This window comes from Allobosea vaviloviae, assembly GCF_001298265.1.
In the GTDB taxonomy this organism is placed as follows: domain Bacteria; phylum Pseudomonadota; class Alphaproteobacteria; order Rhizobiales; family Beijerinckiaceae; genus Allobosea; species Allobosea vaviloviae_B.
Genome location: NZ_LGSZ01000028.1, coordinates 57,672 through 113,717, shown reverse-complemented (window position 1 = coordinate 113,717; position 56,046 = coordinate 57,672). Strand labels below are relative to the sequence as shown.

The window sequence follows — 56,046 nt, the reverse complement described above, 5'->3', positions numbered from 1 at the left end:
ATGTCGGAAACGAGGAACACGGCGGTCTCGCCGACCTCCTCGATCGTGACCGTGCGGCGCAGCGGCGAATTGTATTCGTTCCAGCGCAGGATGTAGCGGAAATCGCCGATGCCGGAGGCGGCCAGCGTCTTGATCGGCCCGGCCGAGATCGCGTTGACGCGGATCTTCGAAGGGCCGAGATCGGCCGCCAGATACTGCACGCTCGACTCCAGGGCGGCCTTGGCGACGCCCATGACGTTGTAGTGCGGCATCCATTTCTCGGCGCCGTAATAGGTCAGCGTCAGCATCGAGCCGCCATCGGTCATCAGCTTCTCGGCGCGCTGGGTTACGGCGGTGAAGGAGTAGCAGGAAATCAGCAGCGACTTGGTGAAGTTGGCTTCCGTGGTCTCGACATAGCGCCCGGTCAGTTCGTCCTTGTCGGAGAAGGCGATGCAGTGGACGACGAAGTCGAGCTTGCCCCAGAGCTTTTCGATCTCGGCGAAGACTGAGTCGATCGAGGCGGAATCGGTGACGTCGCAATGGCCGACGACATGGCCGCCAAGCTGCTTGGCCAGCGGCTCGACGCGCTTCTTCAGGGCATCGCCCTGATAGGTGAAGGCGAGCTCGGCGCCGGCATCGGCGGCGGCTTTCGCGATACCCCAAGCGATCGAGCGGTTGTTGGCGACGCCCATGACGAGGCCCCGCTTGCCCTTGAGCAGATTGGCGGTCGGCAGGGCGGCGGCGTTGGAATCAGGCATCTGGGACCCGCGAACTGGATAAAGTTGAGGGGGTCTCTTAGAACATGGCGAAGAAAAGTGGAAACCGGTTTTGCCGATGGCATGCGCCGGGTGGCAGCCGCAGCGCCGGCTTGCGCTGCGTGCCCTATTCTGCCCGTGCCTTCATCAGCGCCGTCAGCTCGGCATCGCTCTCTGGCATCTCGATGTCGATGGCGACGAAGAGGTCGCCGGCCGCGCCGCCTTCGGCCTTCAGCCCCTTGCCGCGCAGGCGGAACGAGCGGGTCGTGCCCGTCAGCGGCGGGATCTTCATCTCCACCGTGCCGGTCAGGGTCGGGACATGGATCGGCCCGCCCAGCACTGCCTGCGCAAGCGGAACGGTGACCCGCGTGCGCAAATCGTTGCCCTCGGCGACGAAGCGCGGATCCGGCTTGACCTTGATCGTCATCAGCACGTCGCCGGTCTGGCCCGAATGCGGGTCGGTCTGGCCGAGACCACGCAGACGCATCACCTTGCCGTCGGTGACGCCCTCGGGAATCGTGACCTCGACCTCGCGCCCGCCCGGCAGCCGGACGCGGCGCGTCGCGCCTGAGACCGCCTGGGCCAGCGTCACCTCCAGCGTGAAGCTCTGCTCCGGCGGCTTGTGCGCCTCGGCGCGGGCCTGGCCCTGGCGCCGGGCAGCATCGCCGAAGAGCGAGCCGAAGATGTCGGCGGGATCGAAACCAGCGCCCGCACCCGCGCCCGCTCCCGCGCCAAAGGGATGGCCCCGGCCTCCCTGGCCGAAATTGAATTCGAAGCCGCCGGCGCGGCCGCCGCGGCCTGCGCCCATGCCCTCGAAGCCCTGGAATTTCGGCTTGCCCTCGGCGTCGATCTGGCCGGCGTCGAACTGCTTGCGCTTGGCTTCGTCGCCGACGATCTCATAGGCGCCGTTGAGCTCCGAGAAGCGGTCCTGGGCCTTGGGATCGTCCCGGTTGCGGTCGGGATGCAGATCCTTGGCGCGGCGGCGATAGGCCTTCTTGATCTCCGCTTCTGTCGCCGTGCGGGCGACACCCAAAATCTGATACGGGTCGCGCATTCATGAACCCCATTGGCACTGCTGAGAGGCCGGCCGCGACGAAGGCGAAGGCCGATCCTGATCTCCAAGCCTTATCTGGGAATGGTGTGGCCTGAACGCAACAGCTGGCGACGCAGGATATTGGCCGACGACAGCAGCCGCTATCAGATCGAGCCCTTCCAGGGCTCTATGTCCTTGACCAACCATTCCCCGCCCGACGGCCGGCAGGCAGTTCCCTGGAGCTTGGCAGGTTTTGTCTGCGTCTGCACGCTGGCGATGAAGGCGCGGCAGATCTCGTCGGAGCGCAGGAACGGGCCGCCGACGGGAATGAAGGAGCCCTTCACGCCGCTTTGCGGGTTGTCCCAGGAGACGGCGGCGCCGTTGCCTTGCGGATCGAGCGCGACCGCCATGGCACCGTCGGCGCGCCTCATATCTTCGGGGCCGAGTTCGGAGGCGAGCGAGGCCAGCGCGCCCGGCTTGGAGGAGCCCCGCGCCGGCAGCACGGATGAGGTCGTGACGACCTCGTCCTCGGCCTTGCTCGAGAGGCCCAGAATCGGAAAGGAGACGGAGCACCCGGCGCCGATGAGGCCAAGGCAGGCGGCGCCCACGGCAGCGATTCGGCGCATAGCGGGAGCGCGCCGCGGAAGGCTTTGGAACGCTCCCGTCGCTGCCCTATATAGTCGTGTCGATTTGACCAAGATCACCGCTCGCGCTCGCCCAAACGCAACACCCCAATTCAACGAGGATTAGACACGTGGAACGGTTAACGAGCGGTGACTTCACGGCGGAGCAGGATCCTTTCGCGCTGTTTCAGGTCTGGTTCGACGAAGCGAAGACGTCCGAACCCAACGATCCCCACGCGATGGCGCTCTCGACGGTCGATGCCGACGGCATGCCCAACAGCCGGATGGTGCTTCTGAATGGGCGCGACGGCGAGGATTTCGTCTTCTACACCAACACGCAGAGCCAGAAGGGCGAGGAACTGCTCGGCCAGCCGAAGGCTGCCGCCCTGTTCCACTGGAAGAGCTTGCGCCGCCAGATCCGCATTCGCGGCCACGTCTCAATCGTCAGCGAGGAGATGGCCGACGCCTATTTTCAGTCACGCCCGCGCGACAGCCGCATCGGCGCCTGGGCCTCGCAGCAGTCGCGCCCGCTGGAAAGCCGTTTCGCGCTGGAAAAGGCTGTGGCCGTCCAGGCCGCGAAGTTCGGGCTGGGCACGATCCCGCGGCCGCCGCATTGGACCGGCTTCCGCATCACGCCGGTCTATCTCGAGTTCTGGAAGGATGGCGCCTTCCGGCTGCATGACCGTGTCGTTTTCCGCCGCGCCTCCGCCGGCGAGCCCTGGGCGCGTGCCCGCTTGTACCCTTGAGGATCAAAAGCCAGATGGCGATGCCCGTATTCAACTTCCCCAAGACCGAGGCGGGCAAGCGCCCGGTCATGCTGCTGACGGGAGCGAGTCGCGGCATCGGCCACGCCACCGTGATGCAGTTCGCGATGGCGGGCTGGCGCATCCTGTCCTGCTCGCGCCAGGCCTTCTCCGACAAATGTCCCTGGCCTTCCGGCGCCGACGACCATGTCCAGATCGATCTCGGCGACCCCGAGGACACGATGCGCGGCATCGCCGAGATCAAGAAACGGCTTGCGGCCGAGGGCGGCAAGCTCAATGCGCTGGTCAACAATGCGGGCATCTCGCCGAAGGGGCCGGAGGGCGCAAGGCTGGGTGCGGCGACGACCTCGTTCAACGACTGGCACAAGGTCTTCCAGGTCAATTTCTTCGCGCCGATCATGCTGGCGCGCGGCCTGCTCGACGAGCTGACGACCGCCAAGGGCGCGATCGTCAACGTCACCTCGATCGCGGGCTCGCGCGTGCATCCCTTCGCTGGCGCGGCCTACGCGACCTCGAAGGCGGCCCTTGCCAGCCTGACCCGCGAAATGGCGTCGGATTTCGGGCCGCTGGGCATCCGCGTCAATTCGATCTCGCCAGGCGAGATCGACACGGCCATCCTCTCGCCCGGCACGGAAAAGATCGTCGCGACCCTGCCGCTCGGGCGGCTCGGCAAGACCGAGGAGGTGGCCCGCGCGATCCATTTCCTCTGCACCGACGCGTCGAGCTACGTCACGGGCGCCGAACTGCATATCAATGGTGGGCAGCACGTATGAGTGCGGGGGTCTGACGATGAGCGGCGAGGGCGGTCAGGTCATCCGCTTCCCGGCGACGGGAAAGGCGCCGATGCGGCCGGTGCTGGCGGCCTCCGTCGCCGTGTTCCGGGACGGCAAGGTCCTGCTCGCGACGCGCACGAAGCCGCCCGCCGACCAGCTCTGGTCATTGCCGGGAGGAAAGGTCGAGGTCGGCGAAACGCTTGAAGAGGCGGCCTTGCGCGAACTGCAGGAGGAGGTCGGCGTCAGCGCGCGCATCGTCGGCTTCAACCGCCATGTCGAGATCTTCGGCCGCGATGGCGCAGGCAAGGCCACGCATCATTTCGTCGTCGCGTCTTTCGTGGGTGAATGGCTCTCGGGCGAGCCGCAAACCGGGCCGGAGGCGGGCGCGGTGATGTGGGCCGATCCGTTGAAGCTCGGCGGGCTGGCGACGACGCGCGAACTCGCCGATGTGCTGCGCCGGGCTCGCATGATCCTGCTCGATGCCGGGACCCGCGCATGAAGCGCGCCGCTCTGTGCCTGCTCGCGGTGCTGACAGGCGTGCTGCCGGGCTCCATTCTGGCGCAGCAGCGCCCGCCGGCGACAACCAAGTCGGCGGAGCCCGCGCCCGAGCCGCCACCGCCGCCTTACGAGCCGCAACTGCTCAAATTGTCCGAGATCATGGGCTCGCTTGCCTATCTGCGCACGCTCTGCGCCGGCAAGGAGGCGCAGGACTGGCGCGACCGGATGGCGGCGCTGGTCGAGGCGGAAGGGCGCACGCCGGCGCGGCGCGAACGGTTGACGGCTGCGTATAATCGCGGCTTCAGGGCCTATTCGCTGACGCACCGCGCTTGTACCGAGGGCAGCCAGGAGGCATCGACGCGCCTGGCCGGCGAGGGAGAGCGTCTCGCGCGCGTCCTGGCCAGCCGCTATGGCGGATAGGTGACAGGGCGCGCCGAACCGCGGCCTTGCACCGGATTCGGTTGGCTGCGTTAACCTTTCCTAAAGGGGGCGGTAGCGTCCCGCTCTGGCACGGCCTATGATTCTGGCAATCCCGATCGTAGCGAAGCGGGCCGGAACTGGCGCGATCCGCGCCAGGAAACCAGCTTCGCGCAACAACAAGCCGATCAAAAGCAAGCCGCAGAGTTCTCGCCTTCATGTCCATCATTTCAGACGACCTGCCGCTTGACCTGGCCACGGCCGAGGACAGCCATGACGCGCGCCGCGTCGCCTATGGCTATGTCGAAGACGCCTTCACCGAAGCGCAGCAGGACGGGCTCGACAGCGACGCGCTGGCCCATGCAGCGCTCTTTGCCGCGTTCCGCACCTTGGTCGAGACCTATGGCGAGGAGGCGACGGCCGTCTTCGCCGAGGGGCTGGGGGACAAGGTCCGTACCGGCGCGTTCAGCAGCGGCACCCGCCACTGAGCCGGACCGCACCGCTGCCCTTGACGGTTGCGGCAGTCCCTCTATCGTGACAAGCGATCAAGGTTCTTCGGCCGTTCTCGACCGAAGCTAAGAGGGAATTCGGTGAGGCGCGTCCTGTGCGCTGATGCCGAGGCTGCCCCCGCAACTGTAAGCGGCGAGCCTTCCGTCCATCGTCCACTGGCGCAACCAGCGCTGGGAAGGCCGGGCGGAGCAGGCGTCGACCCGCGAGCCAGGAGACCTGCCCTGATCGACTGAACGGTCTTTCGGGCGGGGTGTCCTGATGGGTCGTGCGCGAAGGGGCGGGGTGTCATCTCCGCCGATCCGTCGCGCACGTCCGTCGCCAGCCTCCGCCGTCATCACGGGGTTAGCGATGATACAGACATTCCTCTCGTTTGATTTCCGAAGCGGCCGGGTAATCCCGTACGCTGACTCCCGCATTGTGGCCCGAGGTGATTGTAATGTTATTACATATCATCTAAGCGGTGACGCCGGCTCGAGATCCTGGGCCGAGCCGTCCCGTCGCCCTATCCAGCCGGAGCCCGCAATGCCCCGACACGCCCGTGTCTTCCAACGCTGCCTGCATGCGCTGATCATCGCCCTCCCGGTCCTCGCGGGCGGCGTCGTTCCGGCCCGCGCGCAGGCGACGCGCTATCCGGTCACGGTCGAGAATTGCGGCCACCAGGTCACCTTCGAGAAGGCGCCGCAGCGCGTCGTCGCGATCGGCCAGACCCAGACGGAGATCCTGTATGCGCTGGGCCTTGGCGACCGGGTCGTCGGCACGGCGGTCTGGTTCAGCCCGGTGGCGAAGCGCTTCGAGGCGGTCAATGCCAAGGTCAAGCGCCTCGCCGACAACGATCCGAGCTTCGAGGCCGTCGTCGCGCAGGAGCCCGATCTCGTCACGGCGATGTTCGAATGGCATGTCGGGCCCAATGGCATCGTCGGCAAGCGCGACCAGTTCGCCAAGGTCAAGGTGCCGGCCTATGTCTCGCCGACCGATTGCGTCGGCAAGGACAATTCAGGGGGCGGCGACGGCATCCGCACCCAGACGTTCACGATGGAGCTGGTCTATCGCAACATCCGCGAATTCGGGCAGATCTTCGATGTCGCCGAGCGGGCCGATGCCTTGATCGCGGAACTCAGGGCGCGCGAGGCAAAAGCCGTCGCGGCCGTTGCGGGCAATGCCGCCAGGGATATTCCGGTGACCGTCTGGTTCTCGAGCAAGGACGTCAAGGGCGATGCGTTCCTCGCCGGGAAGAATGGCGTGCCGGCCTATATCCTGGCCAAGCTCGGCGCACGCAACATCATCATGACCAATGAGGAATGGCCGCTTGTGGGCTGGGAGAGCGTGGCTGCCGCCAATCCGGCCGTCATCGTCGTGGTGAAGATGGATCGGCGCCGCTTTCCCGCCGACGATATCGACCTCAAACTGAGCTTCCTCAAGACCGATGCGGTCGCGAGCAAGCTGGACGCGGTGAAGAACAACCGCATCGTCGTGATGGATGTCGGCGCCACCCGCGCCGGGCTCGATACCGTCGACGGCATCGAGGCGCTCGCCAAGGGCATCGAGAGCTTCGGGCTTTCCAAGTGATCCTGGTCGATGCGAAGCGGAGGACGCCGGGCCTCTCTCCTGGGAGCCGGCTCCTGTGAGTCACGCGCCGATCGAGCCCAACTGGCCGGCGCGCATCGCGATCGCCTTGGCGGCGCTGCTGGCGCTGATCACAGCGCTCGCGCTCGCGGTGACCATCGGCGAGATGAAGATCTCGCTATCGACCGCCTTCCAGGCGCTCGGCAACGGCGTGCTCGATCTCGGCTATCCGGTCAGCGCGATCCAGCAGGGCGTGATCTTCGACTACCGCCTGAGCCGGGCTCTGCTGGCGGCGCTCTGCGGGGGCACGCTGGCGCTGTCGGGCGCGATCCTGCAAGCGCTGCTGCGCAACCCCCTGGCCGAGCCCTATATTCTCGGCATCTCGGCAGGGGCCTCGACGGGGGCGGTCGCCGTGATGATCCTCGGCTTTGGCGGAGCCGTCCTGACGATCTCCGGCGGCGCCTTCATCGGGGCCGTGGTGGCCCTGCTGGTCGTGGCGCTGCTGGCGACGGGGGCGGGCGGCTCGAGCGACCGGGTGATCCTGGCCGGTGTCGCCGGGTCGCAGCTCTTCAACGCGGCGACGGCGACCATCGTCACGACGCTCGCCAATGCCGAACAGGCGCGCGGCGTTATGTTCTGGCTGCTCGGCAATTTCGGTGGCGTCCGATGGCCCGATGTCTGGGTCGCGACGCCGGTCGCATTGATCTGCTTTGCCGTCTGCATGCTGCACGCCAAGGTGCTCGACGCCTTCGCCTTCGGGGCGGATGCGGCGGCCTCGCTCGGCGTCGCGGTGACGCGGGTGCGGATCGTGCTGTTTGCGACGACGGCGGTGATGACGGCGACCATGGTCTCGATCGTCGGCACGGTCGGCTTCGTCGGCTTGGTCATTCCGCATGCGGCGCGGTTTCTCGTCGGGCCGGCGCATGCGCGGCTTTTGCCCGCCTGCCTGGTGATCGGCGCGATCTTCATGATCCTCGCCGACATCCTGTCGCGCATCCTGGTTCCGCAACAGATCCTGCCGATCGGTGTCGTTACCGCGCTGTTCGGCGCACCTGCCTTCGCGCTGATCCTCTATCGTGCCAGGCGTCCGACATGACGCTGGCGGCCCATGACATCCGTTGGAGCGCGGCGCGGCGAATGATCGTCGATGGGGTGACGCTAACGGCGGAACCCGGGCGGATTCTCGGGCTGATCGGACCCAACGGCTCCGGCAAATCGAGCTTGCTGCGGCTGCTCTGCCGCCTGCGCAAGGTCGAGAGCGGCGTCGTCACGCTCGACGACCGCGACCTCGCCACGATGCCGCGGCGCGATCTCGCCAAGCGGCTGGCCTTCGTCGAGCAGCAGGCGTCGACGGAGGTTCAGCTGTCGGTCTGCGATGTGGTCAAGCTCGGGCGGACGCCGCATCGCGGCGCGCTCGCCTCCTGGACGGATGCCGACGAAGAAGCCGTCGAGGCGGCGCTCGCGCGCGTCGATATGAGCGAGCGGCACGACCAGCCCTGGCAAACGCTGTCGGGCGGCGAGCGCCAGCGCGTCCATATCGCCCGCGCGCTCGCCCAGGAGCCGCGCGAACTGATCCTGGACGAGCCGACCAACCATCTCGACATCCAGCACCAGCTCTCGATCCTGGCGCTGCTGCGGCAGCTCGGCGTCACCTGCATCATCGCCCTGCACGACCTCAACCTCGCATCGCTTTTCTGCGACGAGATCGCGGTGCTGCATGGAGGCAAGGTTGTGGCGTCGGGAGCGCCTCCGGAGGTGCTGACCGAAGACCTGATCGCACGCGTCTTCGGCGTCGCCGTCAGCATTCGCGAGGGCGCCTCGGGCCGGCGCCATATCGAATACCTGATCGATCCGCCGCAGATGGGTACGCCGCGATGATGGAGGCGACGACGCAAGCCGAGGTCACGGCCTACTGGAATGCGCGCGCGCCGGCCTTCGATGGCGTCGCGTCCCATGTCGCCCAAGGCGGAGTCTGGCGCGACGTGCTGGCGGCGGCCTTCGGGGCAGGCGGCCCCCGTGATGTGGTCGATCTCGGCAGCGGAACCGGCGCCTGCGCTCTCATCGCCGCCTCGCTCGGCCATCGCGTGCGGGGCTATGACGGTTCGGAAGGCATGCTTGCGGTCGCGCGCGCAGCGGCGGAGGCGGCCGGGCTTTCCGTGTCATTCGATGCGGCGGTGATAGACCAGGCTGCGATTGAGCCGGCGTCCGCCGACATCGTGACGCTGCGCAATGTGCTGTGGACGCTGGAGCAGCCGATGGTGGCGCTGGCACAGGCGCATGCCGCCTTGCGTCCGGGCGGGATGGTCCTGGTCTCGGACGGGCTCTGGTCCGTCGCACCGCAATTCCGTTCGACCTATGACCCTGCTCTCGCGGCCCGCCTGCCGTGGCATGGTGGGCTGACCGAGGCGGATGCCAGGCGGATGCTGGCGGAGACTGGCTTCGGCGATGCCCGCTCCTGGCAGCATCTGTTCGCGTCGCCGCCTTATCCGGGCGATGTCCCGATGTTCGTTCTGAGCGCGCGCAAAGCGTAGCGCACGGTTGGTTCAGGCCGGGATCGTTCCTATCTGATGGCGGGGAGAAACGGTCGCCGATGCGGGCGCGTTCCTCCGGAAGAGGATGGCGATGGATCAGCATCAGGATGCGCCGGTGGTCGAGAATGTCGCCGCCAACCGATTCGAGATGGCGTTTCCCGGCGGGCTCGCCTTCGCCAGCTTTCGCCGCGATGGCGAGCGGCTGATCGTGACGCATGTCGAGGTGCCGACGGCGTTCAATGGCCAGGGACTGGGGTCGCGGCTTGTCCACGGCATCTTTGAGATGGCGCGGGCAAGCGGTCGCAGCGTCGTGCCGGCCTGCTCTTTTGCCGCCGCCTGGACGAGCCGCCATCCGGAATTCTCCGACGTGCTCGCGCGGTGAGCGATGGCCTCTCGAATCGTGCGCAGCCGGGGCGGTCGGTGCCCCGGTCGGCCGGGCAACAGGAGCTTCGCGCCGCGTTTAAGCGGCTGGAGCGCGACCTGCCGAAACGCCTCGCGTCGACCTTGCGCTGGCTTCGCCATCCGGCGTCTCGCTGGGCGCGGCTTCCCGCAGGCCTTGCCCTGATTTTCGGCGGGATCTTCTCGTTTCTGCCGATCCTCGGCGTCTGGATGCTGCCGCTCGGACTGATGCTGATCGCGGCCGACGTCCCGTTCCTGCAGCGGCCGATGGCCCGTTTCACCATGTGGGTGATGGACCGGGTCGACGGTTTCAGGAAGACGCGCGCCTAGCCTCTCGCCAAGGCCCGGTCGGTCGATTGTCTCGCGGTATCCGGGCGACGGATTGCGTCGCCCGCGGCTGATCGCGCCATGCCGGTGCTCCCGCGCGGAACATCTTGGCCGACCCCATGGTTATGGCGGCACGCGCGCTGCTGCGCATGTCTGAAATGGGGGCTGTCATGGACAGTATCATTTATCTCGTCGGTCTCGTCGTGGTCGTTCTGGCCATCCTGTCCTTCCTCGGTCTTCGGTAAGGGGTACGCCCATGTCACTCGGTTCAACCGACGTCGTCGTCGTCTCCCCTCCCGGCTCCGAAGCATCGTCGGGCTCCTATCTCGAATGGAGCCCGATCTTCGGCGGCGCTGTGCTCTCGGCCGCGATCTCGACGATCATGGCTGCATTCGGCTCCGCTATCGGCCTGTCGCTGGTTTCAGCCGAAACCTCGCGCTCGACCAGCATGGTGGCGCTTGCCGTCGCCGCCGCCCTCTGGGCGCTCTGGGTGACCGTCTCTGCCTGCGGCGCCGGCGGCTACCTTGCCGGCCGGATGCGCAAGCCTCTGGCTGAATCCAGCTCGCATGAACGCGGTGTCCGCGACGGCGCGCATGGCCTCGTGGTCTGGGCCGTTGGCGCGCTGCTGGTTGCCTTCATCACCTCCTCCTCGCTGATCGGGGCGGCGAAGACCGCCGCGACGGGCGCTGCTGCGGTCGCAGGCGGCGCCGGGACGCTGATCAGCCAGCAGGCCGACCCTCTCGCCTCGGCGCTTGACGGCATCATGCGCTCGAACGGTACGGCGCCGGTGACTCAGGGCGAGCGCGAGGAGGCATCGCGCATCCTCGTCCGCAGCCTTGCAAATGGCAGCATCGAACCTTCCGACCGGCAATATGTCGCCTCGCGCATCGCGACGCGGATGAACATTCCGCAGGCCGACGCAGAGAAGCGCATCGACGACGCCTATGCCCAGCTCAACCAGGCCAAGGAGACCGCCAAGCAGGCGGCCGAGAAGGCGCGCAAGACCGCTGTCATCGTCGCCTTCCTGACGGCGGCCGTGCTGCTGGTCGGCGCTGCGGCGGCCTATCTCGCCGCCATGCTCGGCGGGCGTCATCGCGATGAAGAGATCGACCTGTTCGGGCGTGGCTGATTAACCGCTTGCCGATCACGACAGCAGAAGGCGCCGCCGGGCGCCTTCTTTTTTGTGTCGGGGCCGGGAGCTGCGCAGCGTCTGTGCAGAGCGGCACGCCAGAGCGCCGTCATGCCCGGCGCCAAGCGGATCAGGGCAAAGCAGGCCGGGCCGCAGCGGCTGCCATGATCGCGGGCAGCCACCCGATCGCGCTTGCGCCGAAGATCACCGCGCGCTCGTCCTCGCGGGCTTGGAAGAAGGGATAGAGCGCCTCGACCCGGGGCGCCGCCTTGGCATAGTCGAGCTGCGACAACATCACCGGCTTGGCGAGACCCGGATAGAGGCGCGGCGGGCTGACGACGGTGTTGCCCCAGAGCCGGCGATAGAACGGATAATGCTCCGGCCGGACCGCAGCCAGCATGATGTCGGCGCCGAAATGCTCCATTGCCAGCCAGGGCAGGCGCAGGGTCAGATAGGCGAGCTCCGGCAATTCGCGCGACCACCGCGCATCGGCCACGAAGCGAGTGGGGTCGACGAGCACACGCCCGGCCTCGATCTGCGGGAGCACGGTTTCCGGAAAGACCTTGGCCGTCGGGATATCCGGCATGCCTGCGCCGGAGATGCTGAGGCGGATGGCGCCGGCCAGCTCCCCATCGGCGTAGACACCGAAGATGAAGCAGTTCGGCTGGTCGTCCACCGCATCGGTGAACCGTTCATCGGCGCTGCGCGCGATCGCGCCTTCGCGCAGATAGGCCTGGTAGCGCAGCGCGAAAATGCGTTCGCGATCCGGTTCGCTGACGGCCAGTCGGTAATCGATCCGCTCCAGCGCGCGCAACACCCTGTCAGTCAGCGACAACATCTGATGAGCGAGGGCATGGGACATGATGCAACCGTGGGCAAAGGTTAATTTCAATTAATCTTTGCTGCTGGGTCGCGGCAGCGTCAAGCAACCGCGTGCATAAGAATTAGGCGCATGTCCGCTATGACGGCCGTGTGTTGCAGATGTGACGTTTCTTTAGCCGGCGCGGGGGGTCTTCAGGGCGCGATGCGGCGCGACGGCGTGCGTTTGACGGCCTGTGTGAGCGAATTCGCCGCAAATGCCCTGATCAGGTCGCGCACGAGCGGCGTCGCCTGGGGGCGCGCGAGCAGATAGCCTTGAACTTCGTCGATTGCTCCCATCCTCGTCAGCCCGTCGAGCTGCTCGGAGGTTTCGACACCCTCGGCCACGACCGTGAGCCCGAGTTCCTTGCAGAGGCGGGCGATACCGACCAGCAGGGTCTGGTCCTTCTGCGTCTCGCGGCCTCCCGAGACGAAGGAGCGGTCGATCTTGATCTTCTGCAGCGGGAAGGACTGAAGGTAGCTCAGGCTGGAATAGCCCGTGCCGAAATCGTCGAGCGCGATCTGCACGCCGAGATCGCGCAGCCGCGTCAGCGTCGACAGGGCCTGCGCGTCGTCATGCATCAGGGCCGATTCCGTCAGCTCGATCACGAGCCTGGACGCGCTCAGTCCCGACCTTGCGAGAGCCTGGGCGACGTCGTTCACGATGACGTCGCCGTGAAAATGGATCGCCGAGATGTTGACTGCGACCGAGACGCTGGCCGGCCACAGCATTGCCTCGCGGCAGGCCTTGCCCAGCACGACGCGACCGATCTGCGTGATCAGCCCGACCTCCTCGGCAATGCCGATGAAGTCGCCCGGTGCAATCATGCCCTTCTCGGGATGGCGCCAGCGCAGCAGCGCTTCGCAACTGGTGATCCTGCCCGAGCCGATCGCGACGATCGGCTGGTAGAACATCTGGAACTGGTCGCTCGCCAGCGCTTCGCGGAGATCGAGTTCGACGATGCGCCGCGTGCGCGCAGCTTCGATCATGCTTCTATCGTAGAAGCGCGCGCAGCCGCGGCCGCTCGACTTGGCCGCATAAAGCGCGAGATCGGCATTGCGGATGACGATGTCGGCGTCGCGCCCGTCATCGGGGCTGATGGCGATGCCGATGCTGGCGCTGCTGACGATGGCATTGCCGTCGATCTCATAGGGCTGAGTCAGGCTGGCACTGACGCGCGTGGTGATCTGTTCGAGCGCCTGGCGATCGACGAGATCTGGAATGACCACCACGAATTCGTCGCCGCCGAGCCGTGCGATCAGGGATGCGGCACCAAGGAGCGCGCTGAGCCGGCGGGCCACCTCGATCAGCAGGGCGTCGCCAGAGGGGTGGCCGAGCGTGTCGTTGACCTTCTTGAAGTGGTCGAGATCGATGAACAGGATGGCCAGACTCTGGTCGCCCTCGGCCATCAGGGTCTGAAGATGTGTCTTCAGCAGGCTGCGGTTGGGCAGGCCGGTCAGCGGGTCGTAATGCGCGAGCTGGCGGATCTTGTCCTCCTGCAGGCGCTGTTCGGTGACGTCCTCGATCACGACGACGGTGCCGGTGACGCCCGATGTCCGGAACGTCAGGTCGAGGACGCGGCCATTTGCAAGGCGCGTGGTGAGCCTGGCCTCGCTATGATCGCGCAAGGCCAGGCGGGCGGCCATGACGAGGCTGCGCAACTGGGCGCGGCCGATCAGCCCGGAGCGCTGGCTGCGGACCAGGAAGCGCCCAATGCCGCGACCCGGTTCAGCGAGTCCGGCAGGCAGGCCGACGATGGCCGGCAGGCGGCGGTTGACGAGCGACAACCGCCCGTCGCGCTCGAACATGCACAGGCCATGCGCCATGTTGTCCAGCGCGGCTTCGAGGCGCGCCGCCAGGAGGCGTTCGCGCTTGGCCGAGACGATGGCCGTCGTGAGTGTCGCGCGAAGCTTGTCGGCGATGCTCTTGAAGCTCAGAAGGAATGGGCCCAGCACGCAGGCAACGACAGCGTAGTGGGCGTTGCCTGCGAGCATGAGACCGGCGAGCAGCGGCACGCCCGCGCAGGTCAGCTGGGTCGCGACCAGAATGCGGCTGCCATAGTTGCGGCCGGCGACGCCGATGAGGTTGGCCAGCGTCATCGAGAAGGCGAGGAGCTGGACCGGCGGACTGGCGGGAATCGCGAAGGTGAGAAAGCACCAGATCCCGAGAACGAAGACATAGACCGAGGCAAAGACGGTGTAGCGTCTCTCCCAGCGGGAGGCGTCGCCGCGATCGCGCATCCCGTGCCCGGCCGACTTGAACTGCGCGACGTCCGCAGCCCGGATCAGCGCCACGCAGAGCAGAATGGCGGCGCAGGCATAGAATGCCGGATGGCTCGTCAACAGAGCGCTCAGAATAGCCGCCAAGACCGTCCCGCTGGACCCTACGATCAGGGTCCGCGCATCGGCATACAGCGAGCGCACAAGCGAAATATAGACCTCGTCGCGCAAACCCTGATCGACCACGCGAGGAGAGGTGTTGGATGGCATCTCGAATCCTTGTGAGACAGCTTGGCGCAACATCCGCCCTTACAGTTAAGATGGTGTTGTATTTGGCAGGCTGCGCGGCCAATGCGCGTCTGCCTCACTGATGATCGCGCAGACTGAATTAAGGCCTCGGTGAGGCCCGCCATGCCAGGGTTGGTTCCGGCGATGCGTTGCGTCACACTGGAGTCCGATCCATGCCTCTTTCAACGGAGTTGTCCGGCATCCCCATCGAATTGCGGGCAGGTGCGTCCTATGGGCCGGGCCTGCCGTGCGCCTCATGCCTGTTCGACATGGGGGAGGCGTCGGGCATGGTGGGCGGCGAGCCGTGTGCGCTCAAGGCGACGCTGCTGCGGAGATCCGCGCGAGGGTCGGGCACGACCGGCGTCGCGTCCGGCTGCACCGGGTTTGCTCCGGGCTATGCCGAGGCCGGCGAGGAACGGGCGTCGGACTTCGCCGATGGCATCACACGCATCCTGTCCTGATCGGCACAACGGCTGCCCGATCACCCTGCGCTCAGGGCGGCGAGCCTTGTCATGAGGGCATGGCCGCCCGCATGCAGATCGCGCGCGCGACCTCGAAGGACTTTTTGAAGGCGGGGATCGGCAGGAACTCGAAACGCGAGTGGAAATTATAGGCGCCGGTGAAGAAATTCGGCGTCGGAATCCCTCTCGCCGACAGGGCCGCGCCGTCGGTGCCGCCACGCATCGGGATCAGCTTGGGCTCGATCTGCAATTCGGCCATCGCCGCCATCAGCAACGCGACCGGGCGGCGGTCGTCCCCCAGGCTGTCGGAGATGTTGCCATATGTGTCGGTGACGCTGCATTCGACGCGGCCGGTCGGATAGCGCCTTGCGATCTCGTGAGCGACGTCGGTGATCCGCCGCTTGCGCCATGCGAAGCGATCGCGGTCGAATTCGCGGATCATCGCCTTGAGGCGAGCCTGCCCGGCATGGCCGGTGATCTCGTTGAACCAGACATACCCCTCGCGGCCTTCGGTGCGCTCCGGCGTCTCGGCGCGATCGAACGTGGCGATGAAGTCATGGGCCATCAGCAGCGGATTGACCATTACGCCCTTGGCGGACATCGGATGGGCGCTGACGCCGGTGAAGACGATCTCGGCGGCCGCGGCGTTGAAGTTCTCGATCACGACTTCGCCGAGTTCGCAGCTGTCGATCGTGTAGGCGAAGTCACAGGGGAAGCGTGCGAGGTCGAGCGCCTTCGCGCCGCGCAGGCCGATCTCCTCGTCGGGCACGAAGGCAATGAGGATGTCGCCATGGGCATCGTCGGGACGAAGCGTCGCCAGCAGCGTCATGACGATGGCGACCGCCGCCTTGTTGTCTGCGCCCAGAACGCTGGTGCCGTCGCCCGCGATGATGTCCGTGCCGCGCCATGGCGCGATCTCGGGATGCTCGGCGACGCGCAGCCAAATGTCCTGCTGCGGGTTCAGGCAGAGGTCTTCGCCTTCGAAGCGCAGGATCTGCGGGTTGATCGCGGGCGACAGGCCGACATCGACCGTGTCGAGATGGGCGATGAAACCGATTTTCGGTGCGTCCGGCCGCGTGCCGCGCTTCCGCGCCGTGACGGTCGCGTGCTCGTCTATGGCGACGTTCTCGAGCCCGAGGCCGCGCAGTTCGTCCGCCAGCATGTCGGCGAGCCGCTGCTGGCCCTGCGTGCTCGGCAGGGTGGTCGCGCTGGCATCGCTCTGGCTCTCGACCGCGACATAGCGGAAGAAGCGCTCGATCAGTTGCTGGCGAACGGACATGGCGTCTCCCTGGCGTCGGCTCGGCGCCGAACCCTCGTCAGGCGTTCTCGCGCTGCTCCCGCATACTGAAGTCCCGGCCGGGAATCGAGGCCAGCAGCGCCCTGGTATAGGCGTGCTGCGGATCGCCGAAGACCTCGCCGATCGGCCCGCTCTCGACGACCTCGCCATTCTTCATCACCGCGACGAGGTCGCAGACCTGGGCCGCGACGCGTAGGTCGTGCGTGATGAAGACGATCGAGAGCCCAAGCCGCTGGCGCAGTTCGGCCAGCAGCTTCAGCACCTGTGCCTGGACGGAGACGTCGAGCGCCGAGACCGGCTCGTCGGCGACGAGCACGCGCGGCTCCAGCGCCAGAGCACGCGCCAGGCCGATGCGCTGGCGCTGGCCGCCGGAAAACTCATGCGGGTAGCGGTCGATCGCCGACGGGTCGAGGCCGACCAGCGCGAACAGCTCGCGGGCACGGGCGAGTGCCTGTGCGCGCGGCGTGCCATGCACGATCAGGCCCTGAGCGACGGCGTCGCCCGCCTTGCGGCGCGGGTTGAGCGAGGCGAAGGGGTCCTGGAAGACCATCTGGATATGGCGCGTGGCCTCGCGCAATTCGGATTTGGAGAGGCTGGCGAGATCGGTGCCCGAGATTCGGATCGCGCCGCAGTCTGGATCGATCAGGCGCACGAGGCAGCGCGCCAGCGTCGATTTCCCCGAACCGGACTCGCCGACGATGCCGAGCGTCGCGCCCTTGGGCAGGACGAGCGAGACATCCTTGACCGCATGGGTGACGCGCTGGCCGCGGCCGAGGAATCCGCCGGTGCGGTAGGTCTTGGAGACGTGTTCGATGGACAGGATCGGCTCGGGGCTGAGCTCGCGGGCGGGTGGCGCCTTGAGCGGCGGCACGGCTGCAATGAGTTGCTTCGTATAGGCGTGCTGCGGGTCGCCGAGCACCTGCGCCGCCGTGCCCTGCTCGACGACGCGGCCTTGGCTCATCACCGCGACGCGGTCGGCGATCTCGGCGACGACGCCGAAATCATGGGTGATGAACAGGACGGCGGTGCCCTTGCGCTTCTGCAGGTCGCGGACGAGTTCGAGGATCTGGGCCTGAGTGGTGACGTCGAGCGCTGTCGTCGGTTCGTCGGCGATCAGCACCTTGGGATCGAGGGCGAGCGCCATCGCGATCATGGCGCGCTGGCGCTGGCCGCCCGATAGTTCGTGCGGATAGGCCTTCGCCGCGGCGACCGGATCGGGGATGGCGACCTCTTCGAGCAGGCCCTGCACTCGGTCCCTGATCTGCGCCTTGCCGAGATCGGTGTGGAGCGTGAACATCTCTCCGATCTGGTCGCCGATGGTGATCAGCGGGTTCAGCGCCGTCATCGGCTCCTGGAAGATCATCGCGATGCCGGCGCCGCGGACCTTGCGCATCTCCGGCTCGCTCAGGCCCGCGAGATCGCGGCCCTCGAACAAAATGCGCCCGGCATCGATGGCGACGCCCGGCGGCAGCAGGCGCATCACGGCATTGGCCGTCATCGACTTGCCCGAGCCGGATTCACCGACGACACAGAGGATCTCGTTGGCGTGGAGCGACAGCGAGACCTCGCTCATCGCATGGGGCCGGTCGGCATTCCGGGGCAGGCTGACGCTGACGCCGTCGAGGGTGAGGATCGCGCTCATCGGCCCTTCAGCCTCGGGTTCAGCGCATCGTTCAGGCCTTGCCCGACGAGCGAGACGGCAAGCACGGTGACCAGGATGGCGACGCCGGGAATGGCCGAGACATACCATTGCACCCGCAGCACGTCGCGGCCGGCGCCGATCAAATTGCCCCAGGAGGCGACGTTGGGGTCCGACAGCTTGAGGAAGGCGAGCGCGCTCTCGAGCAGGATCGCGATCGCCATCACCACGCTGGCATAGACGATGACGGGCGGCAGCGCGTTGGGAAGGATCTCGCCGAAGATCAGCTTGACGTCGCGCAGGCCCAGCGTGCGGCCGGCCTGGACGAATTCGCGGTTGCGCAGCGAGAGGAACTCGGCCCGCGTCAGCCGCGCCGAGGCTGGCCAGGAAACGATGCCGATCGCGACCGTGACCGTGGTGATGGTCGAGCCGAAGACGGCGACGAGGACCAGCAGCAGGATGAAGTTCGGCAGGGTCTGGAAGGCCTCGGTGACGCGCATCAGGATGGTGTCGACCCAGTCGCCGTAATAGCCGGCCAGTGCGCCGATGGTGATGCCGATCAGGACCGAGATGACGGTCGCGACCAGCCCGATCAGCAGCGAGATGCGCGCGCCGTGGAAGATCTGGGCGGCGATGTCGCGGCCGGAATTGTCGGTGCCGAGCAGGAAGCGCGGATTGGCGAACGGCCAGATCAGCGGCCGCCCGGCCAGCGCCAGCGGATCGCGCGGGTAGAACCAGTCGGCGCTCACGGCCATCGCCAGGACGAGGATCAGCAGCAGGAGGCCGATCACGGCTGGCGGGCTGCGGAAATAGAGCCTGAGGAAGGACATCGCGTCAGCCCCCCGTCGTGATGCGCGGGTCGAGCCGGGCATAGAGCAGGTCGACGATGAAGTTGACGACGATGACCAGCAGCGCCGAGACGAAGACGATGCCGAGCAGCGTGTTGAGGTCGCGCTGGATCACCGATTCATAGGCGAGGCGGCCCAGCCCCGGCAGCGAGAAGACGCTCTCGACCACGACCGAGCCGCCGAGCATCGTTCCGGCCTGGAGGCCGATCAGCGTGACCATCGGCAGCAGCGCGTTGCGCAGGACATGGCGGACGACGACGCGGGTCTCGTCCATGCCCTTGGCGCGGGCGGTGCGGACGAAATCGAGCGTCAGCACCTCAAGCATCGAGCCACGCATGATGCGCAGATAGATCGCCATGTAGAACAGGCCAAGCGTCAGTGTGGGCAGCACGAGGTGCCGGGCGATGTCGAGCGTGCGCGCCAAGCCCGTCAGCCCGACCGTGATGTCTTCGAAGCCGCCGGCGGGCAGCCACTGCAGGTAGATCGCGAACACGACGATCGCCATCAGCCCGAACCAGAATGTCGGCATGGCGTAGAAGACGAGGCCGAGCGTCGAGATCAGCGTGTCGGGCCAGCGGTTGACGCCGCGCGCGGCGATGACGCCGAAGATCAGGCCGAAGAAGAAGGCGAGCGAGAGTGACGCCGTCATCAGCAGGATCGTCGCGGGCAGGCGCTCGGCGATCACGGTCGCGACCGGCTTGCCGTAGATCGCCGAGAAGCCGAGATCGAGCCGGACCAGCCGCCAAAGATAGTTGCCGAGCTGGGCCCAGGCGGAGACATCCAGCCCGTAATATTCGCGCAACTGCTTGGCCGTCGCGGCGTCGCCGCCGCCCATCTGCGCCATCATCGCGTCGACCGTGTCTCCCGGTGCGAATTGCAGCAGGACGAAGACCCCGATCAGGATCAGGACAAGCGTCGGGATCGAGGCGGCGAGACGCCGCCCCGCGAGGGTCAGGATGCGCATGGAAACCGGTCTGATATGTTGCGGTCGGGCGAGGTCCAGCGGGAGCCTCCCGGCATAGTGCGCGACGTTCTCTTCTCCTTCCCCCCGCTTGCGGTGGGGAAGGCCGGGATGGTGGGGCGCAAAGCAGGGCGTGCCGTCTCGTCGTTGTGGCGGCGAGCGGCACTGCCCCCCACCCAACCCTCCCCACCGCAAGCGGGGGGCGGGCTCGAGCCCGCCATCGACGTCGAAAAAGCCTGCAAGCGATTGTCTCGGATGAGCGCCCTATCTTTCACTCGGCCAACCACAGATCGTGCCAGGAGCTCGAGCCCCAGCGCGGCGTGTTGGAGTGGTTGCGGGCCTTGGCCGTGATCGCGGTCAGGAAGATCTGCTCGATCGGGGTCCAGATCGGCAGTTCGGTGTTGGCGCGCCGAACGAAATCGCCATAGAGCGCCTTGCGCTTGGCGACGTCGATCTCGGTGGCCGCATCGTCGATGATCTTGTCCATCTGCGGGTTGGTCCAGTCCCACTGGTTCGTCCAGGGCGCGCCCTTGGGCTGGCCCGAACGATACCAGACCGTGGTCGAGACGGCGGGGTCGTTGCGGTACTGGTGCCAGCCGGTGGCCAGGTCGAAGTCCCAATCGTTGTAGACCTGCTTCAGGAAGCCGCCGCCATCGGTACGGACGATCTCGACCTTGATCCCGATTTCGGCCAGGGACTGCTGAATGAAGGTGGCGAAGAGCGTGATGTCCTCGCCCCAGGGGGCGGGGTGCAGACGCAAGCTGAAGCGCGTGCCGCCCGCCCCGGCCTTGAAGCCGGCCTCGTCGAGCAGCTTGGCGGCGAGCTTCTTGTCGAAGGGATATTGCGGGCCGTTGTCGGCCGGATAGAAGTCGGTGGAGACCGACGGGACCGGGCCGGTGCCGCGCTTGGCGTAGTCGCCGAGGAAGTTCTCGATGAAGAAGGGGATGTCGAGCGCATGCGCGATGGCGCGGCGCACCCGGATGTCGGCGAGCTCCTTGCGGCGGAAGTTGAACTCGATCGTGTTGGTGCGGGCGTTGCCCTCATTGCCCTTGGTGGTGACGATGAAGCGCTTGTCCTTGCCGAGGCGCGCGGCGTCCGAGATCGTGAGGCCGGAGAAGGGGCTGTAGTGGATCTGGCCGGCTTCCATCTGGGCGGCCGCCGCCGAGCGGTCGGTGACGACGCGCCAGACGATACGGTCGAGATAGGGTGCGTTGGGACGCCAATAGTCCGGATTGCGGTCGGCGATGACGTGCTGGCCGCGCTCATAGGCGACGAACTTGAACGGTCCGGTTCCGACGGGGGCGAGGTTGACCGGGTTCTGGCGGATGTCGCCCTTGCCCTCGTAGAGATGGCGCGGCGAGATGTAGCCGAGATCCGGCAAGGCGCGCAGCAGCAGGCCGAGCGGCATCGGCCGCTCGTAGCGGAAGACCGCGGTCAGCGGATCGGGCGTGTCGACGGCGGTGAGGAAGAGCTGGAGCGTGGTGCCGTAGTTCAGGATCTTCTTCCACATCTCCATCGCGGTGAACTGCACGTCGGCGGAGGTGAAGGGGCGGCCGTCATGCCATTTCACGCCGTCGCGCAGCTTGAAGGTGATGGTCTTGCCGTCGGGCGCCGCTTCCCAGCTCGTGGCGAGCACGCCGACCGGGTTGCCGGCGGCGTCGAGATCGACGAGCTGCTCCTGAATCTTCCCGCCGATGATGTAGACGCCGGTCGAGGCCTGCAGGCTCGGGTTCAGCTGGCGCTGCTCGGCCCCGTAATGGACGGTAAAGACGCCGCCCTTGCGCGGCGTCTCCTGCGCGAACACCGAGCGGCCCGGGAAGGCGACGCTGGAGGCGATGGCGGCGCTGGTGAGCAGCGCGGCGCGGCGGGTGATGTCCATGGGAAATCCTCGGGTCCTGAGGTCACGTAAGGGAAACGATGGGGGTGGCGGCAGCCGGCGTCAACGGTGGCGCTGCCCATAAAGCGGGCGAGCGTGCTATTGCGGCAGGAAGCTCACGATCAGGCCATTGGCGGCGCTCGCCGCGACGCTGACGGCGCCGTCATGAACGGTCGCGAGCGGGCCGAGCGCGGCCTTGGCTCCATCGATGTCATCGCTCGCGACGACCAGCGAGGCGGCCCCCTCGGTGGCCGCGCCGTCGCGCACGGCCGCGGGGTAGCGGCGCGCGAAGCCCGCTGCGTCGTAGAACAGGATGTCGGCACGCTTGCCGCCGGAAGGCACCAGCCAGCCATCTCCCTCGGCGCGTGCCGGCTCGTCGATCAGGCGGGCGAGATGCTCCGCAGCAGCCTTCGGATCGGCTGCGAGAACTTCGAGGCGGATGATCCGCTTCGCACCGTTGGCATGCTCCAGGAGTTCGGGAATCCAGACGGTTTCGCGCGTCAGATGCTGGCAGGCGAAGATGCGCAAGCCCCCGGGCTGCTCGCTCAGGGGCCAGCGGAAGACGTTGAAGCGGGCCTCTCCGGTGCCGCCGCTGGGCAGATCGACCGGGCGGCCGAAATGGATCGGGCCGAGCGCTTCGAATCCGCGCGCCTTCAGTTCGTCCGCGCCGGCTGCGGCGTCGTCCGTGGTGAAGGCGGCGCGCTCCAGTCCTTCGCGCTTGGCGAGGTAGTCGCGCGTCGGCTTGTTCTGCTCGGTCTCGGTCAGGATGCCGAGCAGCTCGACATAATCCTCGCCGAACATGATCGTGTAGTTGCCGGTGCCGAGGATCGGCGAATGGGTGCCGCGTGGCGAGACGGTGAAGCCGAGACGGCGCCATTGCTCGGCGGCGGCGTCGAGATCGCGAACGGTCACCACGACATGATCGAGGCCGATGATGTGCTTGAGAGACATGGGGAGCCCTTGGTCGAAAGCCGACAGAGGTGCGAGTTCAGCCGAAGTGCGGTCGGGGCGCAATCGCCCACACGCTCCGTCCCGACAGCCCCCTGCTGCGCTGCGAACATAGCGACGCGTGGATGAATATTCCAAGCGTGGAATGATATATCGGCAATTTTAGAAGAACGTGTTCGCGGCCGTTCGCATAGAGAGAAAATCCGACCCCGACTTGTCGCAATGCGAGAACGCGCCCCTTGCCTCCGTGCCGCGAGGTGGCAAGGATGAGTTCAGGGGCGGCATCGGCGCGCCCTTCGCCTCTCTCGGGAAGTTCAGCCCATGTCCGCCTCCACTTCCGTCACCTGGCCGCCCTCGCTCTGGGCCGCGACCGCGCCGGGCGGGCCGGCGCTCAATGCGCTGGAGGGCGACGTCCAGGCCGATGTGGTGGTGATCGGGGCCGGCTTCACGGGGCTGTCGACCGCGATCCATCTGCGCGAGGCCGGCGTCGAGGTCGTCGTGGTTGAGGCGGCCGAACCCGGCTGGGGCGCTTCGGGACGCAACAACGGACAGGTCATCCCGACGCTGGCGGGGCACGATCCCTCGGCAATGGTGGCCCGCCATGGCGAGGCCGGCGAGCGCTTCAACGCGGTGCTGCGTGACAGCGCGCAGTATCTGTTCGACACCATCAGAAAATACGACATTCCCGCCGAAGCCGAGCAGGCGGGCTGGGTCCAACCGGTGCATTCGCCCGGCCGGTTCAAGCTGGCCGAAAAGCGCGTGCGCGAATGGTCGGCGATCGGCGCGCCGGTCGAGCTGCTGGATCGTGCCGCGACCGCGCAGATGACGGGCTCGGAGGCCTGGTTCGGCGGCTTCTGGAACCGCAGCGGCGGCCATATCAACCCGCTTGCGCTCGCGCGTGGCCTGGCCGAGGTGGCGCTGAAGCTCGGGGCGACGATCCATGTGCGCTCGCCGGCGACCGCGATGGCGCGCGAGGGCGATCGCTGGGTCGTCAGGACCGCGAAAGGTTCGGTCACGGCGCGCGCCCTGGTGCTGGCGACGAACGCCTATACCGGCGAGTTCGCGCCGGGGCTTGCGCCGGACATCGCCGGCGAGGTCATTCCCGTGCTGTCCTGGCAGATGGCGACGAAGCCGATCAGCGACAACATCGCCAAGACGATCATTCCCGGCCGGCAGGCGCTGTCGGACACGCATCGCGAGCTCTATTTCGCCCGCTGGGATGCGCGCAACCGGCTGGTGACGGGCGGGGCGGCGGTGTTTCCCGGTGCGGGCGGCGACAATCTGCGCGGGCCGGTCGGGGAGCGCCTGAAGTGGCTCTGGCCGCAACTTGGCGAGGTGTCCTTCGACTATGTCTGGTCGGGCTATATCGGCATGACGCCAGACGACGTGCTCAAGCCGCAGGTGCCAGGCTATCCCCGCATCCACCAGCTCGGACCCAACGGTTTCGGCTGGGTCGGCTGCAACGGCCGGGCGGTGGCGCTCTCGATCTCGCTGGGGCGCGAACTGGCGCGGGCCACGCAAGGGACGCCGCTCGAGACGCTCGCCCTGCCGCTTTCCGAGCCCAAGGGGCAGCCGCTGCCGGGGCTCCTGCGCCGGATCGCTCCGTTCGCGCTGCCGCTCTACCGTGCGCTCGACGCGCAGGACATCTAGTGCAGCGGCGCAAAGGGCCGCGCGTCGAGGAACGCGCGGGCGGCGCGCATCACCAGCGGGTCTGACAGGCGCGGGCCGACGATCTGCAGGCCTACGGGCAAGCCCTCCGGCGTCAGCCCGCAGGGCACCGAGACCGCCGGGCAATGGGCGAGGTTGAACGGGTAGGAGAACTCCGCCCAGACCAGCCAGTCCCACGCATGCGGCGGCCAGTGGTCCGGCACCTGACGGCCATGCGGAAAGGCGGCGACCGAGGCGGAGGGCGTCAGCAGCAGGTCCCAGCCCTCGGCGAACCAGGGCCCGACCGCGCCGGCATAGGCGTGCCGGCGCGACTGCGCGGCATGCAGGTCGCGCCAGGAGGCCTGGCCGGTTTCGCGCAAGCAGGCGACGAAGCCCGGATCCATGGCAGCTTCCGTCCGATCGTCGGCCGGGCGATAGGGCAGGAGCGGCGGGCCCCACAGCCCTCGGATCAGGTCGGGACCGAGCGGGCCCCAAGCCGGGGTGGTGAGTTCGACGCGGGCACCCAGCGCCTCGAAGACGCAGGCAGCGGCCTCGACCTGCATGGCGATGTCGGGATCGACCCGCGCATGGCCGAGATCGGGGCTGTAGGCGATCCGCAGGCCGGTGAGATCATGGCTTGCGGGATCGCGCCGGAAGCCGCCGGGCAGGGTGGTGTGGTCGGCGGGATGGGCTCCCGCCATCACCTCCAGCATCAGTTCGGCATCGGCGGGATCGCGGGCGATCGGGCCGATATGAGACAGCGCTCCATTGTTGGGCACCGGCACATAAGGCACCATGCCGAAGGTCGGCTTGAAGCCGACGACGCCGCAGAAATGCGCCGGCAGGCGCACGGAGCCCGCACCGTCGGTGCCAAGATGCAGCGGGCCGCAGCCTGCGGCGGCGAGCGCGGCCGCGCCCGACGAGGAGCCGCCGGCCGTGTAGCCCGGCTTCCATGGATTGTCGGTCGCGCCCGTCAGCGGGTTCTCGCTGACGGCCGTCCAGCCTTGCTCGGTCGTGGTGGTCTTGCCGAGGATCACGGCACCAGCGGCGCGCAGCCGCGCAACGGCGGGTGCGTCGGCGGTCGCCGGCGACGGGTCGGACAAGCGCGAGCCGCGCCGGGTCGGCAGGCCGGCGACAGCCTGGACGTCCTTGATGGTGACCGGCACGCCATGCAGGGGGCCGAGCGTGTCACCGCGCATGACGGCAGCTTCCGCCTCGCGGGCGGCGGCGCGGGCGCCTTCGGCGTCGAGCGCCACGAAGGCGTTGAGGCGCGGTTCGCGCGCGGCGATGCGGGCGAGCACATCCTCGACGATCTCGACCGGGGAGGCGCGCTTGTCACGCACCAGGGCGGCCATGTCATGAGCAGAGAGGGTGGCGAGCTGTCCGGCCGTGCTCATGTCGGGTTTCCGCTGCTTGCCGCGCCCGGCTTCAGGCGCGCGTCTCCCAGGCTTCGACATCCAGGAAGGTGCTCTGATAGGAGGCGCCTTCGCCAATGTCGGTCAGGCGATCGGAGCAGAGCATGTTGACGGTGCCGTCGACGGCTTCCGTGCCGGGGCGCTGTCCGGGCACGAGAATGACGCCTGGCTGCACGTCGTCGGCCACTTTGAGCAGCAGGCCGATGGCTGCCCGCTCGTTGAACAGCCTGACCTTGGCACCGTTCGCCAGTCCGCGCTGCGCGGCGTCCTGCGGGTGCAGCACGCAGAAGGGCTCGCCCTCGCGCTGGCGCAGGAAGGCGACGCCGGAGAAGGCGGTGTGGGGCTGGAAATAGGAGGGGGCGGTCAGCAGGCGCAGCGGCCATTTCCCGGCGTCGGCGACCTCCTGCTCGTCGGGCTGCCAGTCCGGCATCGGCGGGACGCCCTGGTCGGCGAGCGCCTGGGAATAGATCTCGAGCTTGCCGGACGGGGTGGCGAAGCTCTGGCCGGCTGGAGGGGCGGCCTTCACAGGAACGCCATCAAACAGGCTCGACGGCTCGACGGCCGCGACCGCGCCGGTCGAGCCCCTGAAGAATTCCGGCAGGATTTCCTTCTGCGTCTTCGCGAAGACCGGATCGACGACGCCCATGCGCCGGGCGAGCTCCTGGGCGAGGCGGAAATTGGACCAGGCCTCGCCCTGCGGCGCGACCGCCGCCGGCGAATACTGCATGTAGTAATTGCCGTAGCCGCGGTAGAAATCCTCGGTTTCGAGATAGGTCGTCGCCGGCAGGACGATGTCGGCATAGGCCGCCGTATCGGTCATGAACGGGTCGTGGACGACGGTGAAGAGGTCCCCGCGCGCGAGGCCTTCGCGGACCTTGCCGGCTTCCGGGCAGGTCACGGCCGGGTTGTTGGCGGCGATGAAGAGCGCGCGCAGCGGCGGATCGTTCATCTCCAGCAGTTCGCGGCCAAGCAGGGTCTGGTTGACGAGCCGCGTGGCGGCGGGGCCCGACGGCTTGCGGACGGCCGAGAAGTTGAAGTCCATCGAGCCGGCGGTCAGCAGCAGGGCGCCTCCGCCCGGCCGGCCATAGGCGCCGGTCACGGCCGGCAAGGTGGCAACCGCGCGCAGCGCCTGGCCGCCGCGGGCGAGCCGCGTCATGCCCTCGCCGATGCGGATGAAGGAGCGTTTCGCCGCGCCATACATTGCCGCGAGCTTCTCGATGTCGGCCACGGGCAGGCCCGTGACGTCGGAGACGTAATCGGGCGTGAAGCGCGGCACCGTCTCGCGCTCCCATTGGTCGAAGCCCAGTGTGTTCGCCGCGAGATAAGCCCGGTCGCAGAGGCCGTCGCGCACGAGGATATGGACGATGCCCAGCGCGAGCGCCGCATCCGTGCCGATGCGGATCGGCAGGTGCCAGTCAGCGCTGACAGCGGTGCGGCTGCGGCGCGGGTCGATGACCACGACCTGGACGCCACGCTTGCGAGCGATCTCGAGCTTGGCCCAGAAATGCACGTTCACCGCCATCAGGTCGCAACCCCAGGCGATGACGAGATCGGAATCGACGACGGATTCGGGGTCCGCGCCGCCGACCGGACCGAGCGTCAGATCCCAGGCGGTCTCGCAGCAGCTGTCGCAGACCGTGCCGGCCTGCAGGCGGCTGGTGCCCATGGCGTAGAACAGGCCGTTGACGATGTGGCGGTTCATCTGGCCCTGATGGGCGCTGTAGGCGTAGCCGAGCAGAGCCAGCGGGCCGGATTGCGCGATGATCGCCTTCCACTTCGCCTCGATCTCGTCGAGCGCCTCCTCCCAGGAGACGGCCTCGAACTGGCGCGAGCCCTTGGGGCCGGTGCGGCGCAGCGGGGTCTTCAGGCGCTCGGGCGAATGCACCAGCTCGGCATCGCGATTGACCTTGGCGCAGGCGAAGCCGGCGGTGAAGGGCTGGTCCGGATCGCCGGAGATCTTGGTGATCCTGTCGCCGTCGACCTGGGCGATCAGGGAGCACATGTCGGGGCAGTCATGGGCGCAAGCTACGCGTACGGTCTTCATCAGGCATCCTCGATCCGCCAGCCGCGGACATGTTCCGGGCGTGCGAAAGTTGATCTCAGGGTTCGAACCGAACCAAGTGCAATGACCACTTGTCGGGTGTGCGGCGGGCCACTTCGCGACCCGCCGCGAGCGGGCTCTCAGACGCGCCTGACGTTCCAGGGGAAGGGCGCGCAGCCTTCGACGATGCCGGAGATGTTGGCCCGGTAGGCCGTGCGGATGTTGAAGACGCCCAGCGGCACGGCGGGCACATCCTCCGCGACGATGTTCTGGATGCCGGCGGCGAGCGTGGCGCGCTCGGCTTCGGTTTCGGCGGCGAGCCAGCGCTTCGTCAGATCCTCGACGGCGGCGTTGCCGTACCAGCCGAACCAGCCGCCCGCGCCCTGGCCGCGGATATAGCCTGATGTCGCCGGGGTGGTGATGCCGATCGCCTGCCACCAGGTGTGGAAGATGCTCCAGCCGCCCTTTTCGACGGATTCGCGGTTGCCGCGCCGCTGCAGCACGGTGCCCCAATCGGTCTCGACCAGTTCGGAATTCAGCCCGAGCGAGCGCAGCAACTCATGCGTGATCTGGCCCATCGGGCGGATCGTGGGGAAATCGGCGGGATTGATGACGACGATCTTCTCGCCGTTGTAGCCGGATTCCTTGACCAGCCCCTTGGCGGCGGCCAGGTCGGGTTTGTCTGATATGTGGTTCTTGGTCGGGGTGATGCCATAGGGCGTGCCGCAGGGCAGGAACGACTTGCACAGCGTGTAGGCGCTGGGGTCGTTGTCGGTGACGGCGCCCATGTAATCCACCTGATTCACCGCCGAGAGCACGGCCAGGCGCAGCTTGGCGTTGTTGAACGGCGCCTGCGAGCTGTTGAAGCGGATCAGACCAACATAGCCGTTGGGGTCGCCATTGCCGACCTTGATGTTGGCGTCCTTCTTCAAGATCGAGATCATGTCGGGCAGGACCTGCTCCCACCAGTCGACCTCGCCTGTCTGAAGGGCCGCGAGCGCGGTGGCGCTGTCGGGGATCGCCGTCCATTCGACGCGCTCGACATGCGCCACCTTGCCGCCGGAGGTGCGTTCGGGCGCCTCCTGCCGGGGCACATAGCCGTCGAACCTGGCGTAGACCGCGCGTTGGCCGGCCATGTATTGGTCGGCGAGGAAGCGATAGGGGCCCGAGCCCACCATCTCGGTGACCTGCTTCATCGGATCGGTCGCGGCGATCCGCGCGGGCATGATGAAGGGTACGTTTGTCGCCGGCTTGGCGAGGGCGTAGAGCATCAGCGGAAAGCGCTGCTTCAGCCGGATCGCGAAGGTCTTGTCGTCCTTGACCTGCCACTCGTCGACCGTGGCCGCGAGCAATTGGCCGAGCGCATCGCGCGCTGCCCAGCGCTTCAGGCTGGCCACGCAATCGACGGCGCGAACCGGCTCGCCGTCATGGAATTTCAGCCCGTCGCGCAGCCTGATCTCCCAGACCAGCCCGTCGCTCGAGGTGGTATGTCCGGCTGCCATCTGGGGCAGGGGCTCGAACTTCGCGTTCAGGCCGTAGAGCGTGTCGAAGATGTGGTAGCCGTGGTTCTGCGTGCCGGCGGCCGTGGTCCAGATCGGGTCGAGCACGGAGAGCGCGGCCTGCGGCACGAGCTTGAGCGTGCGCGAGCGTTCCGTCTGGGCAAAGGCAGGGGCGGGGAGCAGCGAGGCTGCGGCGAATTTGAGGGCTGTACGGCGGCTGATCACGGAGGCCTCCCAACGGTTGCGCATAACCTGACCGGCTGGCCACAACTGGTGCCGGTTGATCGGGCTCAGCGTCCGCCGTGGCTGGAGGCGTTTGAAAGAACCACTTTTTGCGACGCGGCATGACCACGTCGGCCATCGGGCGGAGTGGCCTCTTCGATGCTTTGGGAGTGGACCTGTCCCGGTCGCTTTTCGCGCGGACAATCGCCTGCCGAGCGACCGAGGCGGGGGCAGTGAAATGGGTGCGTCGCTTTCCCAGTTGGTGCCTGCCGCACCCTCAGGACCACCCATGGAGGGCTATGTCCGGCCGCGCGGTTTCCACGTCGTCGAGGGCGATCCGCAATGCCGGAACTGGCGGCATTACCTGGCGGAGGAAGGCGGCGTGACGACCTCGTCGGGCCTCTGGCAGTCGACGCAAGGCGTCTTCGCCTTCCGGTTCGAGCACTGGGAGTTCTTCCACGTGATATCGGGCATCGTCGAGGTCACGCCCGAGGGCGGCGCACCGATGACGTTGCGAGCGGGCGACGCGATGGTGATGGAGCCCGGCTTCACAGGCCGCTGGCAGGTCGTCGAGACCATGCTGAAGCACTATGTGACGCGGCTAAGCGTCTGAGCGTTCAGCCGCTTAGCGACGCTTTCGCCAGAGTGGGATCTTGGGTGGCTCCCGAACCGGACCCGGCTTCGCTCCCGCGATCTGCGACGCAGCGGGCGATGCGCCCGAGTTCGGCCGCGGCGGCACGCAGCTTGTGGTTGTCGAAGCCGGAATAGCCGAGGACGAGCCCCTGCCGCGGTCGAGCGGCGACGTAATGCGGGCTGACCGGCTTGACGATGATGCCCTGCCGCCGCGCCGCTTCGGCAACGGCGATGTCGGACAGCCCGTCGCGAAAATGGATCACGAGCTGAATGCCGCATTCGGGCACCTCGATGTCGACGAGGTCGCCCAGATGCCGCGCGATCGCCTCGACGACGACGTCGCGGGCCTCCTTGTAGCGCTGGCGCATGCGCCGGATATGGCTGGTCAGGAAGCCCTGCCGCATGAACTGCGCCGTCATTGCCTGCTGCAGCGTCGGCGGCGAGCGGTCGCTGAGAAAGCGCGCGCCGCGAAAGACATCGATCAGATGGTGCGGCACCACTGCGAAGCCCAGCCTGATGCCGGGGAAGAGCACCTTGCTGAGCGTACCGACATAGACGACGCAGCCACCCCGATCGAGCCCTTGCAGCGAGGCGAGCGGGCGGCCGGCATAGCGGAACTCGCTGTCGTAATCGTCTTCGATAATCCAGGCGCCGGTCTGAGAGGCCCAGGCCAGCAGCTCGAGGCGGCGCGCCATGCTCATCGCAGCGCCGGTCGGATATTGATGGGAGGGCGTGATGTAGACCGCCCGCGCCCGGGCGGCCGAGGCGATGCCGGCGGCGACGTCGAGCCCGTTCTCGTCGACAGGAACGGGGACCAGGCTGGCGCCCGCGGCGGCCAGCGCCTCACGGGTCGCAGCGTAGCCGGGGTCCTCGATCCAGACGGGGTCGCCCGGATCGAGCAGGGTGCGGATCGACAGGTCGATGGCCTGTTGCGCGCCCGAGAGCACAATGATCTGCTCCTCGTCGCACTGGACGGCGCGCGCGGCGCGCAGATAGGCCGCGATTTCCCGGCGCAGGGACAGTTCGCCGCTGGGGTCGGCATAGGAGAGATTGACCGGATCGAAGCGCCGCATCTGCTCGGCCCCGATCCGCCGCCAGGCCTCGACGGTCTTGGCATCGACCGAGCAGCAGCCGGCTGCGAAGGGCAGGCTGCCGGGCGGTATCAGGTCCGCAGCGAAGCGGCCGTAACGCGCGCCGGCCACGGAGACCATCTGCCGGGGAGCCGTGCCGTCGGCTCCGGCGACACGCGCCGGGGTGACCATGGCCGCCGGCACATCGTCCGAGACATAGGTGCCCGAGCCCTCGCGGCCGACGACATAGCCCTCGGCCAGGAGCTGATCATAGGCCGAGACCACGGATGTTCGCGAGACCTTCAAGCGGAGTGCGAGGCCGCGGCTCGACGGCAATTTGCTGCCGGGCGCCAGCGTGTTGGCCACGATCGCCTCGCGCAAGGCGAGATAGATCTGCTGGAAAATCGGGCTTGAACTGCCTTGGTCCAAGGTCAGGTGCAACAGGTCGGACCATTTGGCGCGGGACGGCTTGTGTCGCATCGGACGGCTCCCTTGGACAAATTCCAAGCAACCGCCGTGCCATGTCAAGACGCTGGCCGCCGAAAGTGGCCTGCTCGATCCCGCTTTAACTGGTTCTTCCAAAAACCACCGTGCCTCGATGTCCTGCGCTCGATCCCGATGAGAACCCCGCACGCCCATGCCCTACGTCGTCACGGAAAACTGCATTCGCTGCCTCTACATGGATTGCGTCAGCGTCTGCCCCGTCGATTGTTTCCGTAAGGGCGAGGCCATGCTCGTCATCCATCCCGACGCGTGCATCGATTGCGGCGTCTGCGAACCGGCCTGTCCGGCGCAGGCCATTCGTCGCGATGACGACAGGGACGGCACGCGGTGGCTTGCGTTCAACGCGCGCTTCGCGGAGGAGTGGCCTCGCATCTGCGAGAAGGGCAAACCTCCCGGCGATGCCGACGACTGGCGCGGCCGATCAGGCAAATCGGCGATGGTCTTCGGCGCAGACGGACCCTGATCGCGCAAGCGCGGAACGCAACGGGTCGGACTGAAAGAAACGAGCATGAGCAATCAGTATGTCGAGAAGGTCCTGTCGGTTCATCACTGGAACGACACGCTGTTCAGCTTCCGCACCACCCGCAATCCCGCATTCCGCTTCGAGGCCGGACAGTTCGCGATGATCGGCCTGATGGTCGAGGGGCGCCCGCTGCTGCGCGCCTACAGCATGGCCTGCGCGCCCTATGACGAAGAGCTCGAGTTTCTGAGCATCAAGGTGCAGAACGGGCCGCTGACCTCGCGGCTCCAGAAGATCGTGCCCGGTGACGAGGTGCTGATCGGGCGCAAGGCGACCGGCACGCTGCTGCATGACAACCTGGTGCCCGGCCGCAACCTGTATTTCCTCTCGACGGGAACGGGTCTGGCGCCCTTCATGAGCCTGATCCGCGATCCGGCGACCTATGAGCGGTTCGAGAAGGTCGTGCTCGTCCATGGCGTCCGGCTGGTGTCGGAGCTGGCCTATGAGCATTTCATCCGCGAGGAGCTGCCGGCCGACGAGCTGATCGGCGAGATGGTCGCGGCGCAGCTGATCTATCACCCCACCGTGACGCGCGAGGAGTATCCCAATCGCGGCCGCGTCACCGAGCTGTTCGGCTCCGACGACTGGTTCGCCTCGCTCGGCCTGCCGGTCGCCGATGCGGCGCATGACCGGGTGATGCTGTGCGGCAGCCCCGCCATGCTCGCTGACATGAAGGTCATGCTCGAGGGCAAGGGGTTCGTCGAAGGTTCGAGCTCGACGCCCGCCACCTATGTCGTCGAGCGCGCCTTCGTCGAGAAGTGACGCCGAGGCTTCGCCAGGAGAAGAGCGACGATGGATCAGCCGGGCGATCTGGAGGCGCAGATCCGCGCGCGCTTCGGGGATGACCCGGAGCGGACGCTGCGCGACAATTTCGCCGCCGTCGAGGAGCGGATCGCGGCCGCCTGCGCCCGTGCCGGGCGGTCGCGCTCCTCGGTCAGGCTGTTGCCGGTCAGCAAGACCGTGCCGGTCGAGGTCGTCAGGCTCGCCGTCGGCGTCGGCATGACCACGCTGGGCGAGAACAAGGTCCAGAAGGCGCAAGGCAAGGCGAAGGCGCTCACCTCGCTCGGGGTGAGCTGGAGCGTGATCGGGCATCTCCAGACCAACAAGGCCAAGGCGATGGTCTCTTTCGCCAGCGAGTTCCAGGCGCTCGACAGCCTGCGCCTGGCCGGCCTGCTGCATGAAAGCCTGGTCGCAGCCGGACGCACGCTCGACGTCTTCGTGCAGGTCAACACCTCCGGCGAAGAGAGCAAATACGGCATCATGCCGGACGAGGCGGATGCCTTCGTCGCGGAGCTCGGCCGCTTTCCCTCGTTGAAGCCGAAGGGGCTGATGACGCTGGCGATTCTCAAAGGGACGCCCGAGCAGGAGCGGGCGTGCTTTCGCCGTCTCCAGGCCGTCCGCGCGCGCCTGGCGAAGAGTCAAGGTGGCTGCGGCATCGACCTGCTCTCCATGGGCATGACCGGCGATTTCGAGATCGCAATCGAGGAGGGCGCCGACGTGGTGCGGGTGGGGCAGGCGATCTTCGGCAAGCGCCCGACTGCGGACGGGCATTTCTGGCCGGGCCTCCTGCCGGGGACGTGACGCACGAGACGCTGCCTATTCATCAGGCAGGCGACGCGATTTCGCTCTTGGAGGGCAGAGCGGCCCATGGTTACCTGCGGCCTCTCGCGATCCGCCCGGAGCCTCCAGCCCATGTCGCCACGCATCGCCTTCGGCGGTTTCCTGCACGAGACCAACACCTTCGCGCCGAGCAAGGCCGGACTCGACGCCTTCGTCCAGGGTGGCGGCTGGCCGTCGCTGGCGCGGGGCGAGGCGGTTTTCGAGGCGGTGCGGAATGTCAATGTCGGCGCGTCCGGCTTCGTCGAGACGGCGCGCGGCTTGGGGTGGGAGATGGTGCCGACACTCTGGTGCGCGGCGAGCCCCTCGGCGCATGTCACGGCGGAGGCTTTCGAGGCGCTTCTCGGCGAGCTGGTGGAGGCGATCACTGCGGCACTGCCGCTCGACGGGGTCTATCTCGACCTGCACGGTGCCATGGTGGCGGAGGGCTTTCCCGATGGTGAGGGCGAGACGCTGCGCCGGGTGCGCGCCGCGATCGGCCCCGGCGTGCCGCTCGTCGCCAGCCTCGATCTGCACGGCAATGTCACGCAGCTCATGGTCGACAGCGCCGACGCGCTCGTCGCCTACCGCACCTATCCGCATGTCGACATGGCGCTCACCGGGAGCCGGGCGACGACCTATCTCGCCCGGCTGATCGGCACGGGCAAGCGCGACGCCAAGGCGTTCCGCCAGATCCCCTATCTGATCCCGATCGCCTGGCAGGCGACCGCGATGGAGCCATGCAAGACGATCTATGGCGAGCTCGCCGCGCTCGAAGGCGAGAGCGTTCCGACGCTGTCCTTCCTGCCCGGTTTCCCGGCCGCCGATTTCGCCGATTGCGGGCCGGCGGTCGTGGCCTATGGCGCGACGCAAGGAGATGCCGACCGGGCGGCCGACGCTGTGACGGCGCGCGTGCTGGCGAGCGAGGCCGCGTTCAACGGCAAGGTCTTCCAGCCCGATGCGGGCGTTCTGGAAGCCATGGCGCTGGCTGAGGGCGCAACGAAGCCGATCGTGATCTCCGACACGCAGGACAATCCCGGCGCGGGCGGTGATTCCGACACGATGGGCATGGCCCGCGCGCTGGTGCGCAATGGCGCGGAGCGCGCCGCGATCGGCCTCATCGTCGATCCGCAGGTCGCGCGCCAAGCGCATGAGGCGGGCGTCGGCGCGACGATCACGGCGTCTCTGGGAGCGAAGTCGGGCATTCCCGGCGATGTCCCGCTCGAAGGCACCTTTACCGTCGAACAGCTGTCGGACGGGCGGTTTATTGCGCCGGGGCCGTTCTTCGGGGGCTCGCGGATGAATCTCGGCGCTTGCGCGGCATTACGGATCGGCGGGGTTCGGATCGTCGTCGCCTCGCGCAAGGCGCAGATGGCCGATCAGGAGATGTACCGCCAGGTCGGCATCGAGCCGACCGAGCAGGCGATCCTGGTCAACAAGAGCTCGGTGCATTTCCGTGCTGATTTCGAGCCGATCGCGCATTCGATCCTGGTCTGCGCCGCGCCCGGGCCGATGCCGGTCGATCCCTCCGTGCTGCCGTGGAAGCATCTGCGGCCGGGCTTGCGCACGGCGCCGCTCGGCCCTGTCTTCGGCTGAACGCCTTCATCCTTCCGGAGTTTTCAGTATCATGCCTGCGCTTCCCGAGATCGACGCCTTCACCGACGACCTCGTCGCCATCCGCCGCGATCTCCACGCCCATCCCGAGATCGGCTTCGAGGAGGTCCGCACCTCGGGCATCGTGGCCGAGAAGCTGGCCTCCTGGGGCATCGAGGTGCATCGCGGCATCGGCGGAACCGGCGTGGTCGGAATTCTCCAGGGCACCGGCGGGCCAGGCCGGCGGGTCGGCCTGCGCGCCGACATGGATGCGCTGCCGATGGACGAGATCACCAACCTACCCTGGCGCTCGACCATCCCCGGCCGGATGCATGCCTGCGGCCATGACGGCCACACCACCATGCTGCTTGGCGCCGCCCGCTACCTCGCCGAGAACCGAGGCTTCGCCGGCACGGCGGTGTTCGTGTTCCAGCCGGCGGAGGAGGGGTTGGGCGGGGCCCGCGCCATGCTCGCCGACAATCTGTTCGAGCGATTCCCTTGCGACGAGATCTACGGCATCCACAACGCGCCCAATCTCGACCCCGGCCAGATCGCGGTGTTTCCCGGTGCGGCGATGGCGGGTGCAGATTTCTTCGACATCAAGATCACCGGCAAGGGCTGCCATGGCGCGATGCCCCATGTCGGCCGCGACCCGGTCATTGTTGCGATCTCGCTCGCGGCTGCGCTGCAGACCATCGTCAGCCGCAATGCCGATCCGCGCGAGGCCGCCGTGCTCTCGATCACGCAGATCCATGCCGGCTCAGCCTATAACGTGATCCCGGAGGAGGCGGTGCTCGCAGGCACGGTGCGCACCTTCTCGCCCGAGATCGCCAAGCTGATCCGCGAGCGCATGCGCGAGATCGCCGCCGGCATGGCGCTGAGCTTCGGCGTGCAGATCGATGTCGACATCCGCGGAATCTTCGACGTGCTGGTGAACCATCCCGAGCAAGCGGTCGCGACCGCTGCGGTGGCTGCTGAGATCGTTGGCGTCGGCAATGTCCTGACCGAGCCGAAACCCGTGATGGGCAGCGAGGATTTCGCCGACATGCTGCGCGTCGTGCCAGGGGCCTATGCCTGGGTGGGACACGCCGGCAGCGTGCCGGTGCACAACCCCGCCTTCGTGCTCGACGACGGCATCTTGCCGATCGGCGCGAGCCTGCTGGCGCGACTTGTCGAAACGCGGACTGTGGCCTGAAGGACGTTTCCCCATGCCTGCCGATTTTCGCCCCGCCGATCTCACGCTGGACACCGACGCCCTGATCGCGGGCCTGCGGCCTTGGATCGAATGTGAGAGCCCGACCTTCGATCCCGCCGCCGTCAACGCGATGATGGACCTCGCGGCGGCCGAACTGGCTGCTGCCGGCGCCATCGTGACGCGCATTCCCGGGCCGCCGGGGCTCGGTGATTGCGTGCGCGGGGATTTCCCGCATCCGCGCCGGGGCGAGGCGGGCATCCTGATGATGTCGCATCTCGACACCGTCCACCCGGTCGGCACGCTGAAGTCCCTGCCGTTCAAGCGCGAGGGCTCGCGCTGCTACGGGCCGGGTATCCTCGACATGAAGGGCGGCGCCTATGCCTCGCTGCAGGCCATCGTCGCGCTGGCCAAGGCCGGGATCGAGACGAAGCTGCCGGTCAGCGTGCTGTTCACCAGCGACGAGGAGATCGGCAGCCCCGGCACGCGCGAGATCATCATGGCGGAGGCGCGCAAGCACCGCTTCATCCTGGTGCCCGAGCCGGGGAGGCCGGGCAACGGCGTGGTCACCGGGCGTTACGCCATTGCGCGCTTCAACCTTCTGGCCGAAGGCCGTCCGAGCCATGCGGGCTCGCAGTTGAAGAACGGGCGCTCGGCGATCAGCATGATGGCGAAGCAACTGCTCGCGATCGAGGCGATGACCGACGAGGACTGCACCTTCAGCGTCGGCGTCATCTCCGGCGGGCAATGGGTCAACTGCGTTCCCACGACCTGCCGGGCGGAGGCGCTGAGCATGGCGAAACGGCAGGAGGATCTCGACCGTGGCGTCGAGCGCATGCTGGCGCTGTCGGCCGAGAACGAGGACGGCACGCGCTTCACCGTGACGCGTGGCGTGACCCGGCCGGTCTGGGAGCCAGATGCCGGGACGCTGAAGCTGTTTGCGCTGGCCCGCGAGATTGCCGGCGAGCTGGGCTGGGCGCTGGAGCATGGTTCTGCCGGCGGCGGTTCGGACGCGAACTTCACCGGCGCGGAGGGCATCCCCTCGCTCGACGGGCTCGGCCTGCTCGGTGCCGGCTACCATACGCTAGAAGAGCATATCGAGGTTGAGAGCCTGGCGCAGCGGACGCGGCTGATGGCAGGGCTGCTGGCGCGGTTGACCGGCTGAATGCCACGGGCCAGCATGAGCGCAGGTGGCACAGAGCCTGCATAGTTTCGATGCGGGAAAAAGACGACCGAAATTTGCGAGAGGGGTCCAGCATGGCATGGCGTTTGAGATCACTGGCGGCCGCGGCTGCAATCGTCGTCGGCACGTCGCTCGCACAGGGGCAGACTACGCTGAAGGTGGTGATGCATTCCGACGTCAAGATCGTCGATCCGATCTGGACGACGGCCTATATCGTCCGCAACCACGGCTATATGATCTACGACACGCTGTTCGCCATGGACGAAGCGGGCGCGATCAAGCCGCAGATGGTCGAGAGCTTCACCGAGTCGCCCGACAAGCTGGTCTACAAATTTACGCTTCGGGACGGCCTGACCTGGCATGACGGCAAGCCGGTGACATCAGCCGACTGCATCGCCTCGATCACGCGCTGGTCGGCCAAGGACCCCGTCGGCCAGAAGCTGATGACCTTCGTCGAGACGATCACCGCCGATGACGCCAAGAGCTTCACGGTGAAGCTGAAGTCGCCGACCGGCCTGCTGATCTTCGGCCTCGGCAAGCCCTCGTCGAACGTGCCGTTCATGATGCCGGAGCGCGTGGCGAAGACTGATCCGAACACGCAGATCTCGGAATTCATCGGGTCGGGCCCCTTCGTGCTCAAGCAGGACGAGTGGAAGCCGGGTGACAAGATCGTCTACACCAAGTTCAAGGACTACAAGCCGCGCTCCGAGCCGGCCTCGGGCCTCGCCGGCGGCAAGGTCGCGAAGATCGACCGCATCGAGTGGCTCGCGGTCTCCGACCAGCAGCAGGCGGTCAATGCGCTGCTCGCCGGCGAGATCGACATGATCGAGCAGCCGGCCTTCGACCTGATCCCGCTGGTCCAGAGCGACAGCAACATCAAGCTGTGGAACTACAATCCGCTCGGCCTGCAATACACGATGCGCTTCAACCACACGCTGCCGCCCTTCGACAATCCGAAGGTACGCCAGGCCGTGACCTATGCGCTGAACCAGAAGGACTTCCTCGAGGCGACCGTCGGCAACCCGGATTACTACAATGCCTGCAAGGCCATGTTCGTCTGCGGCACTCAGCTCGCCTCCGAAAAGGGCATGGAGGGTCTGCTCGAGTCGAATTTCAAGAAGTCGCAGGAGCTGCTCAAGGAAGCCGGCTATGACGGCAAGCCGATCGTGCTGCTGCATTCGACCGACCTGCAGTCCCTGACCAATCTCGGGCCGGTCGCCAAGCAGCTGCTCGAAAAGGGTGGCTTCAAGGTCGATATGCAGTCCTCGGACTGGCAGACGGTGGTGTCGCGTCGCGTGCGCAAGGACCCGGTCGACAAGGGTGGCTGGAACCTGATGCAGACCTCCTGGGTCTCCGCCGACATCCTGAACCCGGTGATGGCCGGCTTCTTCAATGCGAGCTGCGACAAGGCCGCCTTCGGCTGGCCCTGCGACGCGCAGATGGAGAAGCTGCGCGACGATTTCGCCCGCGAACCCGATCCTGCCAAGCAGAAGGCGATCGCCGAAGCCGTGCAGATGCGCTGGCGCGAGGTCGTGACGCATGTCCATCTCGGCCAGTACAATGTGCCGATCGCGGCGCGGAAGACCCTGTCCGGCATCCTCACGGCGCCGGCCCCGGTGTTCTGGAACGTCGAGAAGAAGTGAGGTGGCGAAGCTGATCGCACGGACCCGGCGCTGATGCTCGGCTACATCCTGCGGCGCCTGCTGGCGACGATTCCGGTCCTCGTGATCGTCGCCGTCCTCGTCTTCCTGATGCTGCGGCTGACGCCGGGCGATCCGGCGGCCGTCATCGCCGGCGACAACGCCACGACCGAGCAGATCGGGCTGATCCGCAACCGGCTCGGCCTCGACAAGCCGATCCTGACGCAGTTCCTGATCTGGGCCGGCAACCTGGCCCAGGGCCAGCTCGGCGAAAGCTTCTTCTTCAAGAAGCCGATCGGCGAACTCATTGCCGGGCGCATCGAGCCGACGCTGGCGCTCGCCTTCGCGACGATGCTGATCGCGATCTGCGTGGCGATCCCGCTGGGCGTGCTCGCCGCCTACAAGCACGGCTCCTGGATCGACCGCATCGTCATGGGGTTCTCGGTGCTGGGTTTCTCCGTGCCGGTCTTCGTCATCGGCTATGCCCTGATCTACGTCTTCGCGATCACGCTGGGCTGGTTCCCGGTGCAGGGCTACCAGCCGCTCTCGGGCGGGTTCGGCGGATTTCTGCAACGACTCGTGCTGCCGGCGGTGACGCTGTCGGTGATCTATATCGCGCTGATCGCGCGGATGACGCGGGCCAGCGTGCTCGAGGTGTTGAGCGAGGACTATATCCGCACCGCCCGCGCGAAGGGACAGGTCGAGCGCAAGATCCTGTTCCGCCATGCGCTGAAGAATGCGGCGGTGCCCATCGTCACCGTGGTCGGCATCGGTATCGCGCTTTTGATCGGCGGTGTGGTGGTGACGGAAAGCGTATTCGCGATCCCCGGGCTTGGGCGCCTCACGGTCGATGCCGTGCTGGCGCGGGACTATCCCACGATCCAGGCCGTGATCCTGCTGTTCTCTGGCGTCTATGTCGGCATCAACCTGCTGATCGATCTTGCCTATAGCCTGTTCGACCCGAGGATCCGCTATTGAGTGCCGAACCGACCATCCTTGCCGCCGTCGCGGCCGAGCCGGTTGCTCCGGCGCGGACGGTGCTGAAGCGGCTCGTGCACAACCCCGTGGTGCTGATCGGCGGCGGCGTGCTGCTGCTGATGGCGCTGCTCGGCCTGCTCGCGCCCTGGCTCGGCACGCTCGACCCCACCGCGATCAATCCGGCGACGCGAAACAAGGTGCCTGGCTTCGAGCGCACGATCCGCGCCGATGATGGCTCGACGACGCAGTTCAAGCACCGCATGGGCACGGATTCGCTCGGCCGCGACGTCTATAGCCGCGTCGTCTACGGCGCCCGCGTCTCGCTGCTGATCGCAGTCTCAGTCGCCTCGGTCTCGATCGCGGTCGGGCTCCTGATCGGGCTCATCGCCGGCTATGTCCGCCCGCTCGACGGCATCATCATGCGCGTCATGGACGGGCTGATGGCGATACCGGGCATCCTGCTCGCCATCGCGGTCGTCTCGCTGTTCCGCAGCGGCCTGACGGCGGTGATCATCGCCATCATCGTGCCCGAGATACCTCGCGTCGTGCGGGTCGTGCGCTCGATCGTGCTGTCGGTGCGCGAGGAGCCCTATGTCGAGGCGGCCATCATGGCCGGCACGCGCTTGCCCAAGCTGATGGTCCGCCACATCCTGCCCAACACCATCGCGCCGCTGATCGTGCAGGGCACCTTCATCGCGGCCTCGGCGATCCTGGTCGAGGCGATCCTGTCCTTCCTCGGCATCGGCATACCCCCGGAGATCCCGACCTGGGGCAACATCATGGCCGAGGGGCGCAATCTCTTCCGCGTCTTCCCGCACAACATCCTGTATCCAGGCATCTTCCTCGGCATCACCGTGCTGGCGGTGAACATGTTGGGCGATGGCCTGCGCGATACGCTCGATCCCAAGATGGCCGGACGATGAGAGATGGCCGGACGATGAGCAACGCCCAGACCCCTGTCCTCGAAATCACCGGCCTGAGCATCGCGCTGCCGGGCGGCGGAGACCGGGCGCGCGCCGTCGACGACGTCTCGATCAGCGTCGATGCCGGCGAGATCGTCTGCGTCGTCGGCGAATCCGGCTCGGGCAAATCCGTCACCGCCTTTTCCGTCATGGGCCTGCTCGCCAAGGTGCTGAAGCCGATCGCGGGTGCGATCAGGCTTGAAGGCGAGGATTTGCTGACGGCGTCGCCACAGCGGCTGCGGGCGCTGCGCGGCGACCGGATGGCGATGATCTTCCAGGAGCCGATGACGGCGCTGAACCCGGTGCTGACGATCGGCGACCAGATCGAGGAGGTGCTGCGCATCCACACCGATCTCGGCCCGGCCGAGCGGCGCGCGCAGGTGCTCGCGATGCTGGAGTCGATGCGCCTGCCCGAACCCGAGAGGATGCATGCCTCCTATCCGCACCAGATCTCCGGCGGACAGCGCCAGCGTGTGATGATCGCGGCTGCGCTGATCCTCGACCCGGCGCTGCTGATCGCCGACGAGCCGACCACAGCGCTCGACGTGACGACGCAGGCGCAGATCCTGCGGCTCATCAAGGACATGCAGAGCCGGCGCGGCACCGGCGTCCTGTTCATCACCCATGATTTCGGTGTCGTCGCCGAGATCGCCGATCGTGTCGTGGTGATGGAGAAGGGCCGCGTGGTCGAGCAGGGGCCCGCCGCCGATATCCTGACGCGGCCGCAGCATCCCTACACGCAGATGCTGATCGCCGCGGTGCCCAGCCTGAAGCCGGCGCAGCGCAAGCCGGTGCTCGGGCCGCTGGCGCTGGAGACGGCGGGACTCGGCAAAACCTACAGCTCCAAGGCGCTGTTCCGGGCGGAGCGCGTCGTGCATGCGGCGAAGGACGTGGCGATCCGGGTCCGGCGCGGCGAGACGGTCGGCATTGTCGGCGAATCCGGCTCGGGCAAGACGACGGTGGCGCGCTGCATCGCGCGGCTGATGCCGCCGAGCGTGGGCTCGATCCTGGTGCCTGACATCGACATCGCGCAACTGCCCGAAAGGCGGCTGCGGCCCTATCGTCGCAAGATCCAGGTCGTGTTCCAGGACCCGTTCCGCTCGCTCAATCCGCGCCGCACGGTCGGGGCCTCGATCGTCGAGGGGCCGATGAATTTCGGCCTGAGCGGCACTGACGCGATGCAGCGGGCGCGCGACCTGATGGCGCTGGTGGGATTGCAGCCCAACGCGCTCGAACGCTATCCGCACCAGTTCTCCGGTGGGCAGCGCCAGCGCATCGCGATTGCGCGCGCGCTGGCGATGGAGCCGGAGATCCTGATCGCGGACGAGGCGGTCTCGGCGCTCGACGTCTCCGTGCAGAAGCAGGTGCTGGCGCTGCTCGCCGACGTTCAGGAGCGCTTCAACCTGGCGATCCTGTTCATCACGCACGACCTGCGGGTGGCGGCGCAGATCTGCGATCGGATCGTGGTGATGGAGAAGGGCGTCATCGTCGAACAGGGGGCGACCGCGCAGGTCTTCTCCGCGCCGGCGCATGCTTATACGCGCGCGCTGATCGAAGCCGCGCCCGGGCGCGATTTCGCCACTGGCACCGCGGCCGTTGACGCTGCGCAGGCGTGACCGGATAGTCCGCTTCTTTCGAACCTCAGAGAAGCGACCGCCCATGGACGACGAAATCCACTACTCCGTCGATGCTGGCGTCGGCACGATCACGCTCAATCGCCCGCAGGCGCGCAACGCCCTGACCTTCGCGATGTATGAGCGGCTGGCGGAAATCTGCGGTGATCCCGCAGCCCATGGCGCGCCGAAGGTGCTGATCGTCACCGGCGCGGGCGAACAGGCCTTCGCGGCGGGCACCGACATCTCCCAGTTCCGCGCCTTCGCCACGCCGGAGGACGCGCTCGCCTATGAGAGCAAGATCGAGCGCGTGATCACGGCGATCGAGAGCTGTCCGATCCCGACCATCGCGGCGATCTCTGGCGCGGTGACGGGAGGCGGTGGCAGCATCGCCTGCGCCTGCGACCTCCGGATCGCGACGGAGTCGGCGCGTTTCGGCTTTCCGATCGCGCGGACGCTCGGCAACTGCCTGTCGATGGCGAATTATGCGCGGCTTTCGGCGCTGCTGGGGCCGGCGCGGGTGAAGGACATCATCTTCACGGCGCGGCTGATCGGAGCCGATGAGGGCCATCGCATCGGCCTCTTCAACGAGATCGTCGCCGACCATGCTACGCTGATGGCGCGGGCGCGGGAGCAGGCCGCGACGATCTCCGGTCATGCGCCGCTGACGATGCGGGCGACGAAGGAGGCGCTGCGCCGGCTCGCCAAGGCCGCCGTGCCGGACGACGGGGACGACCTCGTGGTGATGTGCTACGGCAGCGCCGATTTCCGGGAGGGCATGGAAGCCTTTCTCGGCAAGAGGCCGCCACGGTGGCAGGGTCGGTAACGCGGATCTCTCCGCTGCGGCTGAGGCCGGGTTTACGCCCGGCGCCGGAATCCCCTATATCCCCGGCGAACGGGAGCGAGAGCGGCATTGCCGGCGTCTTTGAGATTTCTGGTTACCGGGGGCGCGGGCTTCATCGGCTCGGCCGTGGTGCGCAAGCTGATCGCGGAAACCGACCATAGCGTCTGCGTCGTCGACAAGCTGACCTATGCCGGCAACATGGCCTCGCTGGCAGCCGTCCGCGGCGATGCGCGTTTCCGCTTCGAGCGGGCCGATATCGGCGATGGCGAGGCGATGCGGGCGATCTTTGCGTCGTTCTCGCCCGACATCGTCATGCATCTGGCCGCTGAAAGCCATGTCGACCGCTCGATCGACGGGCCGGCGGCTTTCATCGACACCAACATCGTCGGCAGCTTCGTGCTGCTGCAGGAGGCGCTGCGGCACTGGCACGGTCTCGATGGCGAGCGGCGGCAACGCTTCCGCTTCCATCATATCTCGACCGACGAGGTCTTCGGCTCGCTGGGGGCGGAGGGCTTCTTCCGCGAGGACACGGCCTATCAGCCGACCTCGCCCTATTCGGCCTCCAAGGCTGCGTCCGACCATCTCGTTCGCGCCTGGCACCACACCTACGGTCTGCCGACGCTGGTCACCAACTGCTCGAACAATTACGGGCCGTATCACTTCCCCGAAAAGCTGATTCCGCTGATGATCATCAACGGGCTCGAGGGCAAGCCGCTGCCCGTCTATGGCAACGGCGCCAATGTGCGCGACTGGCTGTATGTCGACGACCATGCCGATGCGCTGCTGCTGGTGGCGGCAAAGGGCATGCCCGGACAAACCTATGCCATCGGCGGGCATAACGAGATGGCCAATCTCGACGTGGTCCGGACGATCTGCTCGCTTCTGGACGCGTTGCGCCCCGATCCGGCCGGCCCGCATGAGCGGCTGATCACCTATGTCACCGATCGGCCGGGCCACGACGCGCGCTATGCCATCGACGCCGGCAAGATCGGCCGCCAGCTCGGCTGGGCGCCGAAGCAGAGTTTCGAGAGTGGCTTGCGCCATACCGTGGAATGGTATCTGGCCAATGCCGGCTGGTGGGGCGATATCCGCTCCGGCGTCTATCGCGGCGAACGGCTCGGCGCGGGCTGAACGGCCCGGGTCGCCAGAGGAAGGCCAAAGCATGCTGCATGTCGAAGCGACCGCGCTGCCCGATGTGAAGATCATCCGATTGAAGAAGTTCGGCGATCACCGCGGCTTCTTCTCGGAGACCTATAGCCGCAAGGCTTTCACAGAGGCCGGAATCGACCATGATTTCGTGCAGGACAACCACTCGCTCTCGCCGGTCGTCGGCACGTTGCGCGGCTTGCATTTCCAGTCGCCGCCCTTTGCGCAGGACAAGCTGATCCGCGTGCCGCGCGGACGCATCCTCGACATCGCCGTCGATATTCGCGCGTCCTCGCCCGATTTCGGCAAGTCCGTCGCCGTCGAACTCTCCGCCGAGAATTGGCTGCAAGTGCTGGTGCCAGCCGGCTTCGCCCATGGCTTCGTCACGCTCGAGCCCGATACCGAGGTGCTCTACAAGGTCAGCGCGCCCTATGCGCCGGCCCATGACCACGGGCTGGCCTTCGACGATCCAGCGCTTGGCATCGATTGGGGGCTCCCGGCCGAGCGGCTGATCCTGTCCGACAAGGACCGCAAGCATCCGCGCCTCGCCGATCTGCCGCGGTATTTCGCGTGAGAATCGTCGTCACCGGACGCGAGGGGCAGGTCGCCCGGGCGCTGGTTGAGCGGGCTGCCGGAGCCGGTGCGATGCTGGTCGCGGTGGGACGGCCCGAGCTTGATCTGGAACGGCCGGAGACGATCGGCCCAGCGCTGGCGGCAGCGCGGCCGGATGTGATCGTCAACGCCGCCGCCTACACCGCCGTCGATCTCGCCGAAAGCGCGGAGGCGACGGCGCTCGCCGTGAACGGGGCTGGCGCCGGAGAGGTCGCCGCTGCCGCCAGCAGGCTCGGCGTGCCGGTGATCCAGATCTCGACCGATTATGTCTTCGATGGCGGGCTCGGCCGGCCCTATCGCGAGGATGACGCGACCGGGCCGATCTCCGCCTATGGCCGCTCCAAGCTCGCGGGCGAACAGGCGGTGGCTGCGGCAACGCCGGACCATGCCATCCTGCGCACCGCCTGGGTCTACAGCCCCTTCGGCCGGAATTTCGTCCGGACCATGCTGCGGCTGGGGACGGAGCGCAGCGAGGTGGGGGTGGTCGCCGACCAGATCGGATCGCCGACGAGCGCGCTCGACATCGCCGACGCGGTTCTGGCGGTGGCGCGCAATCTCGTTGAGCGGCCTGACGACGCTGCTCTGCGAGGCATCTTCCACATGGCCGCACAGGGCGAGGCGAGTTGGGCCGAGGTCGCGGAAGCGGCGTTCGCGGATGCGAAGGCGGCAGGGCGTAAGCCGGTGCAGGTCAAGCGCATCGCGACCTCGGATTACCCGACACCGGCGCGCCGACCGGCCAATTCCAGACTGGATGGCGCCAGGCTCGCTTCCATCCACGGCGTCAGCTTGCCGCATTGGCGCGGGTCGCTGACGACCTGCGTGGCGCGGCTTCTCACTGATGAACGGGCAGGGCAGGGATCATGAAGGGAATCATTCTGGCGGGAGGCTCGGGCACCCGCCTGCACCCGATGACGCTGGCGATCTCGAAGCAGCTTCTGCCGGTCTACGACAAGCCGATGATCTATTATCCGCTGACCACGCTGATGCTGGCCGATATCCGCGAGATCCTGATCATCTCGACGCCATCAGACCTGCCGCATTTCCAGCGACTGCTCGGCGACGGCTCGGAATGGGGGCTGAGCCTCACTTACGCTGAGCAGCCGCATCCCGGCGGGCTGGCGCAGGCCTATCTGATCGGCGCGGATTTCGTTTCGGGCGAGCCCTCGGCGCTCATCCTCGGCGACAACCTCTATTACGGACACAGCCTGACCCAGATGATGCGCCAGGCGCGCCAGCGCGAAAGCGGTGCCACTGTCTTCGCCTATCAGGTGCGCGATGCCCAGCGCTACGGTGTCGTCTCCTTCGATGCGCAGGGCAAGGCGATCTCGATCGAGGAGAAGCCCAAAGTCCCGCGCTCGAACTGGGCCGTGACGGGGCTGTATTTCTACGACGCGCAGGTCGTTGAGATCGCGGCCGGGCTGAAGCCGTCACAGCGCGGAGAGCTTGAAATCACCGACGTCAACCGGGTCTATCTCGAACGCGGCCAGCTCTCGGTCGAATGCATGGGGCGCGGTTTCGCCTGGCTCGACACCGGCACGCCCGACAGCCTGCTCCAGGCCGGGGAGTTCGTCAGGACGCTGGAAAGCCGCCAGGATTTGCGCATCGCCTGTCCGGAGGAGATCGCCTGCCGCCGGGGCTGGATCGATGTCGGCCAGCTCGAAGCCTTGGGCGGCAGGCTCGCCAAGAGCGATTATGGCCAGTATCTGCTGCGGATGGCGGCCGAGATTGGCCAGATGCCGGAGGGCCGGAGGCGATGACGATGGTTGCCATGCCGGAGGCCGGTGCGCTTGCGCCGATGGTGTTCTTCGACCGCGACGGCGTCCTCAACGAGGAGGTCGATTACGCGTTTCGGATCGACCAGATCGTCTGGGTGCAGGGTGCCTTCGCGGCGGTGCGCCGGCTGAACCAGCTCGGCTATCGCGTCGTCGTCGTGACCAACCAGTCGGGTGTCGGCCGCGGTTTCTATACGGAGGAGGATGTGCGCATTCTCCATGTCGAGATGAACAGGATCATGGCGGAGAACGGGGCGCGGATCGATGCGTTCTACTACGCTCCGCATCATCCGCAGGCGAACGTTGCCGCCTATCGCGTCGACCATGAGGATCGCAAGCCCCGGCCGGGCATGCTGCTCAAGGCGATGCAGGCGTTCCCCACGCAGATGCAGCGCTCCTTCCTGATCGGGGATCGCATGACCGATCTCGAAGCGGCGAAGGCAGCCGGAGTCGCCGGCTTCCTGTTCAAGGGCGGCGATCTCGATGCGTTCGTTGGGGAGTGTCTCGCTGCCCTATGAGGCGGCGACGGCGTCGAAGAAGCCGACCGGCCCCATCTGGCCGCCTTTCAGCACGATATCGAGCCCATCGAGGCGCGGATCGTCGCTATGGGTCCGGCAGAGCGGGGCGCCGGGCACCAGCGCAGCGCGATAGGACAGCCCCCAGATATCGAGCGACTTGACCGCGAGGCTCGACGTATCGCCACCGGCGACGACGAGGCGGCCGATGGTGGCCTTCGTCATGATGCTGCCGAGCAGGCGAGCGGTGGCGAGCGCGACGGTCTCCATGTTGCCCGGAGCCTGCGAAGGCCGGTTGGTGACGAGCATGACATGCCGGCGGGCCGACAGGCTGGCATGCGCCTCCTGCTCCAGCGCAAGGCTGTAGGCCGGCTCCGACAGCAGGCTCGCCGTATCGATCCCGATGCGCTCATAGGCCGTGGAGGCTTCGACCTGCGCGCGTGTCACCGGCGAGAGACTGCCGACCAGGGCAAGCACCGGGCCAGTGCGGCGCGATGAAGCGTCCGACACGACCTGTCCCCGCCGCTGGCCCGGCCAGGAGGCGGCCAGCGCCTGGGCGACGCTGCTCGGGCCGATGGCGAGCATCGGGCCGTTGTCCATCTGTCGCCGCAATAGCCGACCGATGATGGCAAGGTCGTCGCTGCGCGCGACATCGAGGAGGATCGCATCGGGAGCGGAGGCGAGGGCGGTTGCAAGCTTCGCCTCGGCGTCCGTGGCCTCGTAGCTGCGGTAGTCGACGAGCGCGATCCGCTCCAGCCCCTGCGCCGCCAGGTGCCGGCGCAGATCGGCCTCCGCCATCGGCGTGACCGGATGGACGCTCATGGTCGGGTGGCGGTCGATGCGATGGACCGGGCCGCCGCTGCCAGCCGCCGCGAAGAGAGTGCCGAACAGGCAATAGCGCCCGAGATTGGGCTGGCCGCCGATGATCGGCAGGAACGGGTTGGCGAAGTGCGGGCGCAGGGCTCGCACGGCCGCGCCGATGCTGCCGACATGGGGTGCGCTGTCGAAGGTCGAGCAGCATTTGTAATGGAGGATTCCGACGCCCGCTTCGGCGAAGAAGCGTCCGGCCGCGTCGAGTTCTGTCGCCATCGGCTCAGGGGCCATCGCGCGCGTGGCGCCGGCGATGCCGATCGCATCGAGCGGACCTGCCGCTATCAGTTGCTCCGCCGTCGGGATGTGGAGGAAGAGCAGGGCGCGAATGTCGCGCTCGGCCAGCGAGGCGAGCGTATCGGTCGCGCCGGTGAAATCGTCGCCATACCAGCCATAGGACGGGTTCGAGGCCATCGCGCGGCTCAACCCGCGACCTTGCCGAAGAAGTCTAGAGCCTGACGCAACTCGGGATGGGCCGTGGCCGCCTCTGCCAGCGATGTTCCGGCCGCGACCGCCTCCCAAGCCTGGCGGATGCTGGCGACGCCGGCGGCCGGGCCGCCGGGATGGGCCAAGATGCCGCCGCCGGCCATGAAGAGCAGGTCCGAATGGCTGATCGCGTCGAAGGTCGGCTGCGCCGTGCCGGCCCATTGGCCCGACGAGAACGCCGGCAGGACCCGGTCGTCGAGTCCATCGCTGAGCGGTGTGACGCAATCCCTGGCCGAGGTCACGACCTCCTCGTCCTCCTGCGCGAACTTTCCCTGCAGGCCGTGGACATGCATGTGATCGACGCCGGCCAGCCGCCAGAGCGTCTGGTAGGCCTGGAAGGAGATGCCGAGAAGCGGGTGGCGCGACAGGGCTCCGAAGCCGTTGCGGTGGCCGTGCAGAGCGAGATCGGTCGCGCGGCGCAGGGTCTCGATCGCCGAGAAGCCGCACCAGTTCAGGCTCGCCATGACGCAGGTTCCGCCCTCGCGCGCCACGAGATCGGCATGACGCTTCATCGCGTCTGTCTCGTCGGTGATGTTGAAGGCGATCATCACTGCCTTGCCGGAGCGGTCCTGATGGCGGCGGACGACCTCCATCACGGCGGGAACGCGCTCGGCCAGCGGCGCATGGACGGGATCGGCCGAAATCTCGTCGTCCTTGATGAAGTCGAGTCCGGCTGCACAGAGCTTGCCGACCAGCGCGGCGGTCTCTTCGGGGCTCAGGCCGACATTGGGCTTGATGATCGAGCCGACCATCGCACCTTCCATCACGCCCGTCAGCGCGCGCGTGCCACTGATGCCCTGGCGCGGCATCTGGAAGCGACGCCTGAACGAGGCCGGCAGGGTGATGGTGTCGAGCCGCAGGCCTGTGACCTCGCCGAGATCGTAGAGATTGCCGGCGACGATCGAGGCCAGCGTCGCGAGATTCGCGCCGACATTGTCGACGGGGAAGGAGATCGCGATGCGGGCACGGCGCCAGGGGCCAGCGATGCCCTTTTTCGCCAGCCAGGCATTGGGCAGGCTGGGGGAGGCGGTGGCCTCAAGCTCCTCGACGTCAGTCACGACGGCGCGGGTGCGGCTGCGCAGTTCGTCGGTCTCGCCGGCGACGCGGGTGAAGGTGCCGCTCGACTGCTCGCCGGCCATGACCTCGGCGACCTTTGCCGGGTCGAGAGGGGTCTCGATCAGGTAGGTGGCCTGGAAGCGGTCTGTGGTCATGTCGTTAGTCCTGCCTATTCGGATGCCGTCATTCTCGGGCTTGACCCGAGAATTTCATGACCAGAGGCCACTGGTTTCCGAGGTGGTCGGGTCAAGCCCGACCATGACGCGCCCGGTGCTTTGCGTCAGAGCTTGCTCAGATCCGGGAAGGGACGCACCGGATCGCTGCCGTCCCAGGTCTCGCTGGCCTCGCGGATCAGGCGGAACATCTCGCCCTTGGGGCCGGCGACCTCGGACAGTTCGATCACTGTGCCGGGGTGATAATGGGTGTCGAAATAGCAGAAGCGGCCACGCTCGCCGACCTCACCCGACATCACCACCTCGAAGCCCTGCGCCGTCAGGCGTTCGAGATCGGCATCGTAGTCCGAGGTCCAGTAGGCGACGTGCTGCAGGCCTGAGTGGCCGGCATCGGTGAAGTCCTTGTACATGGACGGCACGGCGTTGCGGCACTGGATCAGCTCGATCTGGAGCGGGCCGGAATTGGCCAGCGCGACCGAGTTGTGCGGCTCGTAGCTCTCGCCCTTGTAGCGGTAGTTTTTGATCGGCACCTTCGGATTGTAGAAGAACGGGCCGACGCCGAGCACGCGGCTCCAGTAATCCATCGCCGCCTCGATGTCGGGGACGACATAGCCGGCCTGGCGGATCTGGCCGAAGAAGCGGCTCATGGCAGCACCCTTGTGATTGTCGGTTGATGAGAGATCAGAATTTCAGGAAGCCGGTCGAGAACCAGGGCACGGCGGCGACGACGATCAGGCCGAGGAACAGGGCGAGCATGTAGCCGCCGATGTATTTCAGGCCCTCGTCGGGATTGACCTTGCTGATCGCGCAGGCACCGTAATAGCCGACGCCGAAGGGCGGGGCGAAGAGGCCGATGCCCATCGCGAAGACCACGACCATGGCGTAGTGGACCTCATGCACACCGATCTGCTTGGCGATCGGGAACAGCAGCGGGCCGAAGAGCACGATAGCCGGGATGCCCTCGAGCACGCTGCCGAGGATGATGAAGGCGACGATCGAGATCGCCAGGAAGCCCCAGGTGCCGCCCGGCACGGCGGCCATGGCGCGGGCTAGATCCTGCGAGAAGCCCGATTGCGTCAGGCCCCAGGCCATGGCGGTGGCGCATCCGACGATGAAGATGATCGCGCCGGTCAGCGAGGCGGTGTCGGCCAGCATGCGTGGCAGGCGGCGCCAGTCGAACTGGCGGTAGAGCAGCAGCCCCGCCAGCACCGAATAGGCGATGCCGATGGTGGAGACTTCGGTCGCGGTTGCCACGCCTTCGACGACGGCGGCGCGGATGACGAAGGGCAGGGCGATGGCCGGAAGCGCGATCAAGCAGAGCTTGCCGATCTGGCCCCAGGAATGCCTGACGACATGGCCGAGATCCTCGTCGCGATTGCGCCACCAGACGACGAAGCAGAGCGCGATGCCGAGCACGAGCGCGGGCACCATGCCGCCGGTGAACAGCGCCGCGATCGAGACGCCGGTGACCGAGCCGATGGTGATCAGCACGATCGAGGGCGGGATCGATTCCGTCTGCGCGCCGGTGGCGGAGAGCAGCGCCACGAGATCGCCGGGCTTGGCGCCGCGTTTCTTCATCTCGGGGAAGAGCACCGGGGCGATCGCCGCCATGTCGGCGATCTTCGAGCCGGAGATGCCGGAGACCAGATACATCGCGCCGACCAGCACATAGGACAGGCCGCCGCGGACATGGCCGAGCATGGAGGCGAGGAACTGGATCATCGCCCTGGCCATGCCGGTCATCTCGATCAGGGCGCCGAGGAAGATGAAGAGCGGCACGGCGAGCAGGATGAGATGGCTCATGCCCTCGTCGAGCCGGCCGACCATGACGATCAGCGGCGTCGTCGTGGTGCAGGCGAGATAGCCGAAGGTGGCGAGCGCGAAGGAAAAGGCGATCGGCACGCCGGAAAAGACGTTGAGCGCGACGACGCCGACGAAGAAGACGACGAGATTGAGCTTGCCGAGCGGCTTCAGCGTCGGGCCGGCCAGCCAGAACAGCAGCACGAGTGCGGCCGTGATGCCGATCGCCAGCAGGACCGGCTTGAGCGAGCCGAAGCGCAGCAGTCGGAAGCTCGCCGCCAGCAGCATCAGCCCCATGCCGACCGGAATCGCCGCCGCGCGCCAGGCATTGGTGATCTCAAGCGCAGGTGTGACGATGAAGGTCTCTTCCTCGGCATATTCGAACGCATGCGGCAGGATGAGGAGAAGAAAGGCGATGGCCGCCGTGATCGCCAGCGCCTCCAGCAGGGAGCGGGTGGCGGGCGAGACGCGGCTGACGAGGCCGGTCATGCGCATGTGCTCGCCGCGCCGCAGCGCGACGACGGCGCCCAGCATCGAGAGCCAGAGGAACAGGATGGAGGCCAGTTCGTCCGACCAGACCAGCGGGGCGTGGAAGACGTAGCGGGCGGTGACGCCCGCCGCGAGGATGCAGATCTCGATCAGGACGAGCGCCGCCGCGATGGCCTCGACGCCCGTGCCGACGACATGGTCGAGACGGTTGGCCAAACGGCCGATCCCGGTCGTCGGGATCGGCGGAGAGGCGGGCAGGGTTGCGGTATGGGCATTCATCGCAGAGGCGCTTCCTTGTTGTCGGTTTTGCGCCTTATAGGCTCGACCCCGCGGTTCAGGCGAGCTTTCCAACGGCCCCTTCGAGCAGGCCCCAGGCCTCGGCGCCGAAGCGCTCCTGCCACTCCTTGTAGAAGCCCGCGTCGCGGAGTTTGGTCCGGAAGCTTTCCGGGTTCGTCTTGTTGAAGGAGAGTCCCTTCGACTGGAGGTCGGCCTGCACGGTGTCGTTCAACGCCTTGATGTCGCCGCGCTGCTTGACGCCGGCATCGTTGATGGCATCGCCCACGATCTTCTGGATGTCGGCCGGCAGGCCGCGCCAGGCGCGGCCATTGGCGATGAACCAGAATCCGTCCCAGATATGGTTCGAGATCGCGCAGTTCTTCTGGACTTCATAGAGCTTGGCGACCTGGATGATCGGCAGCGGGTTCTCCTGCGCGTCGACCACCTTGGTCTGAAGGGCCGAATAGACCTCCGAGAACTGCAGGCTGGCGGGAGCGGCGTCGAGCGCCTTGAACATCGAGATCGAGAGCGGCGAGACCGGCACGCGGATCTTGAGGCCGGCCATGTCCTTGGCCTGCTCGATAGGCTTGCCGGAGGTGGTCATCTGACGGAAGCCGTTGTCCCACATCTTCTCGAAGGCGAAGAGGTTGACCTTGGAGATCGCCTCGCGGACATGGGCGCCGAGCTTGCCGTCCATCGCCTTCCAGACCTGATCGTAGTCGGCGAAGGCGAAGCCCACCGCGTTGATCGCGGCGACCGGCACCAGGGTCGCGATGACCAGCGCGGAGGGCGTGAAGAAGGTGATGCCGCCATTGCGGACCTGGCTCAGCATGTCGGTGTCGCCGCCGAGCTGGTTGTTGGGGAAGATCTTGATCTCGACCCGGCCGTTGGTCTGCTTGGCGACGCGCTCGGCCGCCTCCTGGGCGCGGATGTTGAGCGGGTGGCTGAGCGGCAGGTTGTTGCCGTATTTCAGCTCGAACTCGGCCGCGCGGGCGATGTGAGGCATGCCGATCAGCGGGATCGCCGTCGATGCGGCGAGCGTGTGCAGAACCTTGCGGCGCGTGAATTCAGTCATCGTAACCTCCCTGGATCGCGTTGCGATCTGATTGATTGCCGTCTTCTTGCCGGGACGATAGGAAGGTGTCGTGATGCCCGTCAAACTCAATTCTTGATGTTTTTTGATGTGATTTGAATGGTTCGCAGGATTCTCCCGCTTTCGGCGGCCGCGTCGGATGAGACTTTCGTCGAAGGCGCGCCACGGCGCCGCGCCTCGGCCCGGATCGATGACGTCGCCGCGCGTGCCGGCGTCTCGACCGCCACCGTCGACCGGGTGCTGAACCAGCGGCCCGGCGTGCGCGCGGTGACGGTGCAGCGCGTGCTCAAGGCCGCCAGCGAGATCGGCTACACGATCGACGACGCCCTGCCTGCTGGGGCGCTCAGGCCGCTGCGCCTGGCCTTCCTGCTGCCGGCCGGGTCGAACCGCTTCCTGGCCATGGTCGGGCGCCAGATCGCGGGGTCCCAGGACCAACTCGCCTCGTTCAACATGCGCGCGCGGGTCGATTATATCGAGAGCTTCAAGCCGGAACTGCTGGCCCAGCATCTCAAGAAGGTCGGGCGCGACGTCGACGGCATCGCCTTCATGGCGCTGGAGCATCCGACGGTGCGAGAGGCGGTCGACTGGCTGGCGGATCGGGGCGTGCCGGCGGTGACCCTGATCTCCGACATCGCCAACACCAGGCGCGTCGCCTATGTCGGGCTCGACAATCGCTCGGCGGGACGCACGGCCGGCTACCTGCTGGCACGCTTCATCGGTCGGAAGCCCGCCAAGGTCGCGATGATCGCCGGCAGCCTGAGCTACCGCGCCCATGAGGAGCGCGAGATGGGCTTCCTGCACCTGTTCGAGGATCTGTTTCCCCAGATTCAGGTCGTCGGCCTGCGCGAGGGCCATGACGAGGAGGCGCGCAACTACCGCCAGACGAAGACGCTGCTGGCGCAGCATCCCGACCTCGCCGGCATCTACAATATCGGCGGAGGGCCGGAGGGCATCGCACGGGCGCTGAAGGAGTCAGGGCGGCAGCACGAGGTCGTCTTCGTCGGCCACGGCCTGACGCCCGACACGCGCAGCCTGCTGATCGAGGGGGCCATGGACGCCGTCATCACCCAGAACCCGCAGGCCGCGATGATGGATTGCGTCTCGATCTTCGCCAATCTGCGCGCCGGCCGGCCGGCCTCGCAGGGCGTCGAGCGGCCGCGCACCGAGATCGTGCTGCGCGAGAACCTGCCGTAGAGGGAGAAAGGACAATGCGAGGTCGGATGGCGCCGCGAAGGGGGGCGGCGCCCGAACAAGCGGCAGACGGTGCAGAAAGATGCGCCGGTCTCGAAGTCACCCGAGCCGCGAGAGCAAAAGCCGGGCGATCTGTACCGAATTCGGGCAGTCGCGGTTGGCCCCGATATTGCTCCGTCCCATTTTATCGATTGACCGGCAGTGGGGAGCGATTCATGTCCAACTTGCCTGCGAGAGCCGACTTCGCCTGCTGCGAATGTGGTTCTCCCTCGATCACGATTCCGGCCGACCTGGCCGATGATGCGCCTGTGTCCTGCGGCGGATGCGACAGCGTCATCGGCTCCTGGCTGGGCTACAAATCCTTCGTCAGCCGTTCGATCACGCTCGAAGCTCATGGCTTTCCGAACACGCCGCTGATCTGTGTCGACCCGATCATCGCGCAGAGCTTCGAGGATGCGCTGGCCGAGTAGAGGCTGTCGGTGAGATAGAAAGCGTTGCGTCGTCGAGGATGGCGGCTTGCCAAAGTCCGGACGTGACGGCATTTTTCGTCGATGGACGTGACCGCCTTTATCGCTCGCATTCGCGATCATTAGGTCGATCAGTTTCGCAGTTTTGCTGATCAGCAGCGGGCGAACAGCACCAGTGGCGCGTCCGAAGTCAAGCTGCAACTGGGCGAGCACAGCCAAGTCTACGATCGGCTCTACTGCGCCGACTTCGT

At 67.1% G+C, this 56,046-nt stretch carries 54 protein-coding genes and 1 riboswitch (1 of these 55 cut by a window edge); of the genes, 34 read left to right on the top strand and 20 right to left on the bottom strand.

Features of this window, described 5'->3' with window-relative positions; genetic code table 11:
- From fabI to AE618_RS07135, 3 genes are all read right to left on the bottom strand, one after another.
- Window positions 1-737: the 5' portion of an enoyl-ACP reductase FabI gene (gene fabI / locus AE618_RS07145; protein ID WP_054208364.1), read on the bottom strand. The gene continues 106 nt to the left of window position 1, outside the view; only the first 737 of its 843 coding nucleotides appear in the window; it begins with the start codon at window positions 735-737; its stop codon lies off the left edge, out of view.
- Window positions 738-861: 124 nt separating this feature from the next.
- Entirely contained in the window at window positions 862-1,788 is a 927-nt protein-coding gene (locus tag AE618_RS07140; protein WP_054208363.1) for a DnaJ C-terminal domain-containing protein, read from the bottom strand.
- Window positions 1,789-1,931: 143 nt separating this feature from the next.
- On the bottom strand, window positions 1,932-2,393 hold the full coding sequence (locus AE618_RS07135) for an RT0821/Lpp0805 family surface protein (protein ID WP_082365066.1): 462 nt from the start codon (window positions 2,391-2,393) through the stop codon (window positions 1,932-1,934).
- 128 nt (window positions 2,394-2,521) lie between these two features.
- Between AE618_RS07135 and pdxH the strand changes: the two genes are divergently transcribed.
- The 13 genes from pdxH (at window position 2,522) to AE618_RS07075 (ending at window position 11,301) form a co-directional block, all read left to right on the top strand.
- Window positions 2,522-3,136, top strand: coding sequence for a pyridoxamine 5'-phosphate oxidase (gene pdxH / locus AE618_RS07130; RefSeq protein ID WP_054208362.1), 615 nt, complete (start codon window positions 2,522-2,524; stop codon window positions 3,134-3,136).
- A 14-nt stretch (window positions 3,137-3,150) separates the two neighbouring features.
- Window positions 3,151-3,927 carry an SDR family NAD(P)-dependent oxidoreductase gene (locus AE618_RS07125; protein WP_054208361.1) on the top strand — a complete coding sequence of 259 codons (777 nt, stop codon included), beginning with the start codon at window positions 3,151-3,153 and terminating at the stop codon, window positions 3,925-3,927.
- A 16-nt stretch (window positions 3,928-3,943) separates the two neighbouring features.
- On the top strand, window positions 3,944-4,426 hold the full coding sequence (locus AE618_RS07120; protein ID WP_082365065.1) for an NUDIX hydrolase: 483 nt from the start codon (window positions 3,944-3,946) through the stop codon (window positions 4,424-4,426).
- The gene (locus AE618_RS07115) at window positions 4,423-4,845 is read left to right on the top strand and encodes a TIGR02301 family protein (protein ID WP_054208360.1); all 423 of its coding nucleotides are present in this window, start codon (window positions 4,423-4,425) and stop codon (window positions 4,843-4,845) included. Before AE618_RS07120 ends, AE618_RS07115 begins: the two co-directional genes overlap by 4 nt.
- Before the next feature lie 215 nt (window positions 4,846-5,060).
- On the top strand, window positions 5,061-5,330 hold the full coding sequence (locus AE618_RS07110; protein ID WP_054208359.1) for a hypothetical protein: 270 nt from the start codon (window positions 5,061-5,063) through the stop codon (window positions 5,328-5,330).
- Window positions 5,331-5,373: 43 nt separating this feature from the next.
- Window positions 5,374-5,590, top strand: a riboswitch (cobalamin riboswitch).
- Between the two features lie 284 nt (window positions 5,591-5,874).
- On the top strand, window positions 5,875-6,918 hold the full coding sequence (locus AE618_RS07105; RefSeq protein WP_054208358.1) for an ABC transporter substrate-binding protein: 1,044 nt from the start codon (window positions 5,875-5,877) through the stop codon (window positions 6,916-6,918).
- Between the two features lie 55 nt (window positions 6,919-6,973).
- The gene (locus AE618_RS07100; protein WP_054208357.1) at window positions 6,974-8,011 is read left to right on the top strand and encodes a FecCD family ABC transporter permease; all 1,038 of its coding nucleotides are present in this window, start codon (window positions 6,974-6,976) and stop codon (window positions 8,009-8,011) included.
- Window positions 8,008-8,793: an ABC transporter ATP-binding protein gene (locus AE618_RS07095; protein ID WP_054208356.1), complete on the top strand. Its 786-nt coding sequence runs from the start codon at window positions 8,008-8,010 to the stop codon at window positions 8,791-8,793. The genes AE618_RS07100 and AE618_RS07095 overlap by 4 nt, the downstream gene beginning before the upstream one ends.
- Complete coding sequence (locus AE618_RS07090; RefSeq protein WP_054208355.1) at window positions 8,790-9,446, top strand: class I SAM-dependent methyltransferase; 657 nt, start codon at window positions 8,790-8,792, stop codon at window positions 9,444-9,446. The genes AE618_RS07095 and AE618_RS07090 overlap by 4 nt, the downstream gene beginning before the upstream one ends.
- Window positions 9,447-9,537: 91 nt before the next feature.
- On the top strand, window positions 9,538-9,828 hold the full coding sequence (locus AE618_RS07085) for a GNAT family N-acetyltransferase (RefSeq protein ID WP_197280701.1): 291 nt from the start codon (window positions 9,538-9,540) through the stop codon (window positions 9,826-9,828).
- On the top strand, window positions 9,825-10,175 hold the full coding sequence (locus tag AE618_RS07080) for a hypothetical protein (RefSeq protein WP_432704493.1): 351 nt from the start codon (window positions 9,825-9,827) through the stop codon (window positions 10,173-10,175). The genes AE618_RS07085 and AE618_RS07080 overlap by 4 nt, the downstream gene beginning before the upstream one ends.
- Before the next feature lie 104 nt (window positions 10,176-10,279).
- Complete coding sequence (locus tag AE618_RS27865) at window positions 10,280-10,417, top strand: hypothetical protein (protein ID WP_156330157.1); 138 nt, start codon at window positions 10,280-10,282, stop codon at window positions 10,415-10,417.
- A gap of 11 nt (window positions 10,418-10,428) precedes the next feature.
- The gene (locus AE618_RS07075; protein WP_054208353.1) at window positions 10,429-11,301 is read left to right on the top strand and encodes a hypothetical protein; all 873 of its coding nucleotides are present in this window, start codon (window positions 10,429-10,431) and stop codon (window positions 11,299-11,301) included.
- A gap of 130 nt (window positions 11,302-11,431) precedes the next feature.
- Here the strand turns inward: AE618_RS07075 and AE618_RS07070 are convergent, their stop codons facing one another.
- Window positions 11,432-12,163, bottom strand: a complete 732-nt coding sequence (locus tag AE618_RS07070; protein ID WP_054208352.1) for an N-acyl amino acid synthase FeeM domain-containing protein — start codon at window positions 12,161-12,163, stop codon at window positions 11,432-11,434.
- Window positions 12,164-12,315: 152 nt separating this feature from the next.
- Window positions 12,316-14,649: a putative bifunctional diguanylate cyclase/phosphodiesterase gene (locus AE618_RS07065; protein WP_197280700.1), complete on the bottom strand. Its 2,334-nt coding sequence runs from the start codon at window positions 14,647-14,649 to the stop codon at window positions 12,316-12,318.
- A gap of 191 nt (window positions 14,650-14,840) precedes the next feature.
- Here AE618_RS07065 and AE618_RS07060 point away from each other — a divergent pair, with 191 nt between their 5' ends.
- Window positions 14,841-15,128 carry a hypothetical protein gene (locus AE618_RS07060; RefSeq protein WP_054208350.1) on the top strand — a complete coding sequence of 96 codons (288 nt, stop codon included), beginning with the start codon at window positions 14,841-14,843 and terminating at the stop codon, window positions 15,126-15,128.
- A gap of 49 nt (window positions 15,129-15,177) precedes the next feature.
- On the opposite strand, the gene pepT is transcribed toward AE618_RS07060, so the two are convergent.
- From pepT to AE618_RS07030, 6 genes are all read right to left on the bottom strand, one after another.
- On the bottom strand, window positions 15,178-16,407 hold the full coding sequence (pepT, locus tag AE618_RS07055) for a peptidase T (RefSeq protein ID WP_054208349.1): 1,230 nt from the start codon (window positions 16,405-16,407) through the stop codon (window positions 15,178-15,180).
- A 37-nt stretch (window positions 16,408-16,444) separates the two neighbouring features.
- Window positions 16,445-18,067: an ABC transporter ATP-binding protein gene (locus AE618_RS07050; protein WP_054208348.1), complete on the bottom strand. Its 1,623-nt coding sequence runs from the start codon at window positions 18,065-18,067 to the stop codon at window positions 16,445-16,447.
- Window positions 18,064-18,894: an ABC transporter permease gene (locus AE618_RS07045; protein WP_054208347.1), complete on the bottom strand. Its 831-nt coding sequence runs from the start codon at window positions 18,892-18,894 to the stop codon at window positions 18,064-18,066. Before AE618_RS07045 ends, AE618_RS07050 begins: the two co-directional genes overlap by 4 nt.
- Window positions 18,895-18,898: 4 nt before the next feature.
- Window positions 18,899-19,876, bottom strand: a complete 978-nt coding sequence (locus tag AE618_RS07040) for an ABC transporter permease (RefSeq protein WP_054208346.1) — start codon at window positions 19,874-19,876, stop codon at window positions 18,899-18,901.
- A 268-nt stretch (window positions 19,877-20,144) separates the two neighbouring features.
- Window positions 20,145-21,752: an ABC transporter substrate-binding protein gene (locus AE618_RS07035; protein WP_054208345.1), complete on the bottom strand. Its 1,608-nt coding sequence runs from the start codon at window positions 21,750-21,752 to the stop codon at window positions 20,145-20,147.
- A gap of 96 nt (window positions 21,753-21,848) precedes the next feature.
- Window positions 21,849-22,700 carry a VOC family protein gene (locus AE618_RS07030; protein WP_054208344.1) on the bottom strand — a complete coding sequence of 284 codons (852 nt, stop codon included), beginning with the start codon at window positions 22,698-22,700 and terminating at the stop codon, window positions 21,849-21,851.
- A gap of 318 nt (window positions 22,701-23,018) precedes the next feature.
- On the opposite strand from AE618_RS07030, the gene AE618_RS07025 reads away from it, so the two are divergent.
- A complete protein-coding gene (locus AE618_RS07025) occupies window positions 23,019-24,347 on the top strand; it encodes an NAD(P)/FAD-dependent oxidoreductase (RefSeq protein WP_054208343.1) in 1,329 nt (442 codons plus the stop codon).
- On the opposite strand, the gene AE618_RS07020 is transcribed toward AE618_RS07025, so the two are convergent.
- The 3 genes from AE618_RS07020 to AE618_RS07010 all read right to left on the bottom strand — a co-directional run bounded on the left by AE618_RS07020 (window position 24,344) and on the right by AE618_RS07010 (window position 29,524).
- Window positions 24,344-25,741 (bottom strand): amidase family protein, encoded by a 1,398-nt coding sequence (locus AE618_RS07020; RefSeq protein ID WP_054208342.1) that lies wholly within the window; start codon window positions 25,739-25,741, stop codon window positions 24,344-24,346. The two genes, AE618_RS07025 and AE618_RS07020, sit on opposite strands and share 4 nt — an antisense overlap.
- 31 nt (window positions 25,742-25,772) lie before the next feature.
- On the bottom strand, window positions 25,773-27,803 hold the full coding sequence (locus AE618_RS07015) for a molybdopterin-containing oxidoreductase family protein (protein WP_082365063.1): 2,031 nt from the start codon (window positions 27,801-27,803) through the stop codon (window positions 25,773-25,775).
- A gap of 137 nt (window positions 27,804-27,940) precedes the next feature.
- Entirely contained in the window at window positions 27,941-29,524 is a 1,584-nt protein-coding gene (locus AE618_RS07010; RefSeq protein WP_197280699.1) for an ABC transporter substrate-binding protein, read from the bottom strand.
- Between the two features lie 286 nt (window positions 29,525-29,810).
- Here AE618_RS07010 and AE618_RS07005 point away from each other — a divergent pair, with 286 nt between their 5' ends.
- Window positions 29,811-30,134 (top strand): cupin domain-containing protein, encoded by a 324-nt coding sequence (locus AE618_RS07005; protein WP_054208340.1) that lies wholly within the window; start codon window positions 29,811-29,813, stop codon window positions 30,132-30,134.
- A 4-nt stretch (window positions 30,135-30,138) separates the two neighbouring features.
- Here AE618_RS07005 and AE618_RS07000 read toward each other — a convergent pair whose 3' ends face one another.
- Window positions 30,139-31,704 carry a PLP-dependent aminotransferase family protein gene (locus AE618_RS07000; protein WP_082365060.1) on the bottom strand — a complete coding sequence of 522 codons (1,566 nt, stop codon included), beginning with the start codon at window positions 31,702-31,704 and terminating at the stop codon, window positions 30,139-30,141.
- Between the two features lie 157 nt (window positions 31,705-31,861).
- Here AE618_RS07000 and fdxA point away from each other — a divergent pair, with 157 nt between their 5' ends.
- The 16 genes from fdxA to AE618_RS06920 all read left to right on the top strand — a co-directional run bounded on the left by fdxA (window position 31,862) and on the right by AE618_RS06920 (window position 47,897).
- On the top strand, window positions 31,862-32,191 hold the full coding sequence (gene fdxA / locus AE618_RS27860) for a ferredoxin FdxA (protein WP_054208339.1): 330 nt from the start codon (window positions 31,862-31,864) through the stop codon (window positions 32,189-32,191).
- A gap of 45 nt (window positions 32,192-32,236) precedes the next feature.
- The gene (locus tag AE618_RS06990) at window positions 32,237-33,010 is read left to right on the top strand and encodes a ferredoxin--NADP reductase (RefSeq protein WP_054208338.1); all 774 of its coding nucleotides are present in this window, start codon (window positions 32,237-32,239) and stop codon (window positions 33,008-33,010) included.
- A gap of 30 nt (window positions 33,011-33,040) precedes the next feature.
- On the top strand, window positions 33,041-33,829 hold the full coding sequence (locus tag AE618_RS06985; RefSeq protein WP_054208337.1) for a YggS family pyridoxal phosphate-dependent enzyme: 789 nt from the start codon (window positions 33,041-33,043) through the stop codon (window positions 33,827-33,829).
- Between the two features lie 111 nt (window positions 33,830-33,940).
- Complete coding sequence (locus AE618_RS06980) at window positions 33,941-35,440, top strand: M81 family metallopeptidase (RefSeq protein WP_054208336.1); 1,500 nt, start codon at window positions 33,941-33,943, stop codon at window positions 35,438-35,440.
- 31 nt (window positions 35,441-35,471) lie between these two features.
- Complete coding sequence (locus AE618_RS06975) at window positions 35,472-36,632, top strand: M20 aminoacylase family protein (protein ID WP_054208335.1); 1,161 nt, start codon at window positions 35,472-35,474, stop codon at window positions 36,630-36,632.
- Window positions 36,633-36,645: 13 nt separating this feature from the next.
- The gene (locus tag AE618_RS06970) at window positions 36,646-37,794 is read left to right on the top strand and encodes a M20/M25/M40 family metallo-hydrolase (RefSeq protein ID WP_054208334.1); all 1,149 of its coding nucleotides are present in this window, start codon (window positions 36,646-36,648) and stop codon (window positions 37,792-37,794) included.
- A 92-nt stretch (window positions 37,795-37,886) separates the two neighbouring features.
- Window positions 37,887-39,455, top strand: a complete 1,569-nt coding sequence (locus tag AE618_RS06965; RefSeq protein WP_248310782.1) for an ABC transporter substrate-binding protein — start codon at window positions 37,887-37,889, stop codon at window positions 39,453-39,455.
- Between the two features lie 33 nt (window positions 39,456-39,488).
- Window positions 39,489-40,430 carry an ABC transporter permease gene (locus AE618_RS06960; RefSeq protein ID WP_054208332.1) on the top strand — a complete coding sequence of 314 codons (942 nt, stop codon included), beginning with the start codon at window positions 39,489-39,491 and terminating at the stop codon, window positions 40,428-40,430.
- Window positions 40,427-41,353, top strand: a complete 927-nt coding sequence (locus tag AE618_RS06955) for an ABC transporter permease (RefSeq protein WP_432704492.1) — start codon at window positions 40,427-40,429, stop codon at window positions 41,351-41,353. Before AE618_RS06960 ends, AE618_RS06955 begins: the two co-directional genes overlap by 4 nt.
- A gap of 14 nt (window positions 41,354-41,367) precedes the next feature.
- Window positions 41,368-43,008: an ABC transporter ATP-binding protein gene (locus tag AE618_RS06950; RefSeq protein ID WP_054208331.1), complete on the top strand. Its 1,641-nt coding sequence runs from the start codon at window positions 41,368-41,370 to the stop codon at window positions 43,006-43,008.
- 43 nt (window positions 43,009-43,051) lie between these two features.
- Window positions 43,052-43,831 (top strand): enoyl-CoA hydratase/isomerase family protein, encoded by a 780-nt coding sequence (locus AE618_RS06945; RefSeq protein ID WP_054208330.1) that lies wholly within the window; start codon window positions 43,052-43,054, stop codon window positions 43,829-43,831.
- Between the two features lie 99 nt (window positions 43,832-43,930).
- Window positions 43,931-44,980, top strand: a complete 1,050-nt coding sequence (gene rfbB / locus AE618_RS06940; protein WP_054208329.1) for a dTDP-glucose 4,6-dehydratase — start codon at window positions 43,931-43,933, stop codon at window positions 44,978-44,980.
- 31 nt (window positions 44,981-45,011) lie between these two features.
- Window positions 45,012-45,569, top strand: coding sequence for a dTDP-4-dehydrorhamnose 3,5-epimerase (rfbC, locus tag AE618_RS06935; RefSeq protein ID WP_054208328.1), 558 nt, complete (start codon window positions 45,012-45,014; stop codon window positions 45,567-45,569).
- Entirely contained in the window at window positions 45,566-46,471 is a 906-nt protein-coding gene (gene rfbD, locus AE618_RS06930) for a dTDP-4-dehydrorhamnose reductase (RefSeq protein WP_054208327.1), read from the top strand. Before rfbC ends, rfbD begins: the two co-directional genes overlap by 4 nt.
- Entirely contained in the window at window positions 46,468-47,364 is an 897-nt protein-coding gene (gene rfbA / locus AE618_RS06925; RefSeq protein WP_054208326.1) for a glucose-1-phosphate thymidylyltransferase RfbA, read from the top strand. Before rfbD ends, rfbA begins: the two co-directional genes overlap by 4 nt.
- Complete coding sequence (locus AE618_RS06920; RefSeq protein WP_248310781.1) at window positions 47,361-47,897, top strand: D-glycero-alpha-D-manno-heptose-1,7-bisphosphate 7-phosphatase; 537 nt, start codon at window positions 47,361-47,363, stop codon at window positions 47,895-47,897. Before rfbA ends, AE618_RS06920 begins: the two co-directional genes overlap by 4 nt.
- Here AE618_RS06920 and AE618_RS06915 read toward each other — a convergent pair.
- From AE618_RS06915 to AE618_RS06895, 5 genes are all read right to left on the bottom strand, one after another.
- Window positions 47,892-49,178, bottom strand: a complete 1,287-nt coding sequence (locus tag AE618_RS06915; RefSeq protein WP_054208325.1) for a four-carbon acid sugar kinase family protein — start codon at window positions 49,176-49,178, stop codon at window positions 47,892-47,894. The two genes, AE618_RS06920 and AE618_RS06915, sit on opposite strands and share 6 nt — an antisense overlap.
- 8 nt (window positions 49,179-49,186) lie before the next feature.
- Window positions 49,187-50,461: a ribulose-bisphosphate carboxylase large subunit family protein gene (locus tag AE618_RS06910; RefSeq protein WP_054208324.1), complete on the bottom strand. Its 1,275-nt coding sequence runs from the start codon at window positions 50,459-50,461 to the stop codon at window positions 49,187-49,189.
- A gap of 125 nt (window positions 50,462-50,586) precedes the next feature.
- The gene (locus AE618_RS06905) at window positions 50,587-51,126 is read right to left on the bottom strand and encodes a VOC family protein (RefSeq protein WP_054208323.1); all 540 of its coding nucleotides are present in this window, start codon (window positions 51,124-51,126) and stop codon (window positions 50,587-50,589) included.
- A 34-nt stretch (window positions 51,127-51,160) separates the two neighbouring features.
- Window positions 51,161-53,047, bottom strand: coding sequence for a TRAP transporter large permease subunit (locus tag AE618_RS06900; RefSeq protein ID WP_054208322.1), 1,887 nt, complete (start codon window positions 53,045-53,047; stop codon window positions 51,161-51,163).
- A gap of 55 nt (window positions 53,048-53,102) precedes the next feature.
- Window positions 53,103-54,119, bottom strand: coding sequence for a TRAP transporter substrate-binding protein (locus AE618_RS06895; protein WP_054208581.1), 1,017 nt, complete (start codon window positions 54,117-54,119; stop codon window positions 53,103-53,105).
- A 117-nt stretch (window positions 54,120-54,236) separates the two neighbouring features.
- On the opposite strand from AE618_RS06895, the gene AE618_RS06890 reads away from it, so the two are divergent.
- Entirely contained in the window at window positions 54,237-55,331 is a 1,095-nt protein-coding gene (locus tag AE618_RS06890) for a LacI family DNA-binding transcriptional regulator (protein WP_054208321.1), read from the top strand.
- 212 nt (window positions 55,332-55,543) lie between these two features.
- Window positions 55,544-55,798, top strand: coding sequence for a hypothetical protein (locus AE618_RS06885; protein WP_054208320.1), 255 nt, complete (start codon window positions 55,544-55,546; stop codon window positions 55,796-55,798).
- Window positions 55,799-56,046: the final 248 nt, after the last annotated feature.

Excerpts from the sequence above, each read along its gene's own strand:
- AE618_RS07140 (WP_054208363.1), bottom strand. The coding sequence starts at position 1,788 with ATGCGCGACCCGTATCAGATTTTGGGTGTCGCCCGCACGGCGACAGAA.
- AE618_RS07135 (WP_082365066.1), bottom strand. The coding sequence starts at position 2,393 with ATGCGCCGAATCGCTGCCGTGGGCGCCGCCTGCCTTGGCCTCATCGGC.
- AE618_RS07125 (WP_054208361.1), top strand. The coding sequence starts at position 3,151 with ATGGCGATGCCCGTATTCAACTTCCCCAAGACCGAGGCGGGCAAGCGC.
- AE618_RS07120 (WP_082365065.1), top strand. The coding sequence starts at position 3,944 with ATGAGCGGCGAGGGCGGTCAGGTCATCCGCTTCCCGGCGACGGGAAAG.
- AE618_RS07115 (WP_054208360.1), top strand. The coding sequence starts at position 4,423 with ATGAAGCGCGCCGCTCTGTGCCTGCTCGCGGTGCTGACAGGCGTGCTG.
- AE618_RS07110 (WP_054208359.1), top strand. The coding sequence starts at position 5,061 with ATGTCCATCATTTCAGACGACCTGCCGCTTGACCTGGCCACGGCCGAG.
- AE618_RS07105 (WP_054208358.1), top strand. The coding sequence starts at position 5,875 with ATGCCCCGACACGCCCGTGTCTTCCAACGCTGCCTGCATGCGCTGATC.
- AE618_RS07095 (WP_054208356.1), top strand. The coding sequence starts at position 8,008 with ATGACGCTGGCGGCCCATGACATCCGTTGGAGCGCGGCGCGGCGAATG.
- AE618_RS07090 (WP_054208355.1), top strand. The coding sequence starts at position 8,790 with ATGATGGAGGCGACGACGCAAGCCGAGGTCACGGCCTACTGGAATGCG.
- AE618_RS07085 (WP_197280701.1), top strand. The coding sequence starts at position 9,538 with ATGGATCAGCATCAGGATGCGCCGGTGGTCGAGAATGTCGCCGCCAAC.
- AE618_RS07075 (WP_054208353.1), top strand. The coding sequence starts at position 10,429 with ATGTCACTCGGTTCAACCGACGTCGTCGTCGTCTCCCCTCCCGGCTCC.
- AE618_RS07070 (WP_054208352.1), bottom strand. The coding sequence starts at position 12,163 with ATGTCCCATGCCCTCGCTCATCAGATGTTGTCGCTGACTGACAGGGTG.
- AE618_RS07065 (WP_197280700.1), bottom strand. The coding sequence starts at position 14,649 with ATGCCATCCAACACCTCTCCTCGCGTGGTCGATCAGGGTTTGCGCGAC.
- AE618_RS07060 (WP_054208350.1), top strand. The coding sequence starts at position 14,841 with ATGCCTCTTTCAACGGAGTTGTCCGGCATCCCCATCGAATTGCGGGCA.
- pepT (WP_054208349.1), bottom strand. The coding sequence starts at position 16,407 with ATGTCCGTTCGCCAGCAACTGATCGAGCGCTTCTTCCGCTATGTCGCG.
- AE618_RS07050 (WP_054208348.1), bottom strand. The coding sequence starts at position 18,067 with ATGAGCGCGATCCTCACCCTCGACGGCGTCAGCGTCAGCCTGCCCCGG.
- AE618_RS07045 (WP_054208347.1), bottom strand. The coding sequence starts at position 18,894 with ATGTCCTTCCTCAGGCTCTATTTCCGCAGCCCGCCAGCCGTGATCGGC.
- AE618_RS07040 (WP_054208346.1), bottom strand. The coding sequence starts at position 19,876 with ATGCGCATCCTGACCCTCGCGGGGCGGCGTCTCGCCGCCTCGATCCCG.
- AE618_RS07035 (WP_054208345.1), bottom strand. The coding sequence starts at position 21,752 with ATGGACATCACCCGCCGCGCCGCGCTGCTCACCAGCGCCGCCATCGCC.
- AE618_RS07030 (WP_054208344.1), bottom strand. The coding sequence starts at position 22,700 with ATGTCTCTCAAGCACATCATCGGCCTCGATCATGTCGTGGTGACCGTT.
- AE618_RS07025 (WP_054208343.1), top strand. The coding sequence starts at position 23,019 with ATGTCCGCCTCCACTTCCGTCACCTGGCCGCCCTCGCTCTGGGCCGCG.
- AE618_RS07020 (WP_054208342.1), bottom strand. The coding sequence starts at position 25,741 with ATGAGCACGGCCGGACAGCTCGCCACCCTCTCTGCTCATGACATGGCC.
- AE618_RS07015 (WP_082365063.1), bottom strand. The coding sequence starts at position 27,803 with ATGAAGACCGTACGCGTAGCTTGCGCCCATGACTGCCCCGACATGTGC.
- AE618_RS07005 (WP_054208340.1), top strand. The coding sequence starts at position 29,811 with ATGGAGGGCTATGTCCGGCCGCGCGGTTTCCACGTCGTCGAGGGCGAT.
- AE618_RS07000 (WP_082365060.1), bottom strand. The coding sequence starts at position 31,704 with ATGCGACACAAGCCGTCCCGCGCCAAATGGTCCGACCTGTTGCACCTG.
- fdxA (WP_054208339.1), top strand. The coding sequence starts at position 31,862 with ATGCCCTACGTCGTCACGGAAAACTGCATTCGCTGCCTCTACATGGAT.
- AE618_RS06990 (WP_054208338.1), top strand. The coding sequence starts at position 32,237 with ATGAGCAATCAGTATGTCGAGAAGGTCCTGTCGGTTCATCACTGGAAC.
- AE618_RS06985 (WP_054208337.1), top strand. The coding sequence starts at position 33,041 with ATGGATCAGCCGGGCGATCTGGAGGCGCAGATCCGCGCGCGCTTCGGG.
- AE618_RS06980 (WP_054208336.1), top strand. The coding sequence starts at position 33,941 with ATGTCGCCACGCATCGCCTTCGGCGGTTTCCTGCACGAGACCAACACC.
- AE618_RS06975 (WP_054208335.1), top strand. The coding sequence starts at position 35,472 with ATGCCTGCGCTTCCCGAGATCGACGCCTTCACCGACGACCTCGTCGCC.
- AE618_RS06970 (WP_054208334.1), top strand. The coding sequence starts at position 36,646 with ATGCCTGCCGATTTTCGCCCCGCCGATCTCACGCTGGACACCGACGCC.
- AE618_RS06965 (WP_248310782.1), top strand. The coding sequence starts at position 37,887 with ATGGCATGGCGTTTGAGATCACTGGCGGCCGCGGCTGCAATCGTCGTC.
- AE618_RS06960 (WP_054208332.1), top strand. The coding sequence starts at position 39,489 with ATGCTCGGCTACATCCTGCGGCGCCTGCTGGCGACGATTCCGGTCCTC.
- AE618_RS06950 (WP_054208331.1), top strand. The coding sequence starts at position 41,368 with ATGAGCAACGCCCAGACCCCTGTCCTCGAAATCACCGGCCTGAGCATC.
- AE618_RS06945 (WP_054208330.1), top strand. The coding sequence starts at position 43,052 with ATGGACGACGAAATCCACTACTCCGTCGATGCTGGCGTCGGCACGATC.
- rfbC (WP_054208328.1), top strand. The coding sequence starts at position 45,012 with ATGCTGCATGTCGAAGCGACCGCGCTGCCCGATGTGAAGATCATCCGA.
- rfbA (WP_054208326.1), top strand. The coding sequence starts at position 46,468 with ATGAAGGGAATCATTCTGGCGGGAGGCTCGGGCACCCGCCTGCACCCG.
- AE618_RS06920 (WP_248310781.1), top strand. The coding sequence starts at position 47,361 with ATGACGATGGTTGCCATGCCGGAGGCCGGTGCGCTTGCGCCGATGGTG.
- AE618_RS06915 (WP_054208325.1), bottom strand. The coding sequence starts at position 49,178 with ATGGCCTCGAACCCGTCCTATGGCTGGTATGGCGACGATTTCACCGGC.
- AE618_RS06910 (WP_054208324.1), bottom strand. The coding sequence starts at position 50,461 with ATGACCACAGACCGCTTCCAGGCCACCTACCTGATCGAGACCCCTCTC.
- AE618_RS06905 (WP_054208323.1), bottom strand. The coding sequence starts at position 51,126 with ATGAGCCGCTTCTTCGGCCAGATCCGCCAGGCCGGCTATGTCGTCCCC.
- AE618_RS06900 (WP_054208322.1), bottom strand. The coding sequence starts at position 53,047 with ATGAATGCCCATACCGCAACCCTGCCCGCCTCTCCGCCGATCCCGACG.
- AE618_RS06895 (WP_054208581.1), bottom strand. The coding sequence starts at position 54,119 with ATGACTGAATTCACGCGCCGCAAGGTTCTGCACACGCTCGCCGCATCG.
- AE618_RS06890 (WP_054208321.1), top strand. The coding sequence starts at position 54,237 with ATGGTTCGCAGGATTCTCCCGCTTTCGGCGGCCGCGTCGGATGAGACT.
- AE618_RS06885 (WP_054208320.1), top strand. The coding sequence starts at position 55,544 with ATGTCCAACTTGCCTGCGAGAGCCGACTTCGCCTGCTGCGAATGTGGT.